Source organism: Enterococcus sp. E5-162 (assembly GCF_035725965.1).
GTDB classification, from domain to species: Bacteria; Bacillota; Bacilli; order Lactobacillales; family Enterococcaceae; genus Enterococcus_B; species Enterococcus_B lactis.
On sequence record NZ_JAPRFV010000013.1, the window covers coordinates 1 to 57671 of the forward strand.

51 protein-coding genes, 2 pseudogenes, 1 riboswitch and 2 other annotated features are annotated in these 57671 nt (G+C 38.6%); of the genes and pseudogenes, 46 read left to right on the forward strand and 7 right to left on the reverse strand.

The features are described 5' to 3' along the window. Nucleotides 1-259 precede the first annotated feature (259 nt). From OZZ83_RS11965 to OZZ83_RS11975, 3 genes are read left to right on the forward strand one after another with little or no spacing between them, the layout of a single operon-like run. Nucleotides 260-3427, forward strand: coding sequence for an Ig-like domain-containing protein (locus tag OZZ83_RS11965; RefSeq protein WP_002345339.1), 3168 nt, complete (start codon nucleotides 260-262; stop codon nucleotides 3425-3427). Nucleotides 3428-3446: 19 nt separating this feature from the next. Then, entirely contained in the window at nucleotides 3447-4475 is a 1029-nt protein-coding gene (locus OZZ83_RS11970; RefSeq protein ID WP_104760120.1) for a DUF916 and DUF3324 domain-containing protein, read from the forward strand. Next, entirely contained in the window at nucleotides 4472-5230 is a 759-nt protein-coding gene (locus OZZ83_RS11975; protein WP_002308263.1) for a WxL domain-containing protein, read from the forward strand. The genes OZZ83_RS11970 and OZZ83_RS11975 overlap by 4 nt, the downstream gene beginning before the upstream one ends. An 85-nt stretch (nucleotides 5231-5315) precedes the next feature. Here OZZ83_RS11975 and OZZ83_RS11980 read toward each other — a convergent pair whose 3' ends face one another. Further along, entirely contained in the window at nucleotides 5316-6056 is a 741-nt protein-coding gene (locus tag OZZ83_RS11980) for a LytR/AlgR family response regulator transcription factor (protein ID WP_002345337.1), read from the reverse strand. Between OZZ83_RS11980 and OZZ83_RS11985 the strand changes: the two genes are divergently transcribed. From OZZ83_RS11985 to OZZ83_RS12005, 5 genes are all read left to right on the forward strand, one after another. Then, entirely contained in the window at nucleotides 6057-7370 is a 1314-nt protein-coding gene (locus OZZ83_RS11985) for a GHKL domain-containing protein (protein WP_104760117.1), read from the forward strand. Between the two features lie 228 nt (nucleotides 7371-7598). Continuing rightward, nucleotides 7599-8525 carry an ATP-binding cassette domain-containing protein gene (locus OZZ83_RS11990; RefSeq protein WP_325066071.1) on the forward strand — a complete coding sequence of 309 codons (927 nt, stop codon included), beginning with the start codon at nucleotides 7599-7601 and terminating at the stop codon, nucleotides 8523-8525. Next, nucleotides 8522-9277, forward strand: coding sequence for an ABC transporter permease (locus tag OZZ83_RS11995; protein ID WP_002345334.1), 756 nt, complete (start codon nucleotides 8522-8524; stop codon nucleotides 9275-9277). Before OZZ83_RS11990 ends, OZZ83_RS11995 begins: the two co-directional genes overlap by 4 nt. Before the next feature lie 74 nt (nucleotides 9278-9351). Next, nucleotides 9352-9687 carry a PadR family transcriptional regulator gene (locus OZZ83_RS12000; RefSeq protein WP_002308273.1) on the forward strand — a complete coding sequence of 112 codons (336 nt, stop codon included), beginning with the start codon at nucleotides 9352-9354 and terminating at the stop codon, nucleotides 9685-9687. Further along, on the forward strand, nucleotides 9677-10039 hold the full coding sequence (locus OZZ83_RS12005) for a DUF1048 domain-containing protein (protein ID WP_002339072.1): 363 nt from the start codon (nucleotides 9677-9679) through the stop codon (nucleotides 10037-10039). The genes OZZ83_RS12000 and OZZ83_RS12005 overlap by 11 nt, the downstream gene beginning before the upstream one ends. Nucleotides 10040-10090: 51 nt before the next feature. On the opposite strand, the gene OZZ83_RS12010 is transcribed toward OZZ83_RS12005, so the two are convergent. Beyond that, nucleotides 10091-11275 (reverse strand): MFS transporter, encoded by a 1185-nt coding sequence (locus tag OZZ83_RS12010; protein WP_278023389.1) that lies wholly within the window; start codon nucleotides 11273-11275, stop codon nucleotides 10091-10093. 274 nt (nucleotides 11276-11549) lie between these two features. On the opposite strand from OZZ83_RS12010, the gene OZZ83_RS12015 reads away from it, so the two are divergent. The 13 genes from OZZ83_RS12015 to OZZ83_RS12075 all read left to right on the forward strand — a co-directional run bounded on the left by OZZ83_RS12015 (nucleotide 11550) and on the right by OZZ83_RS12075 (nucleotide 25293). Beyond that, complete coding sequence (locus OZZ83_RS12015) at nucleotides 11550-11921, forward strand: winged helix-turn-helix transcriptional regulator (protein WP_002308281.1); 372 nt, start codon at nucleotides 11550-11552, stop codon at nucleotides 11919-11921. A gap of 122 nt (nucleotides 11922-12043) precedes the next feature. Continuing rightward, complete coding sequence (locus OZZ83_RS12020) at nucleotides 12044-12370, forward strand: nucleotide pyrophosphohydrolase (protein WP_002291148.1); 327 nt, start codon at nucleotides 12044-12046, stop codon at nucleotides 12368-12370. A 67-nt stretch (nucleotides 12371-12437) separates the two neighbouring features. Then, on the forward strand, nucleotides 12438-13151 hold the full coding sequence (locus OZZ83_RS12025) for a class A sortase (protein WP_002346126.1): 714 nt from the start codon (nucleotides 12438-12440) through the stop codon (nucleotides 13149-13151). A 308-nt stretch (nucleotides 13152-13459) separates the two neighbouring features. After that, the gene (gene licT, locus OZZ83_RS12030; RefSeq protein WP_002308284.1) at nucleotides 13460-14311 is read left to right on the forward strand and encodes a BglG family transcription antiterminator LicT; all 852 of its coding nucleotides are present in this window, start codon (nucleotides 13460-13462) and stop codon (nucleotides 14309-14311) included. 121 nt (nucleotides 14312-14432) lie between these two features. Continuing rightward, a complete protein-coding gene (locus OZZ83_RS12035; RefSeq protein ID WP_278023388.1) occupies nucleotides 14433-16298 on the forward strand; it encodes a beta-glucoside-specific PTS transporter subunit IIABC in 1866 nt (621 codons plus the stop codon). 13 nt (nucleotides 16299-16311) lie between these two features. Continuing rightward, complete coding sequence (locus OZZ83_RS12040) at nucleotides 16312-17754, forward strand: glycoside hydrolase family 1 protein (protein WP_087064063.1); 1443 nt, start codon at nucleotides 16312-16314, stop codon at nucleotides 17752-17754. Between the two features lie 107 nt (nucleotides 17755-17861). Further along, entirely contained in the window at nucleotides 17862-18563 is a 702-nt protein-coding gene (locus OZZ83_RS12045) for a GntR family transcriptional regulator (RefSeq protein WP_002308289.1), read from the forward strand. Nucleotides 18564-18858: 295 nt separating this feature from the next. Beyond that, nucleotides 18859-20199: a PTS sugar transporter subunit IIC gene (locus OZZ83_RS12050; protein ID WP_002308290.1), complete on the forward strand. Its 1341-nt coding sequence runs from the start codon at nucleotides 18859-18861 to the stop codon at nucleotides 20197-20199. 25 nt (nucleotides 20200-20224) lie between these two features. Next, entirely contained in the window at nucleotides 20225-21313 is a 1089-nt protein-coding gene (locus OZZ83_RS12055) for a DUF871 domain-containing protein (RefSeq protein WP_002312111.1), read from the forward strand. 8 nt (nucleotides 21314-21321) lie between these two features. Continuing rightward, nucleotides 21322-22434, forward strand: a complete 1113-nt coding sequence (locus OZZ83_RS12060; protein WP_002346122.1) for an amidohydrolase/deacetylase family metallohydrolase — start codon at nucleotides 21322-21324, stop codon at nucleotides 22432-22434. Continuing rightward, nucleotides 22418-23515, forward strand: coding sequence for a DgaE family pyridoxal phosphate-dependent ammonia lyase (locus OZZ83_RS12065; RefSeq protein WP_002308296.1), 1098 nt, complete (start codon nucleotides 22418-22420; stop codon nucleotides 23513-23515). The genes OZZ83_RS12060 and OZZ83_RS12065 overlap by 17 nt, the downstream gene beginning before the upstream one ends. 13 nt (nucleotides 23516-23528) lie before the next feature. Next, nucleotides 23529-24269: a 2-dehydro-3-deoxy-phosphogluconate aldolase gene (dagF, locus tag OZZ83_RS12070; RefSeq protein ID WP_002308297.1), complete on the forward strand. Its 741-nt coding sequence runs from the start codon at nucleotides 23529-23531 to the stop codon at nucleotides 24267-24269. A 10-nt stretch (nucleotides 24270-24279) separates the two neighbouring features. Beyond that, the gene (locus OZZ83_RS12075) at nucleotides 24280-25293 is read left to right on the forward strand and encodes a sugar kinase (protein ID WP_002346120.1); all 1014 of its coding nucleotides are present in this window, start codon (nucleotides 24280-24282) and stop codon (nucleotides 25291-25293) included. A gap of 55 nt (nucleotides 25294-25348) precedes the next feature. Here the strand turns inward: OZZ83_RS12075 and OZZ83_RS12080 are convergent, their stop codons facing one another. Continuing rightward, nucleotides 25349-25816 (reverse strand): helix-turn-helix transcriptional regulator, encoded by a 468-nt coding sequence (locus OZZ83_RS12080; RefSeq protein ID WP_325066072.1) that lies wholly within the window; start codon nucleotides 25814-25816, stop codon nucleotides 25349-25351. 297 nt (nucleotides 25817-26113) lie between these two features. On the opposite strand from OZZ83_RS12080, the gene OZZ83_RS12085 reads away from it, so the two are divergent. Further along, the gene (locus OZZ83_RS12085; RefSeq protein ID WP_002312114.1) at nucleotides 26114-26293 is read left to right on the forward strand and encodes a hypothetical protein; all 180 of its coding nucleotides are present in this window, start codon (nucleotides 26114-26116) and stop codon (nucleotides 26291-26293) included. A gap of 145 nt (nucleotides 26294-26438) precedes the next feature. On the opposite strand, the gene OZZ83_RS12090 is transcribed toward OZZ83_RS12085, so the two are convergent. Next, nucleotides 26439-27179: a hypothetical protein gene (locus OZZ83_RS12090; RefSeq protein WP_065763718.1), complete on the reverse strand. Its 741-nt coding sequence runs from the start codon at nucleotides 27177-27179 to the stop codon at nucleotides 26439-26441. A 441-nt stretch (nucleotides 27180-27620) separates the two neighbouring features. On the opposite strand from OZZ83_RS12090, the pseudogene OZZ83_RS12095 reads away from it, so the two are divergent. The 10 genes and pseudogenes from OZZ83_RS12095 to OZZ83_RS12140 form a co-directional block, all read left to right on the forward strand. Further along, nucleotides 27621-27779 (forward strand): annotated as a pseudogene (locus OZZ83_RS12095) (acyltransferase domain-containing protein); the annotation flags it as partial. A gap of 797 nt (nucleotides 27780-28576) precedes the next feature. After that, entirely contained in the window at nucleotides 28577-28729 is a 153-nt protein-coding gene (locus OZZ83_RS12100; RefSeq protein WP_002308304.1) for a CAT RNA binding domain-containing protein, read from the forward strand. Nucleotides 28730-28823: 94 nt separating this feature from the next. Then, nucleotides 28824-29273, forward strand: coding sequence for a PTS sugar transporter subunit IIA (locus tag OZZ83_RS12105; RefSeq protein ID WP_278023386.1), 450 nt, complete (start codon nucleotides 28824-28826; stop codon nucleotides 29271-29273). 15 nt (nucleotides 29274-29288) lie between these two features. Next, nucleotides 29289-30158, forward strand: coding sequence for a ketose-bisphosphate aldolase (locus tag OZZ83_RS12110; RefSeq protein WP_002312116.1), 870 nt, complete (start codon nucleotides 29289-29291; stop codon nucleotides 30156-30158). 13 nt (nucleotides 30159-30171) lie between these two features. Then, nucleotides 30172-30497: pseudogene (locus OZZ83_RS12115) on the forward strand (PTS fructose transporter subunit IIB). A 1-nt stretch (nucleotide 30498) separates the two neighbouring features. Further along, nucleotides 30499-31596, forward strand: coding sequence for a PTS fructose transporter subunit IIC (locus OZZ83_RS12120; RefSeq protein WP_002345322.1), 1098 nt, complete (start codon nucleotides 30499-30501; stop codon nucleotides 31594-31596). Between the two features lie 10 nt (nucleotides 31597-31606). Next, nucleotides 31607-32113: a D-lyxose/D-mannose family sugar isomerase gene (locus tag OZZ83_RS12125; protein ID WP_002308311.1), complete on the forward strand. Its 507-nt coding sequence runs from the start codon at nucleotides 31607-31609 to the stop codon at nucleotides 32111-32113. A gap of 410 nt (nucleotides 32114-32523) precedes the next feature. Next, nucleotides 32524-33099: a TIGR00730 family Rossman fold protein gene (locus OZZ83_RS12130; protein WP_002293608.1), complete on the forward strand. Its 576-nt coding sequence runs from the start codon at nucleotides 32524-32526 to the stop codon at nucleotides 33097-33099. Continuing rightward, nucleotides 33099-33539 (forward strand): nucleoside 2-deoxyribosyltransferase, encoded by a 441-nt coding sequence (locus OZZ83_RS12135; RefSeq protein ID WP_002308312.1) that lies wholly within the window; start codon nucleotides 33099-33101, stop codon nucleotides 33537-33539. Before OZZ83_RS12130 ends, OZZ83_RS12135 begins: the two co-directional genes overlap by 1 nt. A 15-nt stretch (nucleotides 33540-33554) precedes the next feature. Further along, on the forward strand, nucleotides 33555-34256 hold the full coding sequence (locus tag OZZ83_RS12140) for a deoxynucleoside kinase (RefSeq protein ID WP_002293604.1): 702 nt from the start codon (nucleotides 33555-33557) through the stop codon (nucleotides 34254-34256). 497 nt (nucleotides 34257-34753) lie between these two features. Here the strand turns inward: OZZ83_RS12140 and OZZ83_RS12145 are convergent, their stop codons facing one another. Then, a complete protein-coding gene (locus OZZ83_RS12145) occupies nucleotides 34754-35179 on the reverse strand; it encodes a hypothetical protein (protein WP_002312119.1) in 426 nt (141 codons plus the stop codon). 229 nt (nucleotides 35180-35408) lie between these two features. Here OZZ83_RS12145 and OZZ83_RS12150 point away from each other — a divergent pair, with 229 nt between their 5' ends. The 7 genes from OZZ83_RS12150 (at nucleotide 35409) to OZZ83_RS12180 (ending at nucleotide 45947) form a co-directional block, all read left to right on the forward strand. Continuing rightward, a complete protein-coding gene (locus tag OZZ83_RS12150; protein WP_002308316.1) occupies nucleotides 35409-36734 on the forward strand; it encodes a PTS sugar transporter subunit IIC in 1326 nt (441 codons plus the stop codon). Between the two features lies 1 nt (nucleotide 36735). Further along, nucleotides 36736-39036, forward strand: a complete 2301-nt coding sequence (locus OZZ83_RS12155) for a glycoside hydrolase family 3 C-terminal domain-containing protein (protein WP_002345320.1) — start codon at nucleotides 36736-36738, stop codon at nucleotides 39034-39036. Between the two features lie 6 nt (nucleotides 39037-39042). Then, nucleotides 39043-40014, forward strand: a complete 972-nt coding sequence (locus tag OZZ83_RS12160; RefSeq protein ID WP_195943387.1) for a LacI family DNA-binding transcriptional regulator — start codon at nucleotides 39043-39045, stop codon at nucleotides 40012-40014. A 21-nt stretch (nucleotides 40015-40035) separates the two neighbouring features. Beyond that, entirely contained in the window at nucleotides 40036-41433 is a 1398-nt protein-coding gene (locus tag OZZ83_RS12165; RefSeq protein ID WP_278023385.1) for a glycoside hydrolase family 1 protein, read from the forward strand. 155 nt (nucleotides 41434-41588) lie between these two features. Then, on the forward strand, nucleotides 41589-42212 hold the full coding sequence (locus OZZ83_RS12170) for a hypothetical protein (protein WP_002308324.1): 624 nt from the start codon (nucleotides 41589-41591) through the stop codon (nucleotides 42210-42212). Nucleotides 42213-42768: 556 nt separating this feature from the next. Then, nucleotides 42769-44862, forward strand: coding sequence for an LTA synthase family protein (locus OZZ83_RS12175; RefSeq protein WP_002345318.1), 2094 nt, complete (start codon nucleotides 42769-42771; stop codon nucleotides 44860-44862). Between the two features lie 218 nt (nucleotides 44863-45080). Continuing rightward, nucleotides 45081-45947, forward strand: a complete 867-nt coding sequence (locus OZZ83_RS12180) for an Rgg/GadR/MutR family transcriptional regulator (RefSeq protein ID WP_002308327.1) — start codon at nucleotides 45081-45083, stop codon at nucleotides 45945-45947. A 21-nt stretch (nucleotides 45948-45968) separates the two neighbouring features. Here the strand turns inward: OZZ83_RS12180 and ndk are convergent, their stop codons facing one another. Further along, the gene (ndk, locus tag OZZ83_RS12185; RefSeq protein ID WP_002308328.1) at nucleotides 45969-46406 is read right to left on the reverse strand and encodes a nucleoside-diphosphate kinase; all 438 of its coding nucleotides are present in this window, start codon (nucleotides 46404-46406) and stop codon (nucleotides 45969-45971) included. Between the two features lie 172 nt (nucleotides 46407-46578). Next, nucleotides 46579-46753: riboswitch (M-box (ykoK) riboswitch) on the forward strand. 342 nt (nucleotides 46754-47095) lie between these two features. Between ndk and mgtA the strand changes: the two genes are divergently transcribed. The 7 genes from mgtA to nhaC all read left to right on the forward strand — a co-directional run bounded on the left by mgtA (nucleotide 47096) and on the right by nhaC (nucleotide 56841). Next, nucleotides 47096-49744, forward strand: a complete 2649-nt coding sequence (gene mgtA / locus OZZ83_RS12190; protein ID WP_002345316.1) for a magnesium-translocating P-type ATPase — start codon at nucleotides 47096-47098, stop codon at nucleotides 49742-49744. A gap of 87 nt (nucleotides 49745-49831) precedes the next feature. Next, nucleotides 49832-50503 (forward strand): HAD family hydrolase, encoded by a 672-nt coding sequence (locus OZZ83_RS12195; RefSeq protein ID WP_002308332.1) that lies wholly within the window; start codon nucleotides 49832-49834, stop codon nucleotides 50501-50503. A gap of 76 nt (nucleotides 50504-50579) precedes the next feature. Further along, nucleotides 50580-50814: a binding site (T-box leader), on the forward strand. A gap of 41 nt (nucleotides 50815-50855) precedes the next feature. Next, nucleotides 50856-51094, forward strand: a binding site (T-box leader). A gap of 58 nt (nucleotides 51095-51152) precedes the next feature. Further along, on the forward strand, nucleotides 51153-52226 hold the full coding sequence (locus OZZ83_RS12200) for a methionine ABC transporter ATP-binding protein (RefSeq protein WP_002308334.1): 1074 nt from the start codon (nucleotides 51153-51155) through the stop codon (nucleotides 52224-52226). A gap of 1 nt (nucleotide 52227) precedes the next feature. After that, the gene (locus tag OZZ83_RS12205) at nucleotides 52228-52908 is read left to right on the forward strand and encodes a methionine ABC transporter permease (protein ID WP_002308335.1); all 681 of its coding nucleotides are present in this window, start codon (nucleotides 52228-52230) and stop codon (nucleotides 52906-52908) included. Between the two features lie 16 nt (nucleotides 52909-52924). Next, entirely contained in the window at nucleotides 52925-53764 is an 840-nt protein-coding gene (locus OZZ83_RS12210; RefSeq protein WP_002313417.1) for a MetQ/NlpA family ABC transporter substrate-binding protein, read from the forward strand. Between the two features lie 31 nt (nucleotides 53765-53795). Beyond that, the gene (locus tag OZZ83_RS12215) at nucleotides 53796-55019 is read left to right on the forward strand and encodes a M20 family metallopeptidase (protein ID WP_002308338.1); all 1224 of its coding nucleotides are present in this window, start codon (nucleotides 53796-53798) and stop codon (nucleotides 55017-55019) included. 403 nt (nucleotides 55020-55422) lie between these two features. Then, on the forward strand, nucleotides 55423-56841 hold the full coding sequence (gene nhaC / locus OZZ83_RS12220) for a Na+/H+ antiporter NhaC (RefSeq protein WP_002293789.1): 1419 nt from the start codon (nucleotides 55423-55425) through the stop codon (nucleotides 56839-56841). 381 nt (nucleotides 56842-57222) lie between these two features. On the opposite strand, the gene OZZ83_RS12225 is transcribed toward nhaC, so the two are convergent. Further along, nucleotides 57223-57666, reverse strand: coding sequence for a DUF305 domain-containing protein (locus tag OZZ83_RS12225; RefSeq protein ID WP_195943389.1), 444 nt, complete (start codon nucleotides 57664-57666; stop codon nucleotides 57223-57225). Nucleotides 57667-57671: the final 5 nt, after the last annotated feature.

Consider the following 57671-nt stretch of genomic DNA (forward strand, 5'->3'; position numbering starts at 1 on the left):
ATAGGGACTCGTAGTCCTCAAGGCTTTGTTCGAACTTTCTTTCACTCTTCACTATAATCTAAAAATAGAAAATAGAGGAGAACATCATTCGTCAATGATGTTCCCCTCTAATCTTAGTATGTTTTTGTACAAAAAAGAAATTTTCATCTAATAGAAAAATTTTTCCATAAAAATACATATTTTAAATATGAAAGTACAATTGGAAATAGATTAAAACGATAAAATAAAATTGTCAAAACGTCAGAGAGGATGGTGGAGAATGAATCAATATGTAAAAAAGCTGATTGCGTCGATTTTGTTTGTCTTCCCTCTCTTGATGGTGACATCCGTTTTTGCCGATGTAGAGAAAACAAACGAATCAACGCAATCAGAGAATCAAAGTTTTGACAAGACTACTTTTTCAGAAGAATCGATTACTTCTGAAACTACAGAATCCCAAAGTGAGGTTTCTACTAATAAAAGGCAAGAAGAAAATAAGAAAAGTGAGTCCTCAAAAGTAGCTGAACAAACGTCTGATAGCAGTGAAGCGGTACTGGCAAGAGCTGTTTCAGCGGATGGGTACAGCGAAGCTGCCACAACAGAAGAATTGGTGCAGCTTCTCGCAGACGAATCAGTAACTAAAATCCGACTGACTAAGCCTTTGACTTTAGACAGGGAATTAGAAATCAAACGAGATATCGTTATTGATTTTGGTGGGTTCGCTCACAATTTCGGCACACACCATATTTATATCAATGAGATACCTCAGTCGATCGATTTCCAGAATTTTAAAGGAACAGCTGCACATCCAGGTGGATTAACACCAAATATCGATGGAAATGCCATTATCATTGCTTATATGACCGATTTTTGGGGGAGCAGATATCATTTTACGGGAGAAATAAAATTTACCGGGACACTTGATTTGTATGATGGGTCCAAATTAGGACTGATTTACGCTCCTCGTGCAACTGTCACATTAGATGGTGTTTCTGGTGTGTTGGATGTCCAACCAGTGAAGGAAGGACTGAATGCTGCTCCGGGTAAAGCCTATTTTTGTAGAAGCTATCAATTGAATGTGATCAATGGTAGTCAACTTTATGGACCATATCTAGGGAAATTCTACGGTTTTCTAGATTCAGGAGATGAGACTGGTAGTGGAAAAACAGCACCAGGAATCCATATCTTAAGCGGTTCAAAGGTCTTTCTTGATTATGATCGGGCAGATGGCGTCAGCGATGAAGGAGAGGCAGTCGATACGCTACCTGGTAATGTCATGTTTGAAGTCAGTGGTTCGGGAAGCGAATTTTCGGTAAATACAAAGATCAATATTACCAATGACAACAATCGCGGAATCATCCAAATGAGAGGTTCAGGATCGAAAGTCGCTGTATCGAATGGTGGAAAAATCACCATCAATACAGCAACTACTGGCGGATTTCGCCTGCAAGGAGATTCTAGTCAAATCCATGTATCAAGTGGTGGTCAAATCTCGGTCAAAATGGCTGGAGATGGCGACCAACCCGGGAACAATGGGATGCGTTTTGTAGGAAAAGGCCTTTCTTTGATCGTAGAAGGAGCCGGATCAGTTATCGACATCGATAAGCAAAGTGGGCGTTCCAGCGCAGTTCGTTTTGAGAACGGTACACAAAAGCTTACAGTAACCAATGGAGGCTCATTGAGGGTAAGAAATGCAGGGGATGGCAAATCTTACGTGAACAGACTCAATCAAGGAAACCAAGCGATCCAATTTTATGACGCTTCTGGTTTTCTAGAAAGTCCAGGTTCAGCTGATTTTACAGTCACTGGAGAAAAATCAAATATCGATATACGCGCAGATTCCGGAGCAACCGTAGATACAACTGGAGATATTGATTTAAATTTTACGGCAGGTGAAAAAACTTATTTAGTCATGGTCGGGAAAACAGGGGAAGATAAGACCGGCATCATCAGTGGGGATGTGTTGAATGTGGATTTAGAATCTCCTACCTATTTTGATTTCCAAAACAAACGGATTGGAAGCGAGATCAATGGCATAGGCGGCTGGGTATTCCAAGGAAATGGAGATTCTTCTTTGAAGATTGCCCATTCAGAAATCGCTTTATGGCGAAAAACAGGCGCAACATTCGATAACTTTGAAAAAGACCCGGATTATTTTTCTGATATGACAGACTTATCGATCAATGGGACCGACTTAGGTAATTTCGTATCAAGCACTAGTGCAGGTTTAACAAATGAATTTGCTCAGACAGGTGCCGGAATGAAAAATTATAATCGAATCAGTGCCAATAATCAGCTCCCGATAATTGAATCCTTAAGAGTGCCAACGAATGCAGATAAAAAAATCTATGGGCATGTCGTTGTTCCCGAAGGTGTCGAGGCAAAGCCAAGAGATGCTTGGACAGGCGAAGTAGAAGTGACTTTACGTATTACTTATGCAGATACGACGAAAACACCTGTAGAAATTACTGCTCTCACGCAAGGACAAACAGATGAAAACGAAGGGGCAGGATATAACCCATGGGGAGAAGGCGAACAAGGCGGCTTGTTCGAAGTTCAAGTACCCAACGATGAGAGATTAAAAACGGGGGATCAAGTGCAAGTTATTGCTGCTAAAAAAGTAAGAGGCGGCCAAGAAGTGACAGAACTGGACTCTGCCAAAACGACAGTCGATGTCATTCCTCCTGAGCCTGCTAAATTAAGTACCACATTGATCAATGCAGCTTCTCGCTCAATCACAGGTACAGGCGAAGCAGGATCCTTGGTTTCATTAAAAAAAAATCAAGCTGTTTTATCAGAAACCACTATTGATGATACAGGGAAATTTGTTCTTTCTATCCCAGAAAATCAGCTTTTTGCAGGAGACGTATTAGAAATCGTATTAAACGACCAAACAGGAGAAGCTGCTGCTAAGGGTGTGCAGAACAAGCCAAGTACCAACGATGAAATCGGGAATCACAATCCAAGTGATACGCCAGTTGTTTATCATGATGCTTCGCCTTTTGCGCCTGCTGCGAAGATCGTAGTAGAAGGTGGCCTCTCATTTCTTGCCCCTTCCAAACTCGATTTTGGACAGATCAAAGCAACTGGTTTGACGCAAGAAGCATTTGGCCAAATGGATGAGCAGGAAAAATTATGGATTTATGACCAACGAGAAACAAAAAGTCCATGGATCTTAACAATAAAACTATCTCAGCCCTTTACAAACGATTCAGGATTTTCTATGCAGGATGTCCTTTATTTCAAGAAAGGCGAGGAGTACCAATTAGTGAATGAAGAAGAACTGGAAATTGTCGAAGGACAAAATTCTACGAATGCGCAAGCAGATTATTCAGAATATTTAAATAACGGTCGGGCGTTTAAACTTGTCTTAACCAAAGAAAATCAGATAGCTGGTGATTACTCAGCAGAGATGACATGGACATTAGCAGATGCGCCGACAGAATAAAGATCAAGGAGGATGATTGATGAATCGAATATGGAATAAAAGTCATCGAAACAACTGCTCTTTACTTCTAATCCTTCTCCTTGGATTCATCCTTTGGCAGACACCTGTCCATGCCTCCGAATTCAATTTTGCGGTAGATTTCGAATTACCAGCTAATCAGATCGATAAGAACAAAACATATATAAATGTAAGGATGGAGCCTGGAAAAACACAGGAAATCCCCTACACGGTTTTTAACCGAACAGATAAACCAGTAATAGTTGAGACATTGATCCATTCTGCTACGACGAATTCAAACGGTGTGATCGAATATGGAGAATCAAAAAGTAAATTAGATGAAACATTAAGTTATGATATGAAAAACTTAGCAAAAACAGTGGGAGAAATAACTGTTCCTCCTCAAAGTGCGATCACTGAGACACTTTCACTGAAAGCGCCAGAAAAAGAGCTGGCTGGTGTGGTCGCAGGAGGGATCACGTTTCAAGAAAAAAAAGAGAACGTTTCTAACAAAAGTACAGTTGGTGTCGTCAATCAGTTTTCTCAAGTGAAAGCGATCTTGATTCGAAATAGCGAAAAAGAGTCTTCCCCAGATTTGAAATTAAAAAAAGCCTATGCGGATCAAAGCGATGGAAGAAATGTGATTAAGGTGAATCTTCAAAATCCAAATGCTTCTTATATGTTCGGCTTGACTACATCGGTTGAAATCTACAAAAAAGAATCAAAAGAACCTTATCTTTCAATAAAAAAAGAAAAAATAGATGTAGCACCCAATACAAATTTTGATTTACTTGTCCCATTAGAAGGAAAAAAATTAGCTCCGGGACATTATCAAGCGGTTGTGAAGGGTACTTGGAAAGAAAAACGCTGGAATCTTCATACTGATTTTGAAATAACTGATGATGCAGCGGACCAATTGAATGAAAAGGATATTGATTTAAAAAATCAGCCAGAACGATTTGACTGGCGATGGCTGATACTTGTTGGAGCCATTCTTATTGGCTTATTTGCTGGATTATTTATTTTAAAAGAAAGAAGGAAAAAGAAATGAAAAAAACAATTGCATTAAGTACCGTTCTAGCTGGAAGTTTATTATTATGTACACAAATTGTTTTTGCTGAGAATAAGAGCTCAGCCACTACGGAAGGAACGATTTCCGTAACAAAACCAGATGCCGCAAATCCTGAAGACGTCGTTCCGGTTCCTCCCGTTGATCCAAATGATCCCGATACGCCGTTTACACCTGACGAACCAAATCAGGGAACATCCGGATTACTGACGATTGACCAAGCGCCAGATCTTGATTTCGGAACAATCAAGTTAGGCACAGCAAAAACAGTATATGCTGCATTACAAAGTGGAACGGACAGTACTGGGGCACCAACACAAGTACAGAATTTCGTACAAGTAACGGATAAAAGCGGAAATTATGCCGGTTGGAAACTATCAGTCAAACGAACAGAATTTATTGGTACAACATCTGATACGAATAAACTAACTGGTTCAAAGGTGAAATTCAAAAATGCCGTGATTCGAAATAGCGTAACTAATAGCAGTGGAACGCCATCTACCATTTCTGGAACTGGCGCTGAAGGAATCGAGATCCCAGCAGATCAGGCAGTAGATCTAGTAACTGCAGGGGCAAATGAAGGGATTGGCACATGGATTTATTCACTAGGGGAAAATGCGGAACAAGGGAGACAATCAGTGGAATTATTTGTTCCTGTATCCAATTATGCCGTAGACAACTACGTTTCAACATTTACATGGTCGTTAACAGATGCGCCTACAGAAGAGGAAGCGTAAAATCATATCAACGATTTCAGGGAGTGGGCCTTTAGTTGGCTCCACTCCCTGAAATCTGCTCTGCTTACTTCGCAGCTCTCATTCATCAGCTCGAAGCAGTTTGCTGGAAATCATGGAAACGTTCCTTTGTCTTTTCAAAGATTTTCCGACCAACGAGTAAGGAATCACCGTTGAAAAATTCTAACACATAATGAGCAGAATCGATTTTCTGCAATTGTGATAAGTTGATACAGTAGGATTTTAAAAGTAAAAAGTAAGTGTATTTTTCTAACTCTATCTTCAACTGTTTTAATGAAGTACTTACTAGTTTATCTTCTGTCGTTGTTTTGACCATGACTTGATTTTTCAATCCTTTGATACTTTCAATATATAAAATTTCCCGAGGATATAGGACGAGACTCCCACCTTTTTGATCAATGAAGATTTTATCGACATTTACGATCTGCTGTTCTTTCCAATTGATCTGTTCTAGCACTTGATGAATTTGTTCAGATAAATTCCTGTCTTTTCTTATATATCCAATCGGAAGGATTTTCCGGTTGATGATATCTACTGCAAAGTTCGTATAGGCGGTGAAAAAAACGATATTGCTATGAGCGTTTTTTTTACGTATTTGTTCGGCGACATCAATACCTGTAAGTGATTGCTTCAAGTCGATGTCGATAAAGAAAACATCGTGATTATCAATAGTGCCCAACTGGATCAACTGATTGATTTGGGAGATGGAAGTGAGCTGCACGATATTCTCGATATGATGATTGACCAATTCTTTGATGATCCATTCGCTGTGAAACTGGTTATCTTCTATGATAAAATACTTTTTCATATGCAGGCTCCTATCAAAAAAATATGTGTACATGATGAAACAAAACAATGGAGGAATAAGATGTTCGCAACAGTGACACTTTATTTGACCTTTACTTTGATTTTAGATTTAGGTATTTATTTATTCTTTTCGAAACAGCTGCTAGTAAAAACCAGCTTTGGTTGTTTAGCTTTGATGGCGCTGATAATTTTTCTTCCTATTCCTAAAGTAAGTTTTCCTTATTTAGTTGGCTTATTATTAATGTTTCTCTTTTATTCTACTACGAAAAAACTATTTATCAGCTGTTTGATCAGTAATCTTTTTTTTGCTATCACTGGGTTAAGCTTTTTTCTGGTTTTTGACTTGGTAAATTATTTAGGAAGAGTACATCTCGGAACAGCAAGTTTTCTTGCACTGCTCGTCGCATTCATTTTCTACCTATTAGTAAAAAGTATAGACAAACGGACGAAATTTCTCAACTTGCTTTTTACTTATCCAACCGAGCATTATTTTGGCTGTATGTGTATTTTATTAAGTTGGGGCGTGATTTTCTTGGTATTGAGAAGTGTTCATTTTCGTTCCTCTGATTATCTGCTTTTGTCTCTTTTATCGATTGTGATCAGCTTTTTTTCGTTGCTTTTTTCTATTATGTTAATCAGCTTTCAAGTAAAAGAAAGACAACATCAGGAATCACTTCAACTGTATCAAATAAACGAAGAATATTACCATCATCTAGAAGAATTCAAACATGATTATAAGAGTTTGTTGTTTTCATTAAAAAGTACGATTCAGGAAAACAAAAAAGAAACATTTAAATTTTTAGAAATCTTAGAAAACCATTCTGCAGCTATTTTGGAAGAACCGCAAAAACAACAGCTGACAAAGATTTTATCGCCAGTTGTTAGGGGCGTCTTTTTAGAGTTTCTAGAAAAAGCAGAATCGGAGAAAATCCCGATCCAAGTAGTTATTCCTGTCGAAGTAAAAACCATCCCGATTGATTTGGTTGTTTTTATTCGCTGTTTATCTATTTTTATTTCTAACGCATTCGATCATCGTGTAGCCGATCAGAGTCCGATTACGATCAATCTGCTGGAAGAAAAAGAGGGATTACGTTTTAGTATAGCGAACAAGGCAAATCCGACGAATTTGACGCTAGCGGAAATGGTCCAAAGAGGAAAAACCTCTAAAAAAAATGGCGGATTAGGTCTATACAGTGCGAAAAAAATGTTGGATGCTTACGAAAATGCAGAACTAAAAATCGATTTTTCAAAGCAGAATCACTGTTTCTTTGTAGAAATGTATCTGGCGGCCAGACACAGTGAATCAGTCTGCTGACTTAACATCACAAAGAATAGCTTGAACAAAGATTAAATATAAAGGGAGTTCAACAACACAGTTTATTAAAAAAGTAAGCATAAACAAACAGAAGCGTGATGACCGTTGTCACCCTTCTGTTTGTTTTACTATTTAGTAAAACAAAGTAGTTGACACTCCCACTACTTAGTATTACTATATTCATATACTTCGTGATACTAAGTAGATAGGGAGAAAAGAGGGAAAAAAATGGAAAAGATGATTACTGTGACAGATTTATACAAGTCTTTCTCAGGAAAAAAAGTAATAGATGGTGTGAGTTTTACAGTTGACGAAGGCAGTATTTTTGCTTTGCTAGGTACAAATGGTGCGGGGAAAACAACGATCGTCAAGATGTTAGCTACTTTGCTTACACCGGATAAAGGACAGATTCGTATTGCTCATTTCGATGTGGCAAAACAAGGAATCCAAGTCCGTGAACGGATTAGTTTGACGGGGCAATTTACTGCAGTAGATGATGTGCTGACTGGTAGAGAAAATTTAGTGCTTATTGGAAAGCTTCGCCACTTGAAAGATCATAAGCAGCGGATTGATGAATTATTACACACGTTTGACTTACATGAAGCAGCTGATCGCCCAGTGCATACGTATTCCGGAGGGATGAGAAGAAAACTTGACTTAGCGATGAGTTTGTTGGGGGATCCGACCGTTTTGTTTTTAGATGAGCCGACAACAGGTCTGGACCCACAAGCAAGAGCTTCTTTATGGGAAACGATCAGGAATTTGAGAAAAGCCGGTGTGACTGTCTTTTTGACGACACAATATTTAGAAGAAGCAGATCAATTGGCGGATCAAATCGCTATTTTGGATCAAGGAAAGATTGCGCTTCAAGGAAGTGTAGCTGAGGTCAAAAAATATTTACCGCAAGGAACGATCGAACTGACTTTTGCAGAAGAAGAAACATTCCAAGCCGCATATCGACTGGTAGGCGGAGAAAAGAACGAAGCATTATTGTCTTTATCGATCCCGACTGACAATGATGTTCAAAAAGTAACAGAGATTCTTACTTTACTTCAGCAAAACAAGATCGGAGTTCTGGAATTTGCACAAAAACAACCAACATTAGATGATGTCTTTTTCTCAATCATCAATCAGACGAAGGATGAAGAAAAATGAACGTGATCCAAGACACGATGACACTAACAGGAAGAATGATGAAGCATATGACGCGAAGCGCTGATACGATTATTACGGTCGTAGTGATGCCAATCATGATCATGCTGGCGTTTGTTTATATATTAGGAGGAGCAATGACCATACCTGTGGCTAGCTATAAAGGGTTCATTCTCCCAGCCATCTTGCTAATGACAGTCATGAGCGGTGTGGCTTACACAGCTTTTCGTTTAAATAATGATGTGACTACTGGGATTTTTGAACGATTCCACTCTATGCCGATTGCTAAATCTGCTATTTTGAACAGTCATGTTGTCACAAGTATGCTGTTTAATTTATTGTCCGTTGCTCTTGTTTTATTCAGTGGGGTCTTGATTGGGTTTCGACCAAAAGCGGATATTGGCGAGTGGTTATTGGCACTAGGGCTTTTACTACTTGTAACCTTAGCTATGTCATGGATTGCTGTATTCTTTGGGCTCATTGCTAAAAGCAATGAAACAGCTAGCGTCTTCTCTTATTTGCTGATGGGGCTTTTATTTATCAGTTCCGGCTTTGTACCTACAGAAACGCTGCCGCATGCTTTACAAGGGTTTGCTGATTATCAGCCGATAACTCCTATTATCAATGGACTCCGTTCACTCATGACTGCTGGAAAAGTACCTGATGATTTATGGACGGCTTTTGCTTGGAGCATTGGGAGTGTCGTAATTTTTCAATTGTTGTCGGTTTTCGTTTACCGCAAAAAACAAAATTAACAGCTTAAATGATTGACGTGTCAATGATTTCAAAATATGATGAAAGCGAGTATAGCGAAAGTACAGGTGAAAAAATGAACGGAATTACGGAAATGTTAAAAGGGGTCCTAGAAGGGATCATACTGGAAATCATCGATCGTCATGAGACTTATGGATATGAAATTACCAAAAATTTACAGGAATACGGGTTTGAAGATATCGTGGAAGGAACTGTCTATACGATTCTTTTGAGATTGGAAAAGAAAGGATTAGTTACCGTTACGAAGAGAAAATCTTCTGTAGGACCCATGAGAAAATTTTATTCTCTGAACGAAGCTGGAAAGCAGGAATTAGAATTATTTTGGAAACGCTGGTCTTTTATTTCAGGTCAAATCGAAAAACTAAAGGAGTACAAAGAAAATGAGCAATAAAAATTTGGTTGGCTATATCAAAAAAATGATGGAAGACAAAGCAGAATATCGCGAACAAATGGCTCGCCTGAAAAAACTTCCTGCTGACTATCAGATTGTCTACAATGAGATACAAAAATTTCTTTGGGAATTTACCGCAGGGGATGGGATGGATATGTTGTCAGCGATGTATGAGTTGCTTGACTTTTTTGAAGAAGGTGCTTCAAATGGGCTTCCTGTCTTAGAATTGGTTGGAGAAGACGTAGGACAATTTGCAGAAAACACGTTACATGAAATCCAGGCGAAGACAAGAATCAATGAATTGAAAAGAAAAATGAATGAGCGGATCGCTAAAAAAATGGAAAAGTTATAAAGAGGCTGTGACAAGACTTTTGTCACAGTCCTTCATACTGATTTTGAAAGATTATTTATTTTTCTTTTCTTGATTCAGTAACCAGAAAACTAAAAACACAGCAAGTAAAACGATAACAGCACCAAATAAAGGAGCATAAGTGACACCAACCGTTTTAGTCGTTTGTGCGCCAACAAAAGAACCGAATGCAATACCAATGTTGAAAGCAGAGATATTAAATGCAGAAGCAAGCGTAATATCCTTCGGTGTATACGTTTCAGCTAATTGTACAACATATAATTGTAGACCCGGAACATTCATAAAAGAAAATAGCCCTAGAACAAAGGTAGCTGCTGTAGCAAAGAACAAGTTCCCGCTAAGAATCGTTCCAAATAAAAATACTAAAGATAAGGATAACAAGACAAACATGATACCTAAAGCTTTTAATGGATGTCGGTTCGAAAAATGCCCCCCGATTGTGTTACCAATAGCGACCATTACGCCGTAGATAATCAACAAAATAACGACAGCTTCTGATGAATAACCGATTTTGTCTTCAAGAATCGGAGTCAAATAGGTATAAGCAGCAAATGTTCCTCCGTATCCAAGAGCTGTGATCAAAAAAGAGCCCACTAAAAATTTATTTTTAGCTATCCGAAGAATCCCACTTAGATCGACAACTCCTGGTATTGGGAGATCTTTTGGAATGAGCAATAGATTGGCGAGTAGACCGATGGCTCCAACGAAAGCAATAAAAAGAAAAGTCATATGCCAGCTTGTTTGCTGACCGATGAATGTCCCCAAAGGAACACCGGTAACGGTTGCGACCGTTAGCCCTGTAAACATGACAGCAATCGCACTTGCACGTTTGTCAGGAGAGACGACTTCAGCGGCAATGACACTTGATACAGACATAAAAATCCCATGAGCAAGTGCGGATACGATTCTTCCAGCTAGCAATAAAACAAATACCCCAGAAAAAGCAGCCAGCAGATTCCCAATGATGAAAACCACCATGATTGCTGCCATCAACATTTTACGATTCCATTTTCCTGTTAAAATAGTGAGTAAAGGTGCGCCTACTGTCACACCAATCGCGTAAAGAGAAACCGTCAGCCCTGCTTGAGCCAAACTGACATGAAAACTATCAACGATCAAAGGCATAAGCCCTACACTGATAAATTCTGTAGATCCAATAGCAAAGGCATTGATTACCAAAGCCATAAGCGTAAAAACTGGTGAAACTTTTTTATTCAATTTTATTTCCTCCTCAAATTTTTCTGACAAATAGAGAATATAGACCTTCATCCTTCCTTCGTGAAGTACCGACTTTTTTGTATGATAGGCACTTTTTGGTAACAAATGTGAACCTACAAACGTTTCAGCGTTTGAAAAAATTCTTATTTTTTTCAAAATATAGTTCCTTTTTTGGCGAAAGTATAAAAAACGCAGAGGAAGAGACTTTGTTAGTTCACAAAATGAAAGGAGCATGCTATGATACGATGCGTATCTTTTTTAAGGAGAGATAAAAATGGAAAGAATCTATCATATTGGCGTCGAAGCAACATTGGAAGTCATCGGAGGAAAATGGAAACCGATTATTTTATGTCATTTAGGTAATGGTCCCATTCGCCCGGGTGAATTACGGAAAAAAATCCCTACGATCACACAAAAAATGCTGACCCAGCAGTTAAGAGAGTTAGAACAAGATGGCATTGTCCATCGAAAAGTCTATAACCAAGTCCCGCCTAAAGTAGAGTACTCGCTCACCGAAGAAGGAAAATCATTAAGAGAGATTCTAGTAGCGATGTCTGTTTGGGGAGAAGAACGTATCGAAAAACAAAAAGCCTCAGGGGAAGAAGTCACATTACTACATACACATGGTGGCTACCTAAATTACTGATTTTTTATGACATTTATTTTAAATAAAAGAAAACAGGAGTTTTTTAAAAAGCATCATCTATTTTTTATGTAAAAAAATGGTATGATTAATCAAGTAAGAAATGATTGGAAGAAGGCAAGCAAATGAATAGTATGGAAAAAGTCAACCAGTTTAGAGATGAACGTAATTGGCGACAGTTTCATAACGAAAAAGATTTGGCTATCTCTATTTCTTTGGAAGCATCTGAATTGTTAGAACTTTTTCAATGGAAAACGCCGGAAGAAGTAAAAGAAACACAATTAGAACGAATCAAAGAAGAACTGGCAGATGTATTGATCTATTCATACATGATGGCAGACAACCTTCAGTTGGATCTAGATGAGATCATTGAAGAAAAATTGATCAAAAATAATTTGAAATATCCTGTAGAAAAAAGCGCAGGGGTACGAAAAAAATACACAGAGTTGTAGAAATGTGTCATTAAGCTGTTGGAAAGAGCACAAGGAAAACAGTAAAATGAGACTGGAGGGAGAGAAAATGAAGAAAAAAGGAAAAGCAAAAAGATGGCTAGTCAATATCCTCTTGTTCCTCTTGTTATTAGTAGGACTAGCTTTGATTTTCAATGAACAGATCAAAGACTATCTTGTCAGATTAACAGGAGACAGATATGCTATAGCGAATGTAACGAAAGAAGATTTGAAAAGGAATAACGATAAAGATGTCAGTTTTGACTTTGACGCAGTAGAACCAATGACAACAGAAGGAGTGATGAGGTCACAAATGAGCGGAACAGATCTGCCAGTGATTGCTAGTATCGCAGTACCTTCTGTTTCGATCAATTTACCGATTTTCAAAGGCTTGGATAATACTTCACTGCTTTACGGTGCAGGAACGTTATCTCCAGATCAAGAGATGGGAAAGGGAAACTATGCTTTAGCAAGCCATCGTGCAACAAATCCTGAATTGCTGTTTACACCGCTGGAAAATTTGGAAATGGGTGCCAAGATCTATTTGACGGATTTAGAAAATGTGTATACATATAAAACATTTTTTAAAGAAAAAGTTGCTCCTACAGATACACAATTATTGAACGAGGTCGAGGGAAAAGAAATCGTCACGCTGATCACATGTGGCGACATGGATGCCGTCACACGACTAGTTGTACAAGGAGAACTGGAAAGTGTCACACCGATGAAGGATGCGACAGATGACATGAGAACTGCTTTCAATCTAGAGACAAAAACATTTTAGGATACTGGGACATAAGTCATTACAGATCAAAAACAACCAAAGGATATGAATCGATGAGGAAAACCCGATTTGCTGAAAAAAGAGGAACGCAAAGAGGTGCATCTCTGATTTGGTTGTTTTCTAGATAGACTTGTGTTCCAGTTTCTTTATTTTTTATATGAAAAGGCTTGCATAAATAAAAATTCGATGGTATGATGATTTTGAATAAGAAATGGATTGTTACTGTACGGCAGGCAAAACCAGAATTCAGCTAAGAAACAGTAGGCGAATTCTAGGTTTTTTTATTTTTCTTGAGAGGGCGAAGCAAAATGAAAATTGATAAAATTTTGAATAACAACGTCGTCATTTCGAAAAATGGATTCGGGGAAGAAGTCGTTTGTATGGGAAAAGGCCTAGCTTTTCAAAAAAAGATTGGGGACGAGATTTCGCCAGAAGCGGTCCAAAAAGAATTTGTTTTAAGAGATTCTTTTGCTAAAAACCAATTCCAACAGCTGATGGCTGATATTCCGGCAGAGGAGATCGAATGGGTCAAACAAGTAGTCGAACTGGCTGAAGATACACTAAAAGTTGAATTTTCGCCTAATATTTATCTGACATTGACCGATCATCTTCATTATGCGATCACACGGGCAAAAGAAAATATCCAACTGCCTAATCCATTATTATTTGAAACAAAAAAATTTTATCCGAAAGAATATCAAGCAGCGAAAGAGGCTCTTTTGTTCGTGAAACAAAAGACTGGCGTGGAACTTTCTGAGGATGAAGCCGGTTTTATTGCCTTTCATTTTGTGAATAGCCAACAAGGAAACGAAGACATGCAAGTGACGATGACCGCTACCACAATGGTAAGAGATATACTGAGTATCATCAGTAAATTCTTCGGCATCATGTTCGATGAAGAATCTTTGAATTATCAGCGTATCATTACTCATCTGCAGTTTTTTGCCCAGCGTTATCTCAAAGGGGAAGGATCTGACGAACAAGATGAATTTCTCTACGCATTAGTTCAAGGAAAGTATCCAAAAGCGTTTCATTGTGTCGAACGGATCAATGAGTATCTTCGACAAACGCAAAAACAGGAAATGGGAATCGCAGAGCAGATTTATTTAACGATTCATATTCAAAGAGTAGTAAGTGAGAAAAAAAGTATCCAATCATAAGGATTGTTACTGTATGGCAGGCAAAACCTGGATTGAAAAAATAGGTTCACGAATGTTTGTGACTGTTTTTTTCAATCTGGGTTTTTATTTTTTAAATAAAAAAAGAAAGAAGGAAAAAACAATGGATAATCAAGCAGTTGGTCGTCGTGTATGGGAAGCGGTAGGAGGACAAAAGAATGTCAAAAGTTTAGTACATTGTGCTACGCGTTTGCGGTTCAGATTAAAAGATGAATCCTTAGCAGATACGCAAAAGTTAAAAGAAGACCCAGACGTGATCCAAGTCGTCCAAAGTGGCGGTCAGTATCAAGTAGTGATTGGCAGTAATGTAGCAGATGTTTATCAATCGATCGTGGATGAGGAAGGTCTTGCAGTTTCGGAGGATGGAAAAGAAGAGTCCAAAAATATTTTGAATCGTCTAATTGATATCATTTCTAGTATATTTACACCTTTTCTAGGGGCGATGGCAGCCGCCGGGGTATTGAAAGGATTCTTGTCATTGGCAACGGTGATGGGCTGGCTGACAGCTGATAGCGGTACTTATCAAATATTGTTTGCTGCAGCAGATGGTGTCTTTACCTTCTTACCTATCATGCTTGCTTTTACAGCAGCTAAAAAGTTCAAAGCCAACCAGTTTTTAGCAGTAGCAATTGCTATGGCACTTGTGTACCCAGCTATCACAGCAGTTGCTGGTGCGGGAGAAGCTATCAGTTTCTTTGGGATCCCAGTGATTCTTTCGCCGTCTGGTTATACTTCTTCTGTCATACCAATCATTCTAGCAGTATGGGTGCAAAGTAAATTAGAGCCATTCGTAAAAAAAGTGATTCCGCAATTTCTGCAAATGATTTTAGTTCCGCTTGTCGTTTTAGTAGTGATGGTTCCGTTGACATTTCTTGCTTTAGGACCAATCGGGACGGTGGCCGGTAATGCTTTAGGTGGTCTCTTCAACTCGATTTATGGATTTAGTCCAATCGTAGCAGGTCTGATCATGGGAAGTTTATGGCAAGTATTCGTGATGTTCGGCATGCATTGGGGATTCATACCGATCATGTTTTTGAATATCGAGCAATACGGGTTTGATGTATTGATGCCAATGCTTCTTCCAGCCATCTTGGCACAAGGTGGCGCTGCTTTAGCTGTATCGTTACGAACAAAAGATACAAAGCTTCGAGCATTAGGGATTTCTTCTACAGTGACTTCGTTATTTGGGATCACTGAACCAACTGTGTATGGTGTGACGTTACCGTTGAAGAAACCATTTATTGCAGCGTGTGTTTCTGGAGGGATCGGAGGGGCTATTATCGGATTTTCTGGAGTAAAAGCTTTCTCCAGCAGTTTGGTCAGCTTATTAACGATTCCAACTTTCATTAGTACGGTAGATGGTGTAGAGTCAAATGTGACAGTAGCCGTAATAGCTACAGGAATCGCTTTTGTTCTAGCATTTGTAGGTACGCTGATTTTAGGATTTGACGAACAAACACAAGACAATCAATTAGAAAACAAACATGCGAATGTAGGAGAACCGATTACTTCAGCACGGCATACCTTAAAGAGTCCTTTAACGGGTAAAGTACTGCCACTGAGTGAAGTGCCAGACAAAGTTTTTTCTTCTGGCGTGATGGGAAAAGGTATCGCTATTGATCCAGAAGTAGGGGAACTTGTTGCCCCGGCAGATGGAGAGATCACGACTATTTTTCCAACTGGACATGCTGTAGGGATCACAACGACTGACGGAGCGGAGATTTTGATTCATATCGGGATGGATACAGTAGAATTAAATGGGAATGGTTATGAAATCTTAGTCAAACAAGGGGACCTCGTCAAAGCAGGAGATTTATTGATCCGTTTTGACATCGAAGCAATCAAAGCAGCCGGCTATAGTGTAATCACACCGGTTGTCATTACAAATACCGATGCATTTGCCGATATACTTGAATTAGACCAAAAAGAGATTATTGCGAATGAAGATGTTCTAGCAATTGTAAAATAAGGAGGAAATCAGGATGCAATCACGTTTTTCAGAAAAATTTTTATGGGGTGGCGCAACTGCTGCCAATCAATTAGAAGGAGCTTATGATCGAGACGGAAAAGGGTTATCCGTTGCAGATGCTATGCCGGGAGGTAAGCAGCGTTTTGCAATCATCGGTCGTAAAGAATTTGACTGGACGATCGATCAAGAAACATATAATTACCCGAATCATCGCGGAATCGATCATTACGATCGTTTCAAAGAAGATCTTGCTTTATTTGCGGAAATGGGGTTCAAATGTTATCGTTTTTCAATTGCCTGGACACGGATTTTTCCAAACGGAGACGAAAGCACGCCGAATGAAGCGGGATTAGAATTTTACGATCAGCTGATTGATGAGTGCTTAAAATACGATATTGAACCTGTGATCACGATTTCTCATTACGAGATGCCTCTTCATTTAGCAAAAGAATATGGTGGCTGGAAAAATCGAAAACTGATCGACTTCTATGAACGATTTGCTCAGACAGTATTAAAGAGATACAACAGTAAAGTCAAATATTGGATGACTTTCAATGAAATCAACTCGGCCTTTCATTTTCCAGCTTTAAGTCAAGGATTAGTAAAAAGCAACGGAGCAGGAGAGTACCAAAATATTTTCCAAGCATGGCATAATCAGTTCGTAGCAAGTAGCAAAGCTGTAAAAATCGGCCACGAATTGCGTTCGGATATCCAAATCGGTTGCATGATTATTTATGCAACGACTTATAGCATCGATGCCAATCCAGTCAATCAGGTAGCAACCATGATCCAAAATCAAGAATTCAATTTTTTCTGCACGGATGTTCAAGTACGCGGAGAATACCCTGCGTACACAGCCCGTACCTATAAAAAATATGGAGTCGATTCGGAAAAATTAGAGAAAACAGAAGAAGACTTCCAGTTGCTAAAAGAATATCCAGTTGACTACATCGGATTTAGTTACTATATGTCTACGGCAATCAATGAGACTGACCCGCAAGCCGCAACTTCAGAAGGAAACTTGCTAGGAGGCGTAAAAAATCCGTTTCTTGAGGCGAGTGAATGGGGCTGGCAGATCGATCCAGAAGGGTTGAGAATCGCATTGAATGAATTATACAATCGTTACCAGAAACCATTATTCATTGTTGAAAACGGTCTTGGTGCTATTGATCATGTGGAAGAGGATGGCTCGATCATTGATGATTATCGGATCGATTACCTAGGTCGTCATATCGAAGCAATGTCCCAAGCAGTTGCAGATGGTGTAGATTTGATGGGCTATACCCCCTGGGGATGTATCGATCTAGTCAGTGCATCGACAGGAGAAATGAGTAAACGTTACGGCTTTATCTATGTGGATCTAGACGATGAAGGAAACGGGACATTGAACCGATCGAAGAAAAAATCTTTTGATTGGTATAAAGAAGTAATTGCCTCAAATGGCGAAAATCTATAATTAAAACAGTGGAATGAAAAAGAACACACTTCTCGCATGTGATTTGTGTTCTTTTTTTATTTTTTATGTGCTATTCTTTTAGTAATAGTAAAGCAAAGGGTGACGTTATGAAAAGGACACGTGTACTATACTTGGAAGTCGCAGATAAAATCAAAGAAGATATTTTCTCAGGAAAGTATCCAGTCGGTTCGATGCTGCCGACAGAAAGTGAATTAGAAGAACTGTTTCAAGTCAGCAAAATCACTGTCCGAAAGGCAATCGAGCTGCTGGCATCAGATGAATATGTCGAAAAGAAAAGTGGTCGTGGGACGACGGTTCTAAGCAATCGTCCTTACAATCGATTATCCAAAGCGGCAAGTTTTACGCAGATCTTGAAGAACTCCCAATATGAAGTTCAGAAAGAAACGCTAGATTTGCAATTGGTCCATATAAAGAAGGAAGATCCTTTGTTTTCCTTTTTCGGTGAGCAAGCTGTTTGTTTTAAGCGCTTATATTATTTGAACAATCAGCCTTATATTTATTTTGTCCACTATCTTCCACAAGAAATGATGCAATTCAGCAGAGAAGAATTTGACAAAGAATCTTTGTATCGTCTGCTGACAAAAAAAGGGTATACCATTGACTCATTTTCTGATGATTTCTCTGCAGTATTTTTAACAGAAGAAGAACAAGAAATTCTGAAAACAGACACACAGATTGGCATCAAACGGATACGGCAATCGTCTACGCAAATGGGGAAAATGATTGAATATTCAGAAGCAATCTATCATACGGAGCTGCATCCTTACCATATTGATTACGAAACATAAATAAAAAAGAAGTTGTGAAATCAGCGGTTTGACCTGAGTATTAGAGAAAAAAACGAAAAAACAGCTTCTCATGTTTTTGAATTGGTCGGACTTATTACCGTAGATACAAGGCTGACTCTAGATGACCATATATTCTGAATAAAGGGGTGTGACACGACTTTTGTTGCACCTCCTTTTCTTTGTAAAACCAAAAGAACAAAGGAGGGATGCATCTTTTGAAAAGCGTTTACAAATTATAGTAAAGTATGTTATTATTCAATTGTAAACATTATAATGTTATAAAAGGAGAAGGAAAATGGATAAATTTATAGGAATTATCGAACAAAAAATCATGCCCGTGGCCAATCGTATCGGTACTCAGCGACATATGACTGCCATCAGAAAAGGAATCATTGCCACTATGCCATTGACGATCGTAGGCTCATTTTTTACGATTTTACTGAATATCCCGATTGAATCAGTTGCGGCAGTCATTGAACCTTACCGTGAGATATTAGATATTCCTTTTCGCTATACAGTTGGTATCCTTGCTCTTTATGCGACATTCGGGATTGCTTCTTCTTTAGCGAAAAGCTATCGGCTTGATTCACTGACGGCAGGTATCTTGGCATTAATGTCTTTTCTGATCGTGGCAGCTCCTCCTACACGCATCTTAGAAGATGTAGGAGAAATCACAGCCGGACGTTACATCAACATCGCTAATCTAGGATCGGGCTCATTATTTGGGGCGATCGTGACGGCAATTATTTCAGTAGAGATCTACCGGTTTTTTATCGAGAAAAAAATAACTATCCGAATGCCAGATGGTGTGCCGCCAGAAGTAACAAACTCTTTCGTTGCATTGATACCAGGAGCAGTCATCTTGATTTTCTTTTGGATCATCCGCCATATGCTTGGATTCGATTTAAATGGATTTTTGAGTCAACTACTTATGCCTTTGAAAGGTGTATTAGCGGGTAACAGCTTGTTTGGCGGTCTCTTGACTGTCTTTCTAATTTGTTTCTTCTGGGTATTAGGAATCCATGGTCCGGCAATCATGGGTCCAGTTATTCGTCCGTTTTGGGATATTTCGATTGCTGAAAATATCGATGCATTTAATGCAGGGACAAGTGCTCACGCCATGCCAAATATTTTTACTGAACAATTTCTACAATGGTTCGTTTGGATCGGCGGAGCAGGAACCACTCTTGCGTTGGTTGTCTTATTCATGTTTTCTAAATCCAAGTATTTAAAAAGCTTAGGACGTTTGTCCATTTTACCGGGTTTGTTCAATATCAATGAACCGATGATCTTCGGTGCACCAGTAGTGATGAACCCAGTTTTGGGGATTCCATTTATTCTTGCCCCTCTTGTGACGACCACTCTTTCTTATGTTCTCACTGTCAGCGGTGTCGTGCCAATGATGGTTGCGCGTCTGCCGTTTGCGATGCCTGCGCCGATTGCTGCTTGGATGAGCACGAACTGGAGCGTTGCAGCAGGATTATTGGTTATTGGTAATTTCTTGATTACTTTGGCTATTTATTATCCATTCTTCAAAGTATTTGAAAAACAGCAATTGGCTAGAGAAGCAGAGGAGCAAGCGAAAGAGCAAGCAGATCTCACTCTGACAGATGGTGTCACCGAAGAACGACTATAATTGAAAAGAAAGAAGAGAACAAACCATGAAACGTTCATTAGGCATTTCCCTTTACCCAGACCACAGTGATCCTCAAAAAGATCGTGAGTATATCGAAACAGCCCATCAGTATGGATTCAGCAGAATTTTTATGAGTATGCTTGAGGTCACGGAAGATCCGGAAGTCGTTCAGAAAAAATTTCAGCAATTAATCTTTTTTGCAAAAGAGAGGGGATTTGAAACGATAGTAGATGTTTCGCCGGCTATCTTTGAACAATTGAATATTTCTTATGATGATTTAGGTTTTTTCCATAGATTAGGCGCAGATGGCATTCGTTTGGACTTAGGATTTGATGGGCGAAAAGAAGCACTTTTGACTTTTAATCCTTATCACTTGGCCATCGAGTTGAATATGAGTAATGATGTGGCTTATCTAGAAAATATCTTGACGCATCAGGCAAATACATCTTTTCTATATGGCTGTCATAATTTTTACCCGCAAGAAGGAACGGCTTTGCCGTATCATTTTTTCCAATCAAGTAGTGAACGATTCAAAAAAAACGGTATTCGAACGGCAGCCTTCATTACTTCACAATCAGGTACAATCGGGCCGTGGGATATCAATGATGGACTGCCTACTTTAGAAATGCATCGCCATCTTTCTGTCGAAACAGCGGCCAAGCATTTGTTTGCCACAAACCTAATTGATGATATAATTATTGGAAACGCATACGCAAGTGAAGAAGAATTGAAGTCATTAGGGCATTTGGATCGTTACCAGACTGTTTTTAGAATTGAATTTGTTGCAAATGTAAATGAGGTGGAACGGCAAATCGTATTGGAAGAGCAACATGTTCGTCGAGGGGACATCACAGACCAAGTGATCCGATCAACGGAAGTTCGAAAAAAATACCAAAAAGACGAAAACAAAGTACATGATACTGAGTTTGAATTTGTCGTAGGAGATGTTGTCGTTGGGAATGACCGCTTTGGCAAATATAAAAACGAACTTCAGATCGTATTGGAGCCACACAGTGATCCGCGAAAGAATAAAGTAGGACATATTACTCCAGAAGAATTGATCTTGCTACCGTTCATTCATCCATGGTCTAAATTCAAATTTATAGAAAAGTAGGAATGATTATGTATGATTTAGTCATTAAAAATGCAAGAGAGCTTAACGGGAAGATCTTCGATATCGGGATAGAAAAAGGAAAGATCTGCGAAATCGCCCCTCTCATCACACAAAAAGCTCGTCAGGAAATCAGCTTGACCCCTCAGCAATATTTGTCGGCTGGTTGGATCGACGATCATGTTCATTGTTTTGAGGAAATGACTTTGTATTATGATTATCCAGATCAGATCGGTGTGAATAAAGGTGTGACAACAGTCATAGATGCAGGGACAACTGGGGCAGAAAACATTGCTGATTTTTATGAACATGCCAAACAGGCAAAAACAAATGTCTATGCGCTTTTGAATATCTCAAAATGGGGAATCGTTGCACAAGATGAACTAGCAGATCTAAACAAGATTCAAGTTGATATGGTAAAGCAAAAAATCAAGGAACTGCCAGATTTCATTATTGGAATCAAAGCACGGATGAGCAAGAGCGTAGTTGGTCAAAACGGCATCACTCCACTAGAACTGGCAAAAAGGATACAAAAAGAAAACCATCAGCTTCCTTTGATGGTCCATATCGGTTCTGCTCCGCCGGAATTGCCGGATATCCTCTCTTTACTGGAATCAGGAGATATCATGACTCATTGTTTCAATGGGAAAACAAACGGCATCTTGGATCAAGAAACGAAAACAATCAAACAAATAGCTGTAGAAGCAAAAAATCGAGGAATCATCTTCGATATCGGACACGGGACGGATAGTTTTAATTTCCAAGTTGCGGAAACTGCCTATCACCAAGGGATAAAAGCAGATACGATCAGTACAGATATCTATATTCGTAATCGCAAAAACGGTCCAGTCTATGACTTAGCTACAACGATGGAAAAATTGAAGCTTGTCGGATATACGTGGGAAGAAATCATCGAAAAGGTGACGGAAGTTCCTGCACAGAATTTCCATTTGAAAACAAAGGGACAAGTCAAAGAAGGCTTTGACGCTGATTTTACTGTTTTTGAATTGATCAATCAACCCAAGGAACTAATCGATTCCAATGGAGAGAAAAGACAGTCAAATCAGCAAATCAAACCAGTACAAACAATCATCGGAGGAAAAAGTTATGCATGCGAATCATGAGAAATTTCAGCTGAAGAAAGTCATTAATGCTTCAGGAAGAATGACGATTCTAGGCGTCTCGACCCTTTCAGAGACAGTTCTTGACGCGCAACGTTTTGGCGGTCAGCATTTTTTTGAGATGGAAGAATTAAGCATTCAAACAGGAAAATATTTAGCCGATTTGCTAGAAGTTGAAGATGTCCAGATCGTTTCATCCGCCTCTGCAGGAATTGCTCAATCGGTAGCTGCTGTTATAGGCAAAGGAGAACTGTATCCCCTTTATCACCCTTATGCAGAATCCATCAAAAAACGACAAATCATTTTGCCGAAAGGACACAATGTAGATTACGGAACGGCTGTGGAAATCATGGTACAGCAAGGAGGCGGTCAGGTAGTCGAAGCAGGTTACGCCAATATGTGTACGCCTGAACAAATCGAAATGATGATCACAGAAGAAACAGCAGGGATTCTCTATATAAAAAGTCATCACACGGTACAAAAAAGTATGCTTGACGTGTCAGAGGCAGCACAGATTGCCAAAAAGAACCAGATTCCGTTGATCGTTGATGCCGCGGCAGAAGAAGATCTGAAAAAATATGTGCAAATGGGCGCTGATTTGGTTATTTATTCAGGGGCAAAAGCAATCGAAGGACCAAGTGCCGGAATGGTCATTGGGAAAAAAACGTATGTTTCATGGGTCCGGATGCAATCAAAAGGAATTGGACGTTCCATGAAAATCGGAAAGGAAAATATCCTTGGTTTTGTCCAAGCAGTGGAAGATTATTTGAACAAAGGCAGTGAGTCTGGCCCTGCAATGAAAGAAAGATTACAGCCATTCATCGAACAACTTAATCAAATCAATCATTTAGAAGCTAAGATCGTTCAAGATAGCGCAGGTCGAGCAATCTATCGAGCAAGTGTGAAAGTTTCAGGAAATCAATCAGCTAAACAAGTGATTAAAGCATTGAAAGAAAAAAATCCTGCCATCTATACAAGAGAATACCAGGCAAACAACGGCATCATCGAATTCGATATCCGTTCTGTCAGTCAACAGGAGATGGCAAAAATCATCGATCGTTTAAAAGAAATCTTGAAGAACTAGGAGAGAAAAAGGAATGAGATTAAGTCCCAATTATTTAAAAGATAAGATCTGTCTAAATGTGTTAGCAAATTCTGTAGAAAACGCAAAAGAATGCTATGAGGCAGCGGAAGGCCATATCGTTTTAGGTGTACTTTCAAAGAACTTTTCTGACGACGAAACAGCTATTGCAGAAATGAAAAAATACCAGCAAGCAACAAATAACGCCTTGTCCATCGGTTTAGGCGCGGGAGACCCAAACCAGAGCCAGATGGTCACTCGTTTAGCCGAAGTATTGCAGCCTCAGCATGTCAATCAAGTATTTACAGGAGTAGGAGCTTCCAGAGCAGTATTGAAACAGACAGAAACGGTCATCAACGGTTTGGTTTCTCCCACGGGTAAAGAAGGGTACGTAAACATCGCAACTGGTCCTTTAAGTTCACAAGGACCTGCAGGAGTCGTGACACTTGAAACAGCTATTCGATTATTGAAAGATATGGGCGGCAGCTCGATCAAATATTTTCCTATGAAGGGACTTTCCCATATCAAAGAATATAAAGCCTTAGCGGAAGCTTGTGCTGCCAATGATTTTTATTTAGAGCCAACTGGCGGGATCGACCTTGATAATGTGGAAGAAATCGTACGGATCGCAATAGACGCAGGAGTGAAAAAGGTCATTCCTCATGTATATAGTGCGATTATCGACAAGGATACAGGGAATACACGCCCAGAAGAGGTACGTCAACTGTTGCAATTGATGAAAAAAATCGTGGAATAAGGTGAGAAGAATGAAAATCGGTGCATTTGGGGAAGTCATGCTGCGACTCACTCCTCCTGAACATTTGATGCTGGAACAAACCCATACCTTACGCATGGCTTATACAGGGACCGGCGTAAATCTGGTAGGGAATCTTGCCCATTTTGGCGTTGAAAGTTATTTACTGACGGCTCTGCCAGACAATCGACTAGGAAAAGCAGCACTCACTAATTTGAAGGGCCTAGGTATCCAGACGAAGTATGTGATCCATCAATATCAACACATCGGCACTTATTTTGCAGAAATGGGGTATGGTGTCCGCCCGACAGAAGTCACTTATCAAAATCGAAAACATAGCTCATTTGGTTTATCTGTGATGGAGGATTATGACTGCGTAGCGTTTATTGATGAGATCGACTTGATCCATATCTGTGGGATCAGTTTAAGTTTGTCTGATGAGACAGCTGAAACGGCTATCCAATTAGCAGAACAAGCACATAAAGCAGGGAAAAAAGTTTGTTTTGATTTCAATTATCGTCCTAGTTTGAATCAAGAAGATGGAAAAAAAGAACAAATGAAGAAGCGTTATCATACAATGTTACCTTATTGCGACATCTTGTTTGGCTCAGTCAGAGATCTGACAGAGCTAGTGCAGTGGGAGGAAACAGCCGATGTAGAAAACGAACATGATCCTATTTCTTACATCCAGTCCTTTATGAACCACTACGATATCCAATGGTTTGCTGGGACAAGGCGAGAAAGTGTAGATGGAAGAAAACAGTTAAGTGGTTATTTGATCACACAACAAGAAGCAGAGAAAACAACTGTTTATCCTTTGGATGTACTCGATCGAATCGGGGCAGGAGATGCATTTGCTGCAGGGATCTTACTCGGTTTCTCTGAAAAGTGGTCCTTACAGAAGACCGTTTATTTTGCCTTAGGAAATGCTCGACTAGCTCATTCGATCCAAGGAGATGTTCCGTTAACGACAAGAGAACAAGTCGAACGTCTGCTGAATGATCCTGAAACAGACTTGATCCGGTAAAAAGATTCAGGGATAAAACAGGTTAGGATTGTTTGTTGTCCTAGCCTTGTTTTTGCTAAAGTAGCTGAAAGTAAAATAAAAGGAGTACACCAAGACAATTACATAAAGCTAAAAAGTATATGAGAGGATAACACAGACGAAGAAAATGCGAATGAATGTATTTTTTCCACATGTTGAAAAGAAATAGAGTAATCACAGAAACAAAAGGGATCAGGAAAGACAGAACAACGAGTAAACAGATGAAAAATCGAATCAATTGTATTCTTTCCGAAGATATTTCCTCTGTTTCCATGGGAGCTTCAGGGAGATCAGGAAGAAATATAGAGAGTGTTTGACCATATAATTTAGCTAAGCGATAAACATTTTCGTGATCTGGAAACGAGCGGCCATTTTCCCAATTTGAGACTGTCTGTCTAGTAATCGCGAGCTTTTTTGCTAATTCTTCTTGCGTATGTCCATGTTCTTTTCGTAGTTGTTTTAATTTTTTTGGAAAAAAATCCCTCATAAATACTCTTCCTCTCATTATGTAAAAGCGCTTTTACATTCATTTAACTCATTGTAAAAAGATTTTATCTATTCAGTCAAGAACAAAATAGGCAAAATAGAATTATCAAAAGAATGAGGTGAAAAGAATGAAAAAAAATAATTTTAACTCTTACTAGTATAAGTATGCTAGGTGTATCTTTCAGTCCAAGTGTCTCTGCTTTCACGATACAAAATTCAGCAGAAACAAGCGATAGACAAACTATTGAGATGAACGAATTTGATAACGACATGTACGGCCGCAACTAACGAAAAAAACGTTGAAAGTAGGAATATAATGGAATGGATTCGCACAGCTTTTCATATAATCTTTATTGAAAACGGATTGATTCTAGCTATTTTACTGTTAAGTATTGCAGTTGTTTCCAATAGTTTAGTGATATCTACTCAGAAAAAAGAAATGGAGATTCTTGAAAAACGCATGAGTTGTTTGGAAAAAAAGCAAACATCAAAATAATAAGCTATTTAAGTGAATGAACGAAGGAAAAAGTTTATCTGATTTATTGCAATCAAAAACATTAGATTCTCTAGAAAATGCGTATGATTCCTGTCTCAGTCGAAGAAAGCCAAGTTGTTAAATAGATGTTTTTGGTTGTCTTCGTTCAATTGTCGATTACCATGACATCAATAAGCTGTTTGATATCTTCAGGAGTGTTGGTAGGGATACTGATTGTAGAAGCTTCATCTAGTATTTTTTGAGTCTTTTCTTTGACTAGCTCAGGATGATCAGAAGTTTCATCATGTTGCCAGTGAGAAGGAACAGAATATTGAGTTATTGTACCGTTATGATTGCTAGAATAAACTACTAAACCTTGGAAACTTATATTCCCACTAAGTATGACTGTTTCAGCTGGAAAAGCGACACTTCCTTGGTCATAAGGGTCAATTGGAGTTCCTGCTGGAGACTTAGAAACATGCAGTTCAAAACCAGTACTTGGATCAGCTAACCATTGTTTATATTGTGTGCCCATCACAGCTAGCCAAACTCTAGCGTATTCTATTTCTAGATCAGAATAATTACTTAACAAATCAGTTGAATTACTGACTTGTGGACTTATCGATTCACTGACAGAAGCATAAGTCTCACTACTATTTGTTGACGGTACAGTTGACGACGAAGTAGTTGATGCAACGATGGAAGAACTAGTGGTTTGTGAAACTGATTCACTACTGCTTTTGACAGTAGCGCTTGATTCGTTATTCGTTTTACTGTCAGTTGTTGCTTCACGAGAAGTAGTGTTTTCAATAACAGTCGAATGAGGTGTTGACTGGCGAGTGTTTTTTTGTTCACAACCAACAAACAGAAGTACGAGAGGGAGTAAAATGAATATCCTTTTTTTCATGAAATTATCCTCCAATTATCTAAGAAAATAAAATAACGGTTTTCTTTTTATTTATTGTACTCCTGTATAATAAAGAGGAAAAGGATATTTGGTTAAGAAATCTCTCTGGTTTGGAGAGAATTAGATGAAAATTAAAAGCTAATCTGAATAGAATTTTTTATAACCATATGATACAGCAAAGTTACTCTTTTACTTAGTATGGAAATCAAAATATTTAGCATAAGTATTATTTTTTTACATAAAGTGGTTGTTTTTGATATATATTAATTTGGCACTTTGTGATTATGTAAAAGAACAACGTGATGCTGGGCGAATCAAAGTAGTGACAGCATCTGATCTTGCAAATGATGTACAATAAAGAAGATGATCAAAGATTCGAAAAACGATAATTAATCATTTGAGCCACACACTTAAGAAGAGGGGAATGAAGAAAAAATTTTGGTGGACGAACAAGATGATAGCGGAGTTCCATGGATCTTTGGACGAGTAGATGCTAATGTACAAGACTATCCAGAAAAAACGAGTTTACAACGACAAGCGAAACAACAGTTACTTGCAGGTGCACACATTGGCTCCGCTTTAGGCATTCTTTCCCTATAACTTTAACACTTCAAAATATTTTAAACATATAAATAACTGCATTAACCAAAAAATTAGACTTCTATAAATGAGGGAAATCTGCTCATTCATAGAAGTCTAGTGATTAAAGGAAGCTTTTAATTCATGGAAGCTAAGATAAGCTACTCCACCATTAAATGAACCAAACGCCTCACCTCACATCTTGAAACTATTAGAAGAAAGAAGAAGAGAAGGGGCACTCGAAAAAAGTGTATTTCGCAAATGGGGCATAAAAGAATAAGAAATGTTGCTTTTACAAAAACCTGACCGAAAAACAGTACACATTTTCGTGTTTTTTCGTTTTTTCTTGACTACTGTTGGCGCTATCAGTATCATAAATGGCAGATAGAAACAGCCAAATAAAAAAAGGCACCTCTGCTTCTAGTGGCAGCTAGAAACAGAGGCCTTGAAAAGTCATCACACGTGACCGTCCAAGTTTGCCATAGTCAATGTAAATACATCAACCTTGTTTATTGTATCGAATCTAAAAGGAGAAATCTACCCTTTAGAGGAGAAAATTTAACAAATTGTATGCGTTTTATTTGCTGAGCAAAAGGTATTGGACATTGTGTTCAATACCTTTTTTATCTGAACATACACCTGAAGATAAATCTGCTCTATTCGAAGATTTTATATTCTTTTAATAGAGCTACAGCCAGCAGATCCGGTCAGTGTAAAAAGATGCTTTTTTTCGTCAAAAGAACCAGCCTTTGCGTATCATATTATGAAAGCAGATTTTATTTGGCTGTTTTCTATCACTGAAAGGAGAGGAGCAACCGATGCAAGTGGTCGCTGTTTTGAATCACAATGCTATCATTGCGAAATCAAACGAAGGAGAGTGGGTGTTGATCAAAAAAGGAATCGGATTCAAACGAAAGATCGGAGATTTAATCCATGAAAGAGAGGTGGAAAGTGTCTATCAAAAAATCTAAAATTTGGGGAGTCACTGTTCGACAGGCTTGACCCATTTCGCTGAAGCGGAATGCGTCAAGCCTGTTTTTTTGAAGGGAGGAAATATCACTGGAATTGACTCAAGTCATTTATGAAGAGTTGCTGATCATTCATTCGAGTGCACGAACGAAACGTCAAATCTTAAAAGAATTAACCCAACTTATGACGGATAAAGGCGTAATATCCGATACAGAGAGTTTCTTAGAGGATGTCTATCAAAGAGAAGCAGAAGGAGCAACAGGAATCGGACAAGGAATCGCTATCCCTCATGGTAAGTCAACAAGCGTCAGACAGACAGTAATCTCGGCTGCTACTTTAGCTGATCCAATCCCATGGGAAACATTAGATGAACGACCTGTAGAGATTGTGATTTTATTTGCTGTACAAGAAGGAGATAAAAATAAAGGACATCTTCAGCTTTTACAAAAAATTGCTGTACTTTTGGCAAGAGAGAAGTTTATCAAAGAACTGAAAAAAGCTACTTCAATCGAAGAATTGTATACATTATTGACACAAAATGACTAGGAGGAACGATAACGTATGTTAGTAACAGGAAAAGAAATACTAGCTGTAGCAAATGAGAAAGGTTTTGCCGTACCTGCCTTCAATGCAGGTTCTGGACAATTATTGAACGCAGTGATAGAAGCTTGCGAAGAAGCACAAGCTCCTGTTATGATTGCGATCCATCCAGAAGAACTGAAATTTTTGACAGATAGTTTCGTTGCTCAAGTAAAATACGCGGCTGAGCAGACAGATATCCCTATATGTATCCATTTAGATCATGGTGCTGACTTTAACCAAATTATTCATGCCATCCGCCTAGGTTTTACTTCGGTCATGATCGATGCATCTCACCTATCATACGAAACAAACGTTATGTTATCTAAAAAAGTAGTAGAAGCTGCTCACGCTAGTGGTATTTCTGTAGAGGCTGAACTGGGAACGATTGGAGACACAGGTAATACCATAGAAGGGGGTGTCAGCGAGATTATTTATACAGATCCGTCAACAGCACAAGCATTTATTGAGGAGACGGGGATCGATAGCTTGGCGATCGCTATTGGAACAGCTCATGGAATCTATCCTAAGGAACTCAAACCTAAGCTACGACTCGATATTTTAGAAACGATACGATCATTGACCACTGTTCCTTTAGTCCTCCATGGAGGATCGAGCAACCCAGATGAGGAGATACGTCAGGCAGTTGAATTAGGAATAAACAAAATCAATATTTCCAGTGATATCAAAATAGTATTCGCAGAAAAACTCCGAGATATCTTGAACTCGGGAGATTTAGAGATCCGTGAACCGAATGTGCTGTTTCCGCCTTGTATGGAAGCTGTTAAACAAGTTGCATTAGATAAAATTCATTTATTCAAAGCAGACAATAAAGCAAAATATTATATGTGAGGGGGAGTGCAAAATGAAGATCGTAGGGATCGCAGCTTGTACTGCGGGAATTGCACACACGTATATCGCAAAAGAAAAATTGCTTCAAGCAGCGGAGAGTCTTGGTCATGAGATCTGGATCGAGACACAGGGGCTTGCTGGGACACAAGATCTACTGAGCCAAACATGCATCGCGGATGCAGATGTTGTGCTTATCGCTGCAGACATCAAGGTGAATGGGAAAGAGCGGTTTCTTGGAAAAAAATAGTCGAAGTACCAACTAGTCTAGTTGTCAAATCTCCGAGAAAACTGATTGAAAAATTAGAAGAGATGTTGGATGGACGAACGAAAGGAGTATAAGATGGAGAAATTGAAATCAATCGGCTTCAAAAAACATTTGATGACGGCGATCTCTTTCTTTTTACCTATCGTCGTTGCTTCTGGATTCTTGTTGGCTATTGGAAATATGTTGGATGGTACAACGATCGAATCCTTCACAGATGGTTTTTCTTTTGCAGATACGATGACAACGATGGGTGGATATGGTTTAGGTTTATTACCGATGATCGTTTCCTGTGCGATAGCTTATTCAATGGCAGATAAGCCTGGTATTGCACCTGGTTTGATTGTCGGGATGACTGCTAGTGGGATCGGAGCGGGTTTTTTAGGTGGGATGGTTGGCGGATATTTATCTGGATTAGTCGTTATTGGATTAACGGCAGGAATCAAAGTACCTAAATGGATGGATGGTCTAATGCCAACTCTGGTTCTGCCATTCCTCAGTTCTTTCATCGGCGGGTTGATCATGTACTATGTAATAGGAACACCCATCAATTGGCTTACAGAAATGCTTACAGGTTATTTAAGTGATTTGGATACTTCTTCGTTATTTTTATACGGAGCAGTAATTGGGGTATTGTCATCAATCGATTACGGCGGAGCTATCAATAAAGTCGTATTTGCGTTTGTGTTTGCTTTGTTTTCAGAAGGAATCTATGAACCAATCACTGTATTGATCTTAGCTTCAATGGTCACCCCATTCGGCTTGACGATTACTTATTTCTTAGGGAAAATCATTCGTAAAAATATATTCAATCGTCAAGAAATAGATACATTGAAGACAGCTTTTCCTATGGGGATTTGTCAAATCACTGAGGGGTGCTTTCCTATCGTATTGAATGACTTGGCACGTAATGTCATAGCAACAGGTGTGGGTGGGGCAGTCGGCGGTGGATTGAGCATGCTATGGGGAGCAGATAGCCGTATCCCGGCATCAGGAATGTTTGCAGTCGCTACGATGACTAGACCATGGTCATTCATTGGCGCTTTATTAGCTGGTTCTTTTGCTACGGGAATAACTATTTTATTATTGAAAAAACCAGTTGACCCAAATGCAGAAGTCATCCAAGAAGAAAAAGAGGAAGAAGAGATATCTTGGGATGACTTGACAATCAGTTAGGAGGAACAGAATGGATTACAAGAAAAGAGTACAACAAATGTTCCTAGATTCAGGAGTAGTATTGAAAGAAACAGAATTAGAAAGAATCGAATATACAGATTTTGGATTAGGAGCAATCGAGACTGAAGGATTGAATTTATTTGTTTATGAAAATAATGAGCGATACTGTGGGAAAGAACTGGTATTATTGCCTTATCAAACTTGTCCAGAGCATCGGCACCCACCTCGAGATGAGAATGAAGGAAAAAAGGAAACCTTTCGTTGTCGAAAAGGCTTAGTATATCTTTATGTCGAAGGAAAAGAAACAAAAAAACTTTCCTGTATTATTCCAAAGGGGCAAGAACGTTACTATACGGCAAAAAAAGAAATCATACTTCACGCTGGAGATCAGTACACGATCGAACCAAATATTAAACACTGGTTCCAGGCAGGTGCAACAGGCGCGGTTATCACCGAATTTTCTTCCAGCAGTGATGATCCAAGTGATAGTTTTACGAATCCAGCTATTTATCGTTAATACAAAGGTTTGGGAACAAGCTGATGAACCAAAATGATCAAATTTCGATTATTTGGTTCGTCGGCTTTTTTATTTAGAGAAACATCAGGCGTTGGTGAAACATAACACGAGAATAAAATGGATTTTTCATTAATAGGAGAAACAAGTGTGTGACTATTTAAATAATGCGTGTTATTGACATGCAGGACGAAATCCCAATTTCTTCTATAAGTAAGTCGTTTCAATTTTATATTTACTAGTTATTTATTTTTTTTGGTTACTGTAAAATAGCTGAAAAATTATTTTTTGCAAATACTATATATAGTGGTGCTTGATCTATATACCACTAAAAAACTACAAAATCTAGTCTTTTATTTTAAAAAAACACGTGTAGAATGAAGATAGACTTTTGAGTTAGGGAGTGTTTTTTTATGAAACTTACTGTTTTTTGCGGTTCCCGTTTTGGCAATAAAGAAAGCTACAAATTTATTGCGCAAACGTTAGGAAAATATATGGCACAAGAAGAAATCGAACTGGTTTACGGTGGTTCATACTCCGGGATTATGGGAGTGATTAGTAAAACAGTACTGGAAAATAACGGAAAAGTCACAGGTATCTATCCAAATGGCCTTTTTGAAACTGAGCTGCCTGGGAAAGATGTTACTACATTTATTCCTACAGAGACAATTGATGAAAGAAAGGTATTATTATTTGAAAAAGGAGATGCTGTCCTCGTTTTCCCTGGAGGTCTAGGTACATTGGAGGAATTTTCGCAACTTCTTTCTTGGATAGCGATCGGCCTGACACCTGATAAGCCAATCGGAATATTGAATATTGGCGGTTATTACAGCGGCTTGCAACAATTATTAGAAACTTTTGCAAAAGAGGATTTTATGGATAAAAAATGGTTGGATCAAGTGATCTTTTCCAACAATCCATTGGAACTGGTCAATGAATTACGAGCAGTATCTATTAAAAATCAGTTATTATTGAAGGAGGCAAAATAATGAGTCAAATATATTTAGCAGGACCATTTTTTTCAGAGGAGCAAATCGATCGAGTAAGTCGTATCGAAAAAGCGTTGGAGGAAAACAAAACAGTTACAAGTTTCTACTCTCCACGTCATCACCAAGAAAGCAATTATGAACTATTCAGTGCTGGTTGGGCGCAAGAAGTATACGAAAAAGATATGGAAGAGTTGACAAATGCAGAATTTGTTGTGGCTATCCTTGACTTTGAGCATCAAACAATCGATCCAGGAACGGCTTACGAATTAGGTGTGGCAACTATGTTGAAAAAACCGATGATCATCGTACAAGAAGAGACGGTACCTACGAACTTGATGATTACACAAAGTCTTCACACGTATTTAAAATCAGACCAAGCTGTACGTGAATATGATTTTGAAAAATTGCCTGTTGAAACTTACGTAGGCGAGTACTTATAGAAGAGGAAGGGTTGTATGTCAGTGATTTTGATTTCAGGAACGATTGGTGCAGGTAAGAGCAGTTTGACGGATATGCTTGCAAAAGAGATTGATTCTAAACCATTTTATGAAAATGTCGAAGATAACGAAGTATTGCCGCTTTTTTATTCAAATCCTGAGCAGTACGCATTTTTATTGCAAATCTTCTTTTTGAATAAGCGATTTTTAGCAATGAAAAATGCTTTAGTGAACGATGACAATGTGCTAGACCGCTCCATCTACGAAGATAGTCTGTTGTTCCATCTAAATGCTGATTTAGGTCGGGTAACGGATATCGAAGTACAGCAGTACGATAGCTTATTAGATACGATGCTAAACGAGTTAGATGATGTTGCTCCAAAAAAACGTCCTGATTTGATGGTCCATATCAAAGTTTCTTTGGACACGATGCTAGAACGTATCAAAAAACGCGGGCGTGACTATGAACAGCTAGAAAGCGATGAAACGTTATACACCTATTACGAAACATTGAACACCCGCTATAATCAATGGTATGAGGATTTTGATGTATGTCCTAAAATACAAGTGGATGGGGATACATTCGATTTTGTAGAAAATCCAGAAGATGCAAAAAAGGTGATTCGTCAGATCCAAGAAAAATTAGCTGAATTGGAAGGAAAGCCTGCTGGAAAATATTTTACAGATAATCAGCATGCGAAAGGTCAAGAATTAGGCTAAAAGTAAAAAACCAAACGACGGGAAAGAAAAATTACTACGTGATGTAGAATAAGTCTTTCTATCGTTTGGTTATTTTATATTCAAAGATGTGAAATAAATAAAACGTTACTCTTTGATTTGTGAACTGAAATGATCCACTGTTTGTTTTACTGATTCCAGTTTTTGAAGCTTGATCAAAGGAAGAAGCTGAGTTTGAAGCTCATAAAAATCAGCCATAGTGAGTTTTGCTTGATTTTGCTTATCTTCTTTTGCTTTTTACATAATTTTTGACAGGATAAGATTCAAACGATTTAAAAGAATCTTTGACTAGTTTGTGGCAATTGTCGCATATACTCAAACTTCCTTGATCATTAAATTCTGTATGGATATTTTTGTTGTTATTACATGTACAATAATCAGGACTATCGATCATCCATTTCGTCTCCTTTACAGTCATCTTGCTTCTTTACTATAGCAGAAAAGAAGGGGAGAAACAAAAGAAGATCCAACAGATGGCACTATAGACTGTAGATGTTGCCATCCTTATCCTTCAAACGGTAATTACCGATTTTGGTAAATGTGACTGTTGCTTCTTTTTTATTTTCTTTTCCTGAAATAATATATTCGTCATCTTTGGTAGTAATCTTGATATCTGTCAGCACTGTTTTTTCTTCAGATGATTCAGAAGAATCAGCTCCTTGTGTCTGATACGTGCGTGTCCATTCCATTTTTTTATCTGTAAATGTCAACTGTCCCGCGGATAAATCCATATCTTTACGTACTTTTAGCGTATATACACTGTTGGTGATATCTGCTTTTTCCGCTTTTAAGACAGAAGAATCGGTTGTTTCGTCCGAGGATTGGTCAGAGCCGCCAAACAAATCACAGCCAGTCAATGTCAAAAGTCCCGCAGACAAAATAAATAGTACGATTAATTTCTTCAAAATACTTCCCCCATTTGATAGGATAAAGAAATTATACCATTGGAAAGTAAAACTTCAAACGGATGGAAGAGAAAAAATTCACAAAATACCATTAAATAGAATAATTTTTCAAAAGTCATAAAAAATCCACCACCTTTAGAAAGCGTTTTAAAAAATGTGTTGCAATCTTTAAAAAAAGTGCTATATTAAAAATGAACCGGTTCAATTTTAGAATCTAGGAGATGAAATAATGAAAGTCGTAGACAGACTATCTGAAAAAATGCTACCAATCGTATCTAAGATGAGTAGCCAGCGACACTTGCTGGCCATTCGAGACAGTTTTATCGTTACTATGCCGTTAGTAATGGCTGCTTCTGTCATGGTTTTGCTGAATGCTCTGATTTTTTCAAATGCAACAGTCCAAAGAATACTTGATCTAAGTCCATTGGCTGAACTTGCTTCAATCGTGAATAATGGTACGATGAGTATTTTAGCTATTATCGTGTGTTACAATATTGGCTGGAATTTGGCAACCCACTATATCCAAACAGGCGTGATTGATGATCCATCATTTAGTCCTGTTCATGCAGGAATTCTAAGTACAGCCGTAATGTTTATTTTGATGCCTTTATCAAGTACAGTCACTTTGATGGACGGAAATACAGCAGAAGCTACAGGGGTTTTCTTACAAAGGCTGACTTCTTCGTCTGGCTTAGCAACGGCGATGATTGCTGCCCTTGTCAGTACAGAATTATTTATCAAATTAGCGAAAATGAAGAGTTTTAAAATCAGGATGCCAGAAGGAGTTCCACCGGCAGTAGCTACGTCATTTAATTCTTTAGTACCAGAAATAGTTGTCATTTTATTTTTTTCAGTTGTCGTTTTTACTTTAAACCATACGACTGGTTTGAATGTTCCGCAATTAATTGAATTAGCGATTCAGACACCATTGAAAGCTTTTGTTTTATCCGTCCCAGGCATCTTATTTTTACAGTTTTTCTCTGATTTCTTATGGGTGTTTGGTATGCATGGTTCGAGTATTTTGGCTCCTATACGGCAAGCACCTTTGTTACAGTCTATTCAGGAAAACATGGATGCTTTTTCAGTAGGAAAAGAAATTCCTAATATTATTACGGAGCCCTTTACCAATGCATTTGGATTGATCGGAGGTGGCGGGTGTATTTTACCGTTAGTTATTGCTATCTTGTGGGCTTCTAAACGTCAAGAACAGCGATCAATCGCTAAATTTGGTCTGACTACTTGTTTATTTAATATTACGGAACCAATTATGTTTGGATTACCAGTAGTCATGAATCCAATATATATGATTCCATGCGCTATTATACCATCTATTAACTTGGTTATTGCCTACGCAGCCACAAGTCTTGGAATCATCAGTAAAACAGTTGCTGCTGCACCTTGGATCACTCCACCGGTTATACAATCTTTTATTGCTACAGGAGGCGATATACGAGCAGCAGTCTTAACAGTAATACTTATCATTCTAGATGTATTTTTATTCCTGCCATTTGTATTAGCCGCTAATAAGGCAAAATTGGCAGAAGGAGGATATTAAGGTGTACGATTACCCGTATCAAAACCCAAAGTTAACCATCCGCCAAAGAGTAGAAGATTTACTTTCGAGGATGAATATTGCTGAAAAAGTAGGACAGGTAAACCAGCATTTGTATGGTTGGGAATGTTATGAAAAAAACGGAGACAAGATCGAATTAACAGAAAAGTTAAAAGAACATGTTAAATGGGGAGGCGGTCTGGGTGCCTTATACGGTCTGTTTCGCTCTGATCCGTGGTCTAAAACAGATTATAAGAATGGGATTCCTGCAAAAGAAAGCTGGAAGGTGGCTAACCTAGTCCAAGAATATGTACTACAGCATTCGCGATGGAAAATTCCAGTTTTGCTTGTAGAAGAATGTCCACATGGTCATCAAGGTTTGGATGGGATTTCTTATCCAACGAATATCGGCCGTGGAAATACTTTCAATGTAGCATTATTAGAACAATCGAGTCGATTGATGGCAAAAGAACTGGCTGCTAAAGGTGTTCATTTAGCGCTGGTGTCGACTTTGGATCTGGCAAAAGATCCTCGTTGGGGAAGGACAGAAGAGTGCTTTGGGGAAGATCCGATTCTCTCAGCTCGTTTTTCTGAAGCGGTCGTTCGAGGGTTCCAAGGAGAGATTATTTCAGAAAAAGTTTCTTTTCTTGATCAGACAGTAGAGGAAATCAATAAGAAGAAGGATCAGATCGGTGTTGTGTTAAAGCACTGTATCGCACAAGGAGAAGCTTTAGGCGGTCATAATTCAGGCACAGTAACGATTGGACGCAGAGAGTTCTCCGATATTTACGGACCATTATTGAAGAGTACAAGAAATGCAGTAGGTGTCATGGCTGCTTATAATGACATCGACGGGGTACCTTGTCATATCAATCGAGCGCTTTTTGAGCAAACATTAAGAAAAGAGATCGGTTATCAAGGGATCGTTATGGCAGACGGTGTGGCTTTGGATCGTTTATCCGATGTTTTTACAGATAAAAAGACTGCTGCAGCATATGCATTAGCGGCAGGAATCGATCTCAGTTTGTGGGATGAGACCTATACCAAGATTGCAGAAGCCATTGATAATCAAGTCGTAGATGAAAAGCTACTAGATCAAGCAGTTCGCCGAGTTTTATCTGTCAAATTTTTATTAGGTTTATTTGAACAGCCATTTGCAAACGATCCAAAGGAGTATTGGGATCATCTCATGGAGGAATCAGAGCACTTAAATTTAGAGACAGCAAAAGAAAGTATCACTTTACTAAAAAATGACGGTATATTGCCGTTGGATCAACAAGTAAAAAACATTGCTGTTATAGGTCCAAATGCTCACGATGTTTACCACTTGTTGGGAGACTACTCTGCACCACAAACAGAAGACCGTTTGAAAAAAACGATAGTACAAGAGATAAAAACAGAGTTTCCCCAATCAAAGGTTTCTTATGCACAAGGATGTGAAGTAAGAAATCAGGAGGATCAGGAAGAAAAATTATTAGAAGCGGTGACCCTTGCTCAAAACTCAGATGTGATCATTGCAGTTCTAGGTGGATCAAGTGCGCGGAACTTTGATATGGAATTTCTTCGTAACGGGGCAGTTTCATCGAAAGGGATCAACATGGATTCTGGAGAAAATGTAGATGTTGCTTCTCTTTCTTTAGGTGGATACCAAGAACAGCTGATTGAACAATTGTATCAACTAGGCAAGCCAATCATCACGATACTTGTGCAAGGAAGACCCTACGATTTGATGAAAATCGAGTCATTTACGAATGCCATTGCAACAGCATGGTTTCCTGGACAGGAGGGTGGAAAAGCCATTGCGCAGATGATTTCTGGAAGAAATAACCCAAGCGGACGATTGAGTTTGTCTTATCCTAGAAATAGTCGGCAACTACCTGTTTATTACTATCAGCGTGCTGCTTCTAAACAAGAGAATTATTATGATTTAAGCGGAAGTCCATTTTATCCTTTTGGACATGGTCTAAGCTATACAACATTTGAATACAGTCAGATGGAAGTCAAAACGGATATTGACAAAGTAATAATATCAATTAAAGTTAAAAATACAGGAAGTGTTTCAGGTAAAACAAGTACTCTTGTCTATGTCCGATTAATTGACGGCGCTGTCATCCAAAGAACGAAATTATTGAAAGCTTTTCGTAAAGATGAATTGCGGTCTCAAGAGGAAAGACTGCTTGTTTTTGAACTCACTTCTGAAGACTTTAGTTATATGGATATTGATGACAAGCGGCATTATGCAAAGAAAGCGGTCATCATGGTCGAACAACAAGAAAAAGAAATCAAATGTAACTGGCAGGAGTGAAAATGTATGGCATCGATCCGTGACGTGGCTAAGATGGCTGGTGTTTCAGTGGGAACAGTTTCCCGCTATTTAAACGGTCAGCAGCTGAAGGAAAAGAATATGGAAAAAATATCAGAAGCGATTTCAGCGTTGGACTATAAAGAAAACATCATCGCTAAAGGATTGAAGAATAATCGAAGTTTCTCTATTGGACTGTTGATAAACGGGATATCTAGCCGTTTTGGTTCGGAGGTTGTTTCAGGGATCGAAAGAGTAGCTGAAGAAAATGGGTATAGCTTATTATTAAGCGGGTTTACCGATCAGCCAGAAAAAATCGAACAAAAAATCGAATACCTGATGAAGCATGCAATCGATGGATTGATCGTCTTCTTATCAGAAGAAGAGTGGTCTGGATTTGAAATGCTGACAAAAATGAGTATCCCAGTTGTCGCATTGAATTGTCCGGATGGGCCAGCAGGTATTGATACAATAGTAGTGAATGATCGAGAAAGTGTAGCAAAAGTGATTGCTCATCATGGCGGACAAGGACATAAAACAATAGGATTTATTGCTGCCGCTCAAACAGATTACGTAGCAAGAGAACGTTTAGCTGGAGCCAAAGAAGCGGTACAAAAGGATCCGTCTATCCATTTAGAAATCTTTACAGGAGACTATTCTAGAAAAAGCGGCTATTACGGGGCAAAAGCATTATTAGAAAAAGGGGCAACTGCTATTTTTGTCAGCAATTACAATATGTCGATTGGTGCCATCGAATGTTTCAATCAAGAAGGTGTCAGAATCGGGAAGGATATTGCGTTCAGTCACTATGATTATTTAGATAAAAACGATCTGAGTATCCTTCCAAAAATCACGATCACGCCACCAACAGATAAAATCGGGGAACGAGCAGCAGAACAGCTGTTGAAACGAATCAAAAAAGAAGAGGAAGAAAATGAAAAAGTGATTGTGATGGAAAATATCATACATGGAATCAACTAAAAAAGAAAAAGAGGTGCTTTGATGAAAAGATATCAATTTCCAAAAAATTTTTGGTGGGGCTCTGCAGCAAGTGGTCCACAAACAGAAGGAAGAATTTCAGGCGATGGAAAAGGAGAGAACATTTTTGATTATTGGTACAAAAACGAATCGCAAAAGTTCTTTGATCAAGTAGGACCTGAAAAAACCTCGCAAGTTTATACGAAGTATCAAGAGGATGTACAGTTGATGAAACAGACTGGGCATAATTCATTTCGAACCTCTATCCAATGGAGCCGTTTGATACCTGATGAATCTGGAACAATCAACGAAGAAGCCGTTCGTTTCTATCATCACTATTTTGATGAGTTGATTGAAAACGGTATCGAACCCTTTGTTAATCTGTATCATTTCGATATGCCGATGTATCTGCAAGAAAAAGGCGGATGGTTGAACCGAGAAACGGTTGAAGCCTATGAAAAATACGCAAAAAGTTGTTTTCAATTGTTTGGCTCGAAAGTAAAAAAATGGTTTACCCATAATGAACCAATCGTTCCAGTCGAGGCAGGCTATTTGTATCGATGGCATTATCCGGAAGAATCAGATATGAAAAAGGCAATCCAAGTTGGTTATCATGAAGCGTTGGCTTCAGCATTAGCCATCAAAGCTTACCATGAAATGGATCAAAGCGGTGTGATCGGAATCATCTTAAATTTAACACCGAGTTATCCAAGAGACGAATCAAATCCCGAAGATGTTAAAGCAGCACGAATAGCAGATGCGTTCTTCAATCGTTCATTCCTTGATCCAGCTGTAAAAGGCGAGTTTCCCAGTGAATTGATTGAGAGAATAAAAGAACTCAATCTAATGCCGGAGATTCATCCAGATGATTTGACGATCATTAAAGAAAATACAGTAGATCTTTTGGGAATTAATTATTACCAACCACGCCGAATAAAAGCAAAAGAAACACCAATCGATACTAAAAATGGTCCTATGCCTGAGGATTACTTCGACAATTATGAAATGCCTGGTCGTAAAATGAATCCTTATCGCGGATGGGAGATCTATGAAAAAGGAATCTATGATATTTTGATCAATGTACGAGATCATTATGGGAATATCGACTGTTTTATTTCTGAAAACGGCATGGGTGTAGAAAATGAAGCACGATTTATCAAGGAAGATGGTATGATCCACGATGATTATCGGATCGAATTTGTTCAATCTCATCTGAAATATGTCCATCAAGCCATTCAAGAAGGTGCCAATTGTTTAGGTTATCATATGTGGACATGCATGGATAACTGGTCGTGGACCAATGCCTATAAGAATCGTTACGGTTTTATTTCAGTAGATTTAGCACAAGATGGAAAAAGAACGATCAAGAAATCGGGTCATTGGTTCAAAGATGTATCAGACAGAAATGGATTTGAAGCTTAAAGAATAGCCAAGAGAGAATGTATGAAAATTCCCGTTCTTACCGCTTCAGGAAAAAGAAGTTCAATTATTTACGATCTTTTTCAACTTTTTTGTCTTTCTATTTCATTTTTTGTATATAATAGAATAGTCAAAATTAAATAGGAGTGGAGGAAGGCATGAGGAAAAAAAGACCGTTTCTTCTCTTTTGGTTATTCGGTTTTTTCTTACTGCTTATTTTATCCGCAGCATTTTCAGGAAAAATGACAGCAGATCTTGCTCAGAAAGAAACAGAAAAAATCGTAGCAAGCAAAGAATCAGTAGATAATTTCAAAAAAGAATTCTCAACTTATTGGTGGGAGGAATATAAATTAACTGCCAATTACGAAAAAGGTGAATTGGACATCTATTTGCCAAAAGGAAAAGAAGAAAATCAATTTATCAATATCGATGACGTACTTAGTGCGATTTCTCTCAGACAATATCAATTCAAAGACAAACATTTGGTCGTTTTGCTTTTGACTCATGATGGCGACAAGGTAGCACGTTTGAAAAATGGAAAAGTGGTTACAGCTTATTCTGAAAAAGTGGACAAAAAAGTGGTGGCCGATCGACTAGCGGAATGGAAAAAGACCAACGAACAAGTCAAGAAAACAACTGCTTCTTCTCAAAAAAACGAGTCGACAGAACTAAGCCCTTCAGATTCTGGCAGTGGACAAACGATAACGGGAAATGAAGAAAATCAAGCCTCAATCATTACGAATGAGTCATCAGAAGGACAATATCAAACCTATGGACAATGAAAAACAGAAGTTGTGACAGAAGTGGTCAGCTTCAAGAAATAAGAAGAAATTTACGAAAAGTGCTTCTCAAGTTTTTGTAAAATTTCGGCTTATTTCCGAAGAAGCTACTTCTGGAACACCGTGAATCAGAGGTTGTGAAATCAGCGGTTTGACCTGAGTATTAGAGAAAAAAACGGGAAAATAGCTCCTCATATTTTGCCGTTTTTTGAGCTAATACCGAAGGTCAGCTGATTGAACACCGTTTAGTGGAGAGGTTGTGAAAAAGCTGTCCTGCATCAAGAAATAGGGAGCTGCGACAAGAATTTTGTCACAGCCCCTTTTTTTTGTACGAATACCGAGAAACTACTTTTGAATACTATAGAGTAAATCGGTCACCACAAGATTTTTATCTCCTTACTAGTTTAACCGCTTACACCACAGCAATTTTATGCTGTGAAAAATGGATGGAATAATCTTTAGAAAGAATAAAAAAATCTTAAGATAACAACTTTTTTAGGAAATTTTCATTTTTCAGGAGCAAAATAAGAAAAAATGTGAATAGAGAGAAGTGATATACGTGACACAACTTAAAAAATTGTGCCAAAATCGTTTAGCAATCGTTTTGACAGCTGTTTTCTTTTTCTGGCTGAAGACGATCATTGCCTACTATGCAGATTTTTCATTAGGTGTGGAAGGTACGATCCAGTACTTTATCTTGTGGATCAACCCAATTGCGACTACCTTATTGTTTTTTGGCCTTTCTTTGTACATTAAAAAGCCAAAGCCAGCGTTAGCCATTCTTTTGATCATTGATATTTTAAATACGCTTTTGTTGTACTTGAATATTATTTTTTATCGGGAATTCACAGATTTCATTACAGTCAAATCTGTGTTAGGCTTTTCGAAAGTGTCACAAGGGTTGTCTGGAAGCTCCTTTTCTTTGATGAAACCCCATGATATCATCTATTGGTTGGATATCGCTGTGTTCATTGGGCTACTGGTTTGGTTGAAGGTCAAGAAAATACCTATCAAAAGCAACCCTGTCAGCAAACCGATGGCTATCGCTGTTACCTGTCTTTCAGGATTGATTTTTTCAGGAAATTTAGCGTTGAGCGAAGCCAACCGTCCCCAATTGCTACAGCGGACATTTGACCGTTCCTATATTGTCAAATATCTAGGAATCGATGCGTACACTATTTATGACGGAATCAAAACAGGAATGACTAGCAGTGTTCGCGCGCATGCAAGCAGTAATGGAATTGATGAAGTTTTAGACTATACAAAGAAACATTATGCAGAGCCAAATCCTGAAACATTTGGGATTGCTAAAGGAAAAAATGTGATTGTTCTTCATTTAGAAAGTTTTCAACAGTTTTTGATCAATATGAAGGTAGACGGACAAGAAGTCACGCCGTTTTTAAATAGTATTTTCCAGAATCAAGCAACGATCAGTTTTGACAATTTCTTTCATGAAGTAGGACAGGGAAAGACAAGTGATGCTGAAAACATGTTGGAAACTGGCACATTTGGTTTACCTCAAGGCTCATTATTCACAGAACTTGGGTCAGATAATGTCTTTCAAGCAGCACCAGCGATCCTTGGTCAAACAGAAGGCTATACAAGCGCTGTTTTCCATGGGAATGTAGCTAGTTTCTGGAATAGAGATCATGTATATAAAAATTTAGGGTATGACAATTTCTTTGATCGATCTTATTTTGATGAATCCGATGAAACGTTAGGTTATGGGATATTAGATAAAGATTTATTCAGAGAATCTGCCCAATATCTTGAACATCTACAACAGCCGTTTTACACGAAATTTCTTTCCGTAACCAACCACACGCCTTATTATACGGATGACAAGAATTTCGACTTTCCATCTTTGAATACTGGCAATAGCACAGTAGATAATTATGTTCGAACGGCCCATTATCTGGATCAATCATTGGAACAATTTTTTACGTATTTGAAAAAATCTGGTATTTATCAAAATTCAATCTTTGTGATTTACGGGGATCATTTTGGGATCTCGAATACAGATAATAAAGATTTAGCAAGTGCTCTTGGTAAAGATCCAGATACATGGGATGAATTTGACAACGCACAGATGCAACGAGTGCCATTGATGATCCATATGCCTGGTTACACTAAAGGGACAGTCAATCATGAATACGGTGGAGAAATCGATGTTTTGCCGACATTACTACATCTATTGGGAATCGATGATAAAGATTATCTTCATTTTGGTACAGACTTATTATCTTCTCAGCACGATCAAGTAGTTGCTTTTCGAAATGGGAACTTCGTGACGCCCAAATACACCGTCCTAGGAGGAAAAGCTTACAATAATCAGACAGGAGAAATCATCGATACGAAAGCAGCAGGAATCGACGAGGAAATCTCCAAAGATCAGGAAAAAGTCAAGACTGCGTTAAGTCTTTCAGATAAGCTGAATCAGGAAAATCTCTTGCGGTTTTATGTGCCAAACGGATTTGAGACGATTGATCCGAAAAAATATGACTATAAAAACGAAGCGGAACGTAATGAAGCAATCGAAAAGCAAAAAGGTGAACATTCGACCAGTGTCTTTTCAAAAAACGGCAATAAAACAACGACTATCCTATATCCAGTAACAGGAACCAATGCGGAGCAGCAAAAAAATGATCAATAAACAATCAAACCAACCTTCAGGGATTAGACAGCAGTCTCATGCTTGAAGGTTGGTATTTTTTATGAGAAAAACATTTTTTTATTTTTTTCGTGTATTTTTTATTTTTAACGTATCTATTTATTGAATGCGGAAAATTTAAATTGAAATAATCATTCCTCTTATTGGCAAGCATTCTGGAAAAGCCAAGGGTTAATTTCAATTAAAAAAGGAGAACTATTATGTATGATGGAGAATTGATTAAGAAGCTTCGAGTCAACAAAAAGCTGACACAGACCCAATTAGCGGAAGGAATCTGTTCTAAAACTTCGCTAGTCGGGATCGAGACAAATTCAGTGAAAAAAGTATCGTTTGGAACATTGAAATCATTTTTAGAGCGAATGAACATGACACTTGCTGAATATGAATGGATACGAAATCAGCTTGATGAGCCAAAAAAATTAAAGAAAAAAAGACGAATGCTAGATCGGATTCAAGAAGACAGCTTTGATCCTTACAAAGAAATTGCTAATAACCGCAGGCACTATAAGAAAACAGAAGATCTGTACTATTTGGTTTTGAATCTGCATATGTCCAAAAAAACAGAAGTATCTGAGACGGAATTCGAATTTTTGCGTTATGAATGTCGTATCATTGAAGAATATTTGATGCAAGTACCAGAGTATGGTCAATTTGAAGTATCTATTCTAGCTGATTTTCCTTGGATATTCAGTGATCGGTTTATTGAGAATAATTATTTGAAAATCAAAAAAAGAATGCGACGGATCGCACAACTGAATAATCACGAGCAGTATCTCTTTACTTTTTTGACGAACTTGACTTTGTTTTATATAGAAAATGGTCGCTTAAAAAAGGCACGTAGCGTGAATGAAGATATGAAGCGGAGTTTAGCGCATAAAGAAAGAAGTACAGTGATTTATGAAACATTGATGGCGGACTATTACCAACGACTGATTTCTGCTGCTTTAGGGGAAGAAAAATCGGAAAATCACCAAGAGTTTTTCGCAGTGATCGAATATACATTAGGGAAGAATCAAAGGAATTCTTTAGAGAAAAAACTGCTGGCCATTGCTAAACCCAGCAGTTAGACCAACAGTTTAGGATTTGTATCACTTCGCCGCTTTTTCAGACGGTTTGTTTGTATCGAATGGCGGGAAAAAGCGGGCGATCTCTTTTGTTGCAGCATCACGGGAATCAGAAGCATGGATGATGTTTTCAGTCCCCGGCAGTGCATAATCTCCTCGGATCGTACCTGGAACGGCATCCGCCGCTTTTGTTGCTCCGACCATCTTACGGACGATATCGATCACTTCCTCGCCGACCAGCACAAGATAAACGACCGGACCAGAAGTCATGTAATCGATAAGCTCATCAAAAAAACTACGTTCAGTCAAGTGCTGATAATGTTCTTTTGCTAGTTCAGGTGTCATCGTTGCAAATTTCATTTCAGCAATGGCCAGTCCCTTTGCTTCAAAACGTTGGATGATGCTTCCGACCAAATGGCGTCTTACGCCGTCTGGCTTGATAATAACAAGTGTTCGTTCCATAACAGCACCTCGTTTCCTACTATAATTCTATTATAGCGGGAGGTGGAAAATGAGACAAATAAAACTGCGTGAGACAGGAAATATAACGCGTGTATTTTAAAAAAGTATGAAAAACATGGAAAATTGATTTGACATCCTCTTTTTTAGTTGTTATATTAACGAGGGAAAACCGAATAGGATTTGTTAGGTGAGGCTCCTATACAAACATAGGCTACTGCCCAAAAACGTCGAGAGACGCCAATGGGTAGAACAGGAATTGTCGAGATAAGGCTTTTCATAAGGTAGCTAAAAGCAGATATCTGCTTTTTACGTTGTACAGTGTCAAAACTCAACGATGAGATCTGAGAAGCTTTTTTTGATTTGCTTTTTCAAACCTTTCGCTGAGTATTTGGCGAGAGGTTTTTTTGTTGCCGCAAATCCCATAGGTGAAAAAACAAAAAGGGAGGTGAGCGAGTTGGGAAAATAACTATTCGAAAAATGATTGGAAGTCATGAATTAAAATTACTTAGTAAAGGAGATGAGAACAAATGGATGACAGTCATTCGAAAAACAAGGATTTAGAGGAAAGGCCAGGGCTATTATCTATCTGTTCTCAGCCCCTTTCAGCATTTTCTCTATCGATCCGATGAATAGCAAAAGACCAAAAACAGCGAGAACAGCTGTCTTTTGGACACAAAGGAGAGATCGAGATGGAAAAAAAGAAAGATACACAAAAAATCTATGCAGCTTTTGCTGGAAAAACGAAGCAAGAATTATTTGAATTGTTCCATGCATCACCAAATGGATTGTCAGAAGAACAAATCGAGCGTTCAAGAGAAACTTATGGTGAAAATGCGATTTCATATGGCAAAAAAACACCATTCATTATAGAAATATTGAAAGCATACATCACACCCTTTACATTAGTGTTGATTGCATTAGGAATTATTTCATTCATTACGGAATACGTATTAGCCGCTCCAGGAGATAAAGATCTCTTTGGTGTAGCCATTATCTTCACTATGGTTATCGTCAGTGGGACGATGACGTTGATCCAGTCTGTGCGTTCTAATCAAGCAGCTGAAAAACTGAAATCACTTGTGAAAGTAACGGCAGCTGTCAAACGAAATGGCGAGTATACAGAGATTCCTATGGAAGAAATCGTCTGTGGAGATCTTGTTCGGCTTTCAGCAGGAGATATGATACCAGCGGATATGCGTTTATTGTCCGCAAAGGATCTATTCATTTCTCAAGCAGCATTGACAGGGGAAAGCTATCCAGTAGAAAAGCATGCGAAAGTATGTGAAGACGATCAGCAAAGTGAAACAAGTTATGAAAATCTTGTCTTTATGGGAAGCAATGTCATCAGTGGAAGCGCGGAAGGAATCATTGTTTCTGTCGGAAATGACACACTATTTGGGCATGTAGCAGAAACGCTATCTGAAAAACCCATCCAATCAAGTTTTGAATTAGGCATCCACAAAACATCCATGCTGCTGATCAAATTTATGTCATTGATGGCTCCAGCAGTTATCGTTATCAATGGGCTTACAAAAGGAGATTGGTTAGAAGCATTTCTTTTTGGATTATCTGTGGCAGTTGGTTTAACGCCTGAAATGCTTCCAATGATCGTTACGACGAATTTGGTCAAAGGAGCAAGTGTGATGGCCAAAAAAGGAACAGTCATCAAAAATTTAAATGCTATCCAGAATTTTGGTGCGATCGATGTGTTATGTACGGATAAAACGGGAACATTGACACAAGACAAAATCATTCTTGAATATCATATGGATTGTGAAGGAAATGAAGATGATCGTGTTTTGCGCCATGCTTATCTAAACAGCTACTATCAAACAGGGCTGAAAAATTTGTTAGATGTGGCTATCATTGATGAAGCAGCAGAAACTTTAGATACAGATACAATCAATTATCAAAAAGTAGATGAAATTCCTTTTGATTTTGAACGTCGCCGTATGAGTGTTGTAGTCGCTGATCCAGCTGGCAAAACACAGATGATCACAAAAGGCGCGATTGAAGAAATGTTGAACATTTCTAAATTTATTGATCTTGGTGGTACTGTCGCACCATTAACAAAAGAACGAAAAGAAGCGGTGCTTGCAAAAGTACAATCACTTAATGAAGACGGCTTGCGAGTGATTGGTGTCGCACAAAAGACCAATCCAAGCGTTGTTGGAGAATTTTCAGTCAAAGATGAGTCAGACATGGTTCTGATTGGTTATCTTGCTTTCCTTGATCCACCAAAAGAAACAACAAAACAAGCGTTGAAAGCTTTAAAAGAACATGGTGTAGCTGTAAAAGTTCTGACTGGGGACAATGAATTAGTCACACGGTCTGTGTGTCGTCAAGTAGGCCTAGAAATCAATGAATTGATTACTGGTGAGAAAATCTCGGAAATGAATGATCATGAATTAGCGCAAGTAGCTGAAGAACACGAAGTATTCGTAAAATTGAATCCTCAGCAAAAAGCACGATTGACGACAGTTTTACGTAAAAATGGGCATACTGTCGGATTTTTAGGAGATGGTATCAATGATGCTCCAGCAATGAAAGTGGCTGATATCGGTATTTCCGTGGATACAGCTGTGGATATCGCAAAAGAATCAGCAGACGTGATCCTTTTAGAAAAAGATTTGACGATTTTGGAAAGAGGCCTTCTTTCTGGAAGAGAAACTTTTGGAAACATCATGAAATATATCAAGGCAACAGCAAGTTCTAATTTTGGCAATATGTTTTCCGTACTGATTGCCAGTACGTTCTTACCATTTTTACCAATGTTGCCTTTGCAACTTCTATTTTTGAATCTGATCTATGACGTTTCTTGCATTTCCTTACCATGGGATCGGATGGATAAAGAATATTTGGATGAGCCAAAGAAATGGAATGCATCTAGTATTGGAAAATTCATGGTTTATTTTGGTCCAACAAGTTCGATTTTTGATATCACTACTTACTTGTTGATGTATTTTGTTATTTGTCCTGCTGTAGTTGGTGGAAGTTTCCATACATTGGATAGCTCACAACAAGTGATTTTTATCGCATTATTCCATGCAGGATGGTTTGTCGAATCCCTGTGGACACAAACATTAGTACTCCATGCATTGCGTACACCGAAAATACCATTTATCCAAAGCAATGCAACATTTGCCATGCTGGTTATCACTACATTAGGAATCATTGTCGGTTCAGTCCTTCCATTCACAGGATTTGGTGCTGAGTTAGGCTTGATGCCGCTCCCTGGCAATTACTGGTTATGGCTGCTTGTAACAGTCGTCGCTTATCTGGCGCTTGTGACAGCTGTGAAGAAAATCTATATCCGTCGATTCCAAGAACTCTTATAAGTGATGCGGCTGGGCTCTATGCTTCTGTTCATTTTGGATCAATCATGCTAAACTAGGTGTATTGTTTTGGAAAGGATTAATGTATAGATGAAAGGTGCAATATTTGATTTAGATGGTTTGTTAGTGGATACGGAAAGAACGTATCGGGATGGTTGGCTTTGGGGATTCCAGCAATTTGATATTCATATCCCGAAAGAAATCGTTGACGCTTGGGGCGGAAAAAACTGGAAACAAAGTTTTGATATTTTAGTGCAGGCAGCAGGCAGTCCTGAAAAAGTGCAGGAAGTCCGAGCAAAGCGTGAAGAATATTTTTATCAACAGCTGACAAGTGGAGCTATCCAATTGAAACCCTACGCAAAAGAAATATTGACAGACTTAAAAGAACGTCATATGAAACTAGGGATTGCTACGACAACTGTTACGAAAAGAGCAACAGATATCTTGGATCACTTTCAATTAGCCGATTACTTTGATACGTTTACGTTCGGAGATGAAGTATCGGAGAACAAGCCTTCACCAGTCCCTTATCTGACAGCTTTGGAACGAACAGGATTAGAAGCTCTTTCAGCTTTTGCAGTGGAAGATTCTTTAGTAGGAGCGACAGCCGCTTCACGTGCAGGACTAGGCGTTGTTTTGATTCCCGATTCCAGTTTTGTTCGAAATTATAGCGTCGAAGAGAAGGAAAAATTGAACCTTCTTGCGGAAGGAAAAGATCTTCGAACTGTTATTGAAATGTTAGATAAAAAAACAGAAAAATAAATATAGAAAAAATAATTTGGATTTCATGCTTGACTTTTCAGTTTTCCTCCTGTAGATTATTCCCAACAACAAAATATTGATTTCGTTGAGAAGGAAAGTAAGCTTGGAAACTTTGCAGAGAGGCTCTGGCTGGTGAGAAGAGTCAAGTAAGAAAAGCTGAAAAATGGCCTTGGAGAATAATTTGTCGATAAGTAGGCAAATTCGGAAATGTTCGACCGTTAAAACGAACGCCAATCTCTCTTTTTGAGATGTTGGGCTTGAGGGAAGGAAACTTCCGAAAAAAGGTGGTACCACGATACGTCGTCCTTTTACTGACATAGTTTATGTTAGTAAAAGGATTTTTTTTTGAATATTATTTGCATTGAAATGGTAAGTACGATAGAAGAACCTTTGACAGAGAGCTTCGGTAGCTGAGAAGAAGCAAGGAACGACTATTGGAAAATGGCCATCGAGCAATTCATCCCGAGCATAGATGTAAGGCGGTGACGGCTGCGACCGATATCTTGCTAGAGTATGATGGTACTTGAAGAGGAGTTGTGTGTGAACACAGCTTGAACATGAGGTGGTAACACGCAAAAAGGCGTCCTCAAGAAAATGACTATTTTCATTTTCTTGAGGATGCTTTTTTTATAGACAAGGAGGAATGTTAATGATTGAATTGCGAGATATTTCTGTATGTTTCAAACAAAAAGAAAAAGAGATACAGGCAGTAGATTCTGTAGATTTAACGATTGAAAAAGGGGATGTTTATGGGATCGTCGGTTACTCAGGTGCAGGAAAGAGTACGTTAGTCCGCGTGATGAATTTGTTGCAGAAACCAACAGCAGGAGAAGTCATCGTCAATCAGACGAATTTAAGCCAGCTCTCTCCAAAAGAATTGCGAAAAGAAAGAAAGGCCATCGGTATGATCTTTCAGCATTTCAATCTAATGGAAAGTCGAACGATTTTTGACAACGTAGATTTTTCTCTAAAGTATTCTGGAAAATCAAAACAGGAACGTCGTCAAAAAGTGAATGAACTACTGGAACTTGTCGGTCTGGAAGAAAAAGCATCTGCGTATCCTAAACAACTGTCGGGGGGGCAAAAACAACGAGTGGCAATCGCACGAGCTCTGGCAAATGAACCTAAAGTGTTGTTATGCGATGAAGCAACTAGTGCACTTGATCCGAAAACGACCCTTCAGATCCTTGCACTGTTAAAAAAACTAAATCGTCAGCTAGGTCTAACAATCGTCCTGATCACTCATGAGATGCAAGTTGTCAAAGAAATCTGCAACAAGGTAGCGGTTATGGAAGCGGGGAAAATCATTGAAAAAGGTAGCAGCATCCAGATTTTCAGTCATCCTGAAGAAGAATTGACTAAAGATTTTATTCGGACAGCGACACACCTTGACCAAGCATTGGAAACAATCAGTGCCCATGCTGCTTTTGCCGATCAGATTGCAAATAAATGGTTGGTGGAATTAAGTTATATCGGCAACCAGACGAACGAACCTCTAATCGCTCATCTTTACAGCAAGTACCAAGTAACAGCGAATATCTTATACGGTAATGTAGAGCTATTACAAGAAACACCCTTAGGAAGTTTGATCGTTACTTTAGCTGGAGAAACCAAACAGCGGCAAAAAGCATTGGATTATTTGATTAAATCTGGTGTAAAAGTAACTATTTTACAAAAAAATGAATTAGATAACCGTATCAAAGTCATCGAAGGAGGAAACTAAAATGACTGAATTTTTTAAAACATATTTGCCGAATGTCTATTTGATTCCGGATGAATTCATCGAAGCGACAAAGCAAACACTATATATGTCTTTTTGGACGGCATTCATTGGTGGGATCATCGGAATCATCTTAGGTGTGACGTTAGTAGTGACACGTCCAAATGGATTACTAGCTAACAGGCTGCTGTTCGAAATACTTGATAAGTTGATCAATATCATTCGTTCCATCCCTTTCATTATCTTGCTTTCTCTTTTAGCTTTGACTACTCGTTTCTTAGTTGGAACGACGATTGGTGCCAAAGCAGCTTTAGTCCCTTTGATTTTTGGCGTTGTCCCGTTTTTTGCCCGTCAAATCGAGAATGCACTGCTAGAAGTTGATCCTGGGGTGATCGAAGCAGCAGAAGCGATGGGCACGAGCCCAATCGGCATCATTTTACGTGTTTATTTGTTAGAAGGGTTACCTGGTATCATTCGGGTCTCAGCGTTGACGATCATCAATGTGATCGGACTGACTACCATGGCTGGAGCAGTAGGTGCCGGAGGATTAGGGAATCTTGCTATATCGAGAGGATATAATCGATTCCAAACAGATGTAACGATTGTCGCTACATTATTGATTCTGGTCTTAGTTTTTTTGAGTCAATTTATCAGTAATCAACTGATTAAAAAAGTCACACATTGAAAGTGGAGGAGAAAAAATGAAAAAAATTATTCGTTTTGCAGTCATTACATTTGTAGCAATTATTTGGTTGGCAGGATGCAGCCAAGGAAAAGCAGCTACAACTGACAAAAAAGAAACGACCGTAAAACTAGGGATCATTGGGGAAGATACAGATGTATGGGACGATGTGAAAGACCGTTTGAAAAAGGAAAACATCCATTTGGAATATGTGAAATTTACAGATTACAATCAGCCAAATGCGGCTTTAGCAGATGGATCGATCGATTTGAATTCCTTCCAACATCAATTCTTTTTAGACAATTACAATGAAGAACACGGAACTGATTTAGTATCGATTGGGAATACGGTTAATGCACCGTTGGGAATTTATTCCAATACGTTAAAAGATGTGGCTGATATCAAAGATGGAGCAAAAGTTGCAATCCCTAATGATGTCACGAATGGCGGCAGAGCTCTTCTGTTATTGCAAACTGCTGGATTGATCAAAGTGGACAAGGCAAAAGGCCAAGCGCCTACCGTTTCTGATATTACCGAGAATAAAAAAAATCTAGACATTTCTGAGTTAGATGCTTCCCAAACAGCACGTGCTTTGTCAGATGTAGATATTTCAGTCATCAATAGCGGTGTAGCTGTAGATGCTGGATTTAATCCCGCTTCTGATGCAATCTTCTTAGAACCAGTCGATGAGCATGCACGTCCTTATGTCAATATCATCGTTGCAAGAAAAGAAGATGAAGACAATAAAACGTATCAAAAAATAGTAGATGCCTATCAAACAGAAGAAACAGCCAAAGTAATCGAAAAAACATCAAAAGGTTCAAGCGTACCTGCGTGGGAAACATTCGGGAGAAAATAAGAAAAAACGACTAGCATAGGAGGAAATTTTTATGACAACCACACTCTCAACAAATCAATTGAAGGATCTGATTCAATACCGTTTACCAGAATATCAAGCACTTGCACTAGCTATCCACGACCATCCTGAAGTAAGTAATTATGAATTTTATTCCTCAGCAGCTTTAATCAAACAATTGGAAAAAGAAGGGTTCTGGGTAGAAAAAGAAGTAGCTGGGCACCGAACAGGCTTTGATGCACGTTATATTTCCAATAAACCAGGTCCGACAATTGCCTTTTTGGCAGAATTTGATGCTTTACCAGGTATTGGTCATGCATGCGGACATAATTTATTTGGTACTTACTCCGTATTAGCAGCCAGCATAGTGAAACAATTCATTGATGAGATTGGCGGAGAAATCCGTGTGTATGGTACTCCGGGGGAAGAAGGAGGCGAAAATGGATCAGCTAAGGGAAGCTTCGTTCGGGAAGGTTTTTTTGAGGATGTCGATGCAGCATTATGTGTCCATCCAGCTTTTCGTTATGGGAAAACGACAGAATCTTTAGCAAATGATCCAGTCGATATCAAATTTTACGGTGTCGCTTCTCATGCAGCAGCAGCACCTGAAAAAGGAGTAAATGCTTTGGAAGCCTTGATCCAAGTGTTTAACGGAATCAACGCTCTACGCTTGCAATTGCCAAAAGATGTCAATATCCATGGAATCATTACAGATGGGGGCGTGGCGGCCAACGTCATACCAGACTACGCTGCTGGACGTTTCTATTTACGTGCAGGAAATCGACAAACATTAGACAAAGTATATGAAAAAGTGGAAAATATCGTACGAGGCGCTGCATTAAGCATGGGTACGACTTTTGAGTTTGGATTGTTCCAAAATGCAGTCGATGATGTCATCGTCACGCCTTCTTTTGATGACTTATTCTTCCAACATGCAAAAGAAGCAGGGGTTCCTGATGAAGAAATAGAAACGGAACAAAGAACAAGTCTAGGTTCTTCTGATGTAGGAAATGTTAGCCAAGTTATTCCAACGATACAGCCTACTGTAGCAATCTCTGAGACATATATTGCCGGACATACAGAAGAATTCAAAGCTGCTGCTAAAAGTGAAAAAGGACTTGCTTCTATTGCGATTGCAGCGGAATTACTTGCCAATACAGCTCTAGATTTATTGAGAGAACCCAAGCTATTAGAAAAAATCAAACAAGAACATCAAGAAATAGTAGCAAGAAAAAAACAAGAGGGCGCTACTTTCTAGTAAAAAGATAAAGTTGTGCGCGAAAGTTATAAAAATAATTTTCAGAAAAATGAAAAAATATTTTCTTTTTCATTGACAAATGATCTTATGGAAGGTAAACTTCATACAAGTCAACTTTTCACGCAGTAGCGGTTAGGTGTTTTGTTCAGAAAGTCGGTGGTCGCTGTGAACCGATCAAGCCTAATTGACGAATTACATGGAAAGTCCATACATTTGAATAATCGTTTGAAAGTGAAAAACAGATCTGTTTTTAATTAAGGTGGTACCGCGGAGTCATTCGTCCTTAGTTGAAAGCAGGTCTTTTTATTTTTATAAAGGAGGAATCGCGGATGAATTGTGGCGGAGTAATCCGATATCTTAACTTTTTTAGAACATAAGAACAACTAAAAAAGGAGAGATTATCATGGAAAAAAAAGGAACACCAAGTTTTTTAGAAGCAACACTTGTATTGATGGTCATTGTTTTAGGCATTGCGATTGGCGTTGTCGGATTAAAGGTTTCACCTAATATCACGATTTTGGCAGCTATCGGAATGGTCATGTTGTACGCAGTGATAAAAAAATACCCGACAGATTGGTTGCACGAAGGGATCATCAATGGCATCAAACCGGGGATTATTCCAATCTTTATTTTTATTTTAGTCGGTTCATTGATTGCTGTATGGATACAAGCAGGAATTATTCCAACCCTCATGGTCATTGGATTTAAATTGATTAGTGTCCAGTGGTTCGTCCCTTCTGTATTTGTTGTTTGTGCAATCGTAGGTAGCGCTGTAGGGAGTGCCTTTACTGTTATGTCAACGATTGGGATTGCATTTTTCGGTATTGGGACAACACTAGGACTAAATCCAGCCCTTGTTGTTGGAGCCATTGTTTCAGGTGCCGTTTTTGGAGACAAGATGTCTCCATTATCCGAATCAACAAATTTAGCAGCAGCTATTGTTGATGCCGATTTGTTCAAACACATCAAGCATATGATGTGGTCAACTGTTCCGGCATTTGTTGTTTCTTTCTTTTTATTCATGATTTTAGGACACACAAGTAAAGCCGCAAGTCTTTCATCTATTCGTGAAGTGACTGATATTTTAGAAGCAAACTTTACTATTTCGATCTGGTCACTGATTCCTCTATTTTTAATGCTCTTGTGTGCATGGAAAAAGGTACCGGCAATTTTGACGATTTTGTTGAATATTGCTGTAGCAGTAGGAATGATCTTTATTCAAAACCCACAAACTTCCTTAACGAAGTTGGCAGGGGTCATCGAATCGGGATTTGTTTCAAATACTGGAAACCAACAAATCGATTCACTACTTAGCCGTGGAGGAATCGAAAGCATGATGCCAACTGTGTCATTGATTATTCTAACATTGTCATTAGGTGGTTTGTTGATCGAATTTGGGTTGATCTCAACCGTTATGGAACGAGTATCAAGAAAGATGACGAATACCCCAAAATTGATTTTTACAACATTGATGACAAGCATCGGAGTAAATATCTTTATTGGAGAACAATTTCTATCTGTTATCCTGCCTGGTAATGCATTTAAAGAAACTTACGAAAAAGCAGGATTTGATCCAACTGTATTAGGGAGAACACTAGAAGATGGTGGAACAGTAATCAACTACTTAGTGCCTTGGGGAATCGCCGGAAGTTTCGTAGCAAGTACATTTGGCATTCCTACACTCACTTACTTGCCATTCGTGTTTTTCAGTTTGCTTTCACCTGTGTTTTCGATGGTCAGTGCCTTTACAGGTTGGGGGATCTCAAAGAAATTTGTGAAACCGCAAGAAGCAGTAAGCAAGACAGCGCAATTAGAACAATAAAAATGTAAAAAGGGAGTGTGACAAAAGTCTTGTCACACTCCCTTTTACGAGTAAACGGTGTTCAAAAGCCAGTTTCTCGGTATTAAGCCAAATTTATGCAAAAATGTGGAAAGCCATTTTCACAAAATTTTTCTTAATACTCGAAACTAAGCGACTTTTTCACAACCTCTCGATAAACGGTGTTCAATCAGCTGACCCTCGGTATTAGCTCAAAAAATGGCAAAATATGAGGAACTATTTTGCCATTTGTTTCTCTAATACTCAGGTCAGAACGCTGATTTTACAACCTCTGATTCACGGTGTTCCAGAAGTAGCTTCTTCTTATTTCTTGAAGTTGATCACTTCTGGAACATCCTCTTTTTTTATTTGGATGGATAATGGTCATTCCATTTCTTTGATCATTTTTTTCATTTTGTCGATTTCTTCTTCTTGTGCCTGAATGATTTCTTCCGCTAATTTTTTTACTTCAGGATCTTTTAAATCAGCTCGTTTACTTGTCAAGATAGCAATAGAGTGATGAGGGATCATCGCCTTCATCCACGCCGTATCATTGACAGTTATTTGGCTTCGTACCATAAATAAGGAACCGGCAAAAACAAGAAGACTAGCGGCTAAAATCATAGCATTTATCTTTTTGTTTTCATACATTTTCCACATGAACAACAACATAATGACTGCCATGACTGCACCCATCATCAGCGCCATGAATACACGTGTGCGACTGAAGAAGATATGATCAAGCGCATAAACATTCAAATACATCATACCAAACATGACTACCGTCGAAACACCAATCATCAACAAAAACTTCCAATACTTTTTCATTTAAA

What these genes read in the sequence shown, in the direction of transcription:
- OZZ83_RS11965 (WP_002345339.1), top strand. Translation starts at nt 260, where the DNA reads ATGAATCAATATGTAAAAAAGCTGATTGCGTCGATTTTGTTTGTCTTC.
- OZZ83_RS11970 (WP_104760120.1), top strand. Translation starts at nt 3,447, where the DNA reads ATGAATCGAATATGGAATAAAAGTCATCGAAACAACTGCTCTTTACTT.
- OZZ83_RS11975 (WP_002308263.1), top strand. Translation starts at nt 4,472, where the DNA reads ATGAAAAAAACAATTGCATTAAGTACCGTTCTAGCTGGAAGTTTATTA.
- OZZ83_RS11980 (WP_002345337.1), bottom strand. Translation starts at nt 6,056, where the DNA reads ATGAAAAAGTATTTTATCATAGAAGATAACCAGTTTCACAGCGAATGG.
- OZZ83_RS11985 (WP_104760117.1), top strand. Translation starts at nt 6,057, where the DNA reads ATGCAGGCTCCTATCAAAAAAATATGTGTACATGATGAAACAAAACAA.
- OZZ83_RS11990 (WP_325066071.1), top strand. Translation starts at nt 7,599, where the DNA reads ATGGAAAAGATGATTACTGTGACAGATTTATACAAGTCTTTCTCAGGA.
- OZZ83_RS11995 (WP_002345334.1), top strand. Translation starts at nt 8,522, where the DNA reads ATGAACGTGATCCAAGACACGATGACACTAACAGGAAGAATGATGAAG.
- OZZ83_RS12000 (WP_002308273.1), top strand. Translation starts at nt 9,352, where the DNA reads ATGAACGGAATTACGGAAATGTTAAAAGGGGTCCTAGAAGGGATCATA.
- OZZ83_RS12005 (WP_002339072.1), top strand. Translation starts at nt 9,677, where the DNA reads ATGAGCAATAAAAATTTGGTTGGCTATATCAAAAAAATGATGGAAGAC.
- OZZ83_RS12015 (WP_002308281.1), top strand. Translation starts at nt 11,550, where the DNA reads ATGGAAAGAATCTATCATATTGGCGTCGAAGCAACATTGGAAGTCATC.
- OZZ83_RS12020 (WP_002291148.1), top strand. Translation starts at nt 12,044, where the DNA reads ATGAATAGTATGGAAAAAGTCAACCAGTTTAGAGATGAACGTAATTGG.
- OZZ83_RS12025 (WP_002346126.1), top strand. Translation starts at nt 12,438, where the DNA reads ATGAAGAAAAAAGGAAAAGCAAAAAGATGGCTAGTCAATATCCTCTTG.
- licT (WP_002308284.1), top strand. Translation starts at nt 13,460, where the DNA reads ATGAAAATTGATAAAATTTTGAATAACAACGTCGTCATTTCGAAAAAT.
- OZZ83_RS12035 (WP_278023388.1), top strand. Translation starts at nt 14,433, where the DNA reads ATGGATAATCAAGCAGTTGGTCGTCGTGTATGGGAAGCGGTAGGAGGA.
- OZZ83_RS12040 (WP_087064063.1), top strand. Translation starts at nt 16,312, where the DNA reads ATGCAATCACGTTTTTCAGAAAAATTTTTATGGGGTGGCGCAACTGCT.
- OZZ83_RS12045 (WP_002308289.1), top strand. Translation starts at nt 17,862, where the DNA reads ATGAAAAGGACACGTGTACTATACTTGGAAGTCGCAGATAAAATCAAA.
- OZZ83_RS12050 (WP_002308290.1), top strand. Translation starts at nt 18,859, where the DNA reads ATGGATAAATTTATAGGAATTATCGAACAAAAAATCATGCCCGTGGCC.
- OZZ83_RS12055 (WP_002312111.1), top strand. Translation starts at nt 20,225, where the DNA reads ATGAAACGTTCATTAGGCATTTCCCTTTACCCAGACCACAGTGATCCT.
- OZZ83_RS12060 (WP_002346122.1), top strand. Translation starts at nt 21,322, where the DNA reads ATGTATGATTTAGTCATTAAAAATGCAAGAGAGCTTAACGGGAAGATC.
- OZZ83_RS12065 (WP_002308296.1), top strand. Translation starts at nt 22,418, where the DNA reads ATGCATGCGAATCATGAGAAATTTCAGCTGAAGAAAGTCATTAATGCT.
- dagF (WP_002308297.1), top strand. Translation starts at nt 23,529, where the DNA reads ATGAGATTAAGTCCCAATTATTTAAAAGATAAGATCTGTCTAAATGTG.
- OZZ83_RS12075 (WP_002346120.1), top strand. Translation starts at nt 24,280, where the DNA reads ATGAAAATCGGTGCATTTGGGGAAGTCATGCTGCGACTCACTCCTCCT.
- OZZ83_RS12080 (WP_325066072.1), bottom strand. Translation starts at nt 25,816, where the DNA reads ATGAGAGGAAGAGTATTTATGAGGGATTTTTTTCCAAAAAAATTAAAA.
- OZZ83_RS12085 (WP_002312114.1), top strand. Translation starts at nt 26,114, where the DNA reads ATGGAATGGATTCGCACAGCTTTTCATATAATCTTTATTGAAAACGGA.
- OZZ83_RS12090 (WP_065763718.1), bottom strand. Translation starts at nt 27,179, where the DNA reads ATGAAAAAAAGGATATTCATTTTACTCCCTCTCGTACTTCTGTTTGTT.
- OZZ83_RS12100 (WP_002308304.1), top strand. Translation starts at nt 28,577, where the DNA reads ATGCAAGTGGTCGCTGTTTTGAATCACAATGCTATCATTGCGAAATCA.
- OZZ83_RS12110 (WP_002312116.1), top strand. Translation starts at nt 29,289, where the DNA reads ATGTTAGTAACAGGAAAAGAAATACTAGCTGTAGCAAATGAGAAAGGT.
- OZZ83_RS12120 (WP_002345322.1), top strand. Translation starts at nt 30,499, where the DNA reads ATGGAGAAATTGAAATCAATCGGCTTCAAAAAACATTTGATGACGGCG.
- OZZ83_RS12125 (WP_002308311.1), top strand. Translation starts at nt 31,607, where the DNA reads ATGGATTACAAGAAAAGAGTACAACAAATGTTCCTAGATTCAGGAGTA.
- OZZ83_RS12130 (WP_002293608.1), top strand. Translation starts at nt 32,524, where the DNA reads ATGAAACTTACTGTTTTTTGCGGTTCCCGTTTTGGCAATAAAGAAAGC.
- OZZ83_RS12135 (WP_002308312.1), top strand. Translation starts at nt 33,099, where the DNA reads ATGAGTCAAATATATTTAGCAGGACCATTTTTTTCAGAGGAGCAAATC.
- OZZ83_RS12140 (WP_002293604.1), top strand. Translation starts at nt 33,555, where the DNA reads ATGTCAGTGATTTTGATTTCAGGAACGATTGGTGCAGGTAAGAGCAGT.
- OZZ83_RS12150 (WP_002308316.1), top strand. Translation starts at nt 35,409, where the DNA reads ATGAAAGTCGTAGACAGACTATCTGAAAAAATGCTACCAATCGTATCT.
- OZZ83_RS12160 (WP_195943387.1), top strand. Translation starts at nt 39,043, where the DNA reads ATGGCATCGATCCGTGACGTGGCTAAGATGGCTGGTGTTTCAGTGGGA.
- OZZ83_RS12165 (WP_278023385.1), top strand. Translation starts at nt 40,036, where the DNA reads ATGAAAAGATATCAATTTCCAAAAAATTTTTGGTGGGGCTCTGCAGCA.
- OZZ83_RS12170 (WP_002308324.1), top strand. Translation starts at nt 41,589, where the DNA reads ATGAGGAAAAAAAGACCGTTTCTTCTCTTTTGGTTATTCGGTTTTTTC.
- OZZ83_RS12180 (WP_002308327.1), top strand. Translation starts at nt 45,081, where the DNA reads ATGTATGATGGAGAATTGATTAAGAAGCTTCGAGTCAACAAAAAGCTG.
- ndk (WP_002308328.1), bottom strand. Translation starts at nt 46,406, where the DNA reads ATGGAACGAACACTTGTTATTATCAAGCCAGACGGCGTAAGACGCCAT.
- mgtA (WP_002345316.1), top strand. Translation starts at nt 47,096, where the DNA reads ATGGAAAAAAAGAAAGATACACAAAAAATCTATGCAGCTTTTGCTGGA.
- OZZ83_RS12195 (WP_002308332.1), top strand. Translation starts at nt 49,832, where the DNA reads ATGAAAGGTGCAATATTTGATTTAGATGGTTTGTTAGTGGATACGGAA.
- OZZ83_RS12200 (WP_002308334.1), top strand. Translation starts at nt 51,153, where the DNA reads ATGATTGAATTGCGAGATATTTCTGTATGTTTCAAACAAAAAGAAAAA.
- OZZ83_RS12205 (WP_002308335.1), top strand. Translation starts at nt 52,228, where the DNA reads ATGACTGAATTTTTTAAAACATATTTGCCGAATGTCTATTTGATTCCG.
- OZZ83_RS12210 (WP_002313417.1), top strand. Translation starts at nt 52,925, where the DNA reads ATGAAAAAAATTATTCGTTTTGCAGTCATTACATTTGTAGCAATTATT.
- OZZ83_RS12215 (WP_002308338.1), top strand. Translation starts at nt 53,796, where the DNA reads ATGACAACCACACTCTCAACAAATCAATTGAAGGATCTGATTCAATAC.
- nhaC (WP_002293789.1), top strand. Translation starts at nt 55,423, where the DNA reads ATGGAAAAAAAAGGAACACCAAGTTTTTTAGAAGCAACACTTGTATTG.
- OZZ83_RS12225 (WP_195943389.1), bottom strand. Translation starts at nt 57,666, where the DNA reads ATGAAAAAGTATTGGAAGTTTTTGTTGATGATTGGTGTTTCGACGGTA.